Source organism: Erwinia sp. OLFS4, assembly GCF_002752165.1.
Lineage (GTDB): Bacteria > Pseudomonadota > Gammaproteobacteria > Enterobacterales > Enterobacteriaceae > Izhakiella.
Genome location: NZ_MOMB01000064.1, coordinates 1 through 41,407, shown reverse-complemented (window position 1 = coordinate 41,407; position 41,407 = coordinate 1). Strand labels below are relative to the sequence as shown.

Below are 41,407 nucleotides of genomic sequence, written 5' to 3'. Positions count from 1 at the left end.
AGCATCTGACGGGCAAAATTTTCACCCAACGCATTGAACGTAATAACCTGACGCTCCGCACCCGCATTAAACGGTTGGCTCGTAAAACAATCTGCTTTTCGCGCTCAGTTGAGATCCACGAAAAAGTCATTGGAGCGTTTATCGAGAAACACATGTTCTACTAATTGGAGGCATCACCCTGCAATTCTTCAATGCAGTGCTGGCGCAGGTTGCTTATAAAATTGGTGGTTACTGACCCATTGGCTGAAAGGGTTAATTCACCATCACGGCGGGTTTTAATGGTTAATCCTTCATTTTCGATAGCAGGTAAAAGTACATGCAAAATGAAGCTATATTGATCACGTCTGGTCATAATCTCTTCCTCAAAAAAAGAATGAGTTGAACCGCCGCCACTTAATAAAGGGGCAGAGAAAACAGAGTTGTTTTTTAAAACCGAGTTACTTAATTAGCTTTTTAAATAACTCAGCCAGAGTAAGCAGGAAGCCTTTATTTAATCTTTTGGTATAAATAAACGGTTTATTTTTACCTTTGATAAATTGAACCTTCGCCGGTTCGGGTTTAAAAAATCTTCCGTCCGGCGTTTCCAGCCAGCCGCGTGAGTTCTTGAAGTGTGTGACCTGGCACCCGTGCTTAAGTAGGCTTGCCAGTGATGGGCCTTCATCGTGCATAACTGCCCCCTTGCTTATACATCTGATCAACCGTGCGCATGGCTTCCGCTAAAGCAAAGTCACGCCCGAAATAATCGCCATTACTGGAAATTTGGTAAGAGTGTTTCAGCGTAAAAGGATTACGCGGGCATTTCTGAATAGTGAAGCCACGATATAAATATGAGTGACGACTTAACTGTATTAATTGCACAGCCACAAAAGCCCCCTCACATTCCCAATTTAAGCAATCCACCATCAACATGGCGTGCCACATCTTTGGTGATTTTCTTAATCAGCTTTTTATCCCTGACCATGAACTCGCCGCAATTGGTGCGAATCATGAAGCCCGTTTGCATATCTTTTAAATGGGTGTCCAGAATGTCGTTGCATTCACGCACCCGGTTTTCGAGGTTGGCTGTTTTCTGGCTCATTGCGATAACCTCAAAGACCGATCCACAGCAACCAGGCATCGCGCTGCTCTCTCGGACGGTTGTAGTAGGCGTCACGCATTGCACGGTTGAACTCAGGAATATAGATCCAATTCTCAGCGCGGGCACCCAGGCTTTCCGGATTCTTCCACGGGATGATCGGCAACTTACCGTCTTCAATCATGCTCTTGACCGTGGCGGGCTTCTTACCGATTAACTCGGCAAATTTCGGGTACGGAACTGCATCTACGGCGTGACGCACTTCAATGAATCCCTCTAACTCTTTGTCTGTCATAGCGTTTCACCTCTCATTGAAGATAGGCCGGGATTTTTAGCCACGCCCGGCGCGTGGTACTCTGGTGTTTCCACACAACCAGAAAGGAGATCTTTATGTCTCAGAAAGAAGTACCTATCTACATTCCTGCTGAACTTGAGTACCTCGTTGCTAATGACCTGGCTTGCTTACGCTTCCATTACCATTTAGCAACACCGACAAAACTGCCTGAAGCTGGTGAGCTGTTTACTGGTTTAACCGTTGAGCAAGCGAAAGACACCGTAACCTTCCTTCAGCAATACATTGCTAAAGCTGAACTTGCCGCTTCACTGGCCCCGAAGCGGAGCCACTAGTTTTAACCGTCCCCGCATAACGTCCATTTGGGAAATAACTACGGCGGAATTCAGCAACATGGATTCCGTCACTTCTGTTGTCCTGCTCAAGTCTTCCACTCATTTGTGCTAATCTCCGCATTAGCGCTAGGCGCTTATTTCGGCTTGTAACTGCTTATATTGGCGGTTGCTCATGGTAGAGATTACCACCCTTAAGGAGAATGTTATGGTAGAGATCCCTACCCCGTCAAGCGGCGTGGGTGAAAAAATCAGAGCTATCAGGGATGCAGAGGGGTTAACAAGGCAGCAATTCTTTGAATTAACTGGAATACCTGCTGGCACGCAGAAGTATTACGAGACAGGAAGAGTGGAGAGCATTGGTAGCGATATCTTGCTTAAGATCACCCAGCATTCACGTTTCGCAAAATATACGCTCTGGCTAATGACTGATAAGACCGCCCCTCAAGCTGGTCAAATCGCACCGGCCCTCGCACACATTGGGCCAGAGTCAACTGGATCAGGCCGCTCAGAGACTCAAACTGGTTAACCATCTATAAACATTACATTTTCACTATCTGTTACCAGGATGGGGAAATAAACGCCGGAGGGCTTTCTTATGTCGATTAAGAAGCTCGAAGGTGGTCAATATGAAGTAGACGTATGGCCGCGCGGACGTAACGGAAAACGTATCCGCAGGCGATTTGAGAAGAAACAAGAGGCGGTTCTTTTTGAGCGTTATGTATTAGCCAACGCCGACAAAAAAGAATGGTTGGGCGCGAGCGTTGACCGCCGCACCTTAAGCGAGTTGTTAGATACCTGGTGGCTGCTGTACGGACAGACTCAGGAAAATGGCGAGATTGAAAAGCGGCACCTGAATAAAACAATCAGGGCACTGGGCGATCCAGCCGTTAACCGACTGAACAAGCGAATGATTGCTCAGCACCGAGGCCAACGGCTGGAAGACGGTATCAGCGCAGCAACGATCAACCGGGATATTTACCGCTTATCCGGGATGTTCAGCACGTTGATAAAACTGGAAGAGTTCAGGAAGGAAAACCCCTGCAAGGGTCTGGAACCACTGAAAGAAGCGCCGCCAGCTATGACCTATCTAGCAAAATCAGAGATCAGCAGATTGCTGGATACTCTGACCGGCGACGATCGACGTGTAGCACTGCTATGCCTCAGCACCGGCGCACGCTGGGGCGAAGGCAGCACGCTGCGAGGTGAGCAGGTTAATCACGGGCGCGTAACGTTCCTTAAGACCAAAAACGGAAAAAAGCGCACCGTTCCGATATCGGAAGAACTAGAGAAAGAGATCAAGACCAGCGACACCGGGCCACTGTTCAAAGTTGACTATGAAAACTTCTGCGAACGACTTAGACAGGTTAAGCCCGATTTACCACGTGGGCAGGCCACACACGTTCTTCGGCATACTTTCGCAAGCTGGTTCATGATGAATGGAGGGAACATTATTGCGTTACAGCAAATTCTGGGGCACGCCAGCATACAACAGACGATGGTTTATGCTCACCTTGCCCCCGATTACCTGCAACACGCGGTAACGTTAAACCCTCTCGGCGGCGGGCTGGCGGTGTGACAATATTGTCTACACCCGTAACGCTATATCCTTCTTGTAACTGCTTATGGCTGTTGCAAGAAGTATTGATTTATAAGGGATTTTTCCTAAGTACCTGATAAAAAAACCCCCACATCATGTGGGGGAAGACAGGGATGGTGTCTATGGCAAGGAAAACAGGGATACTATGTTACTGGTTACTACACTACTGGTTACTGCGTTACTGCTTACTACATTACTGGTTACTACTGACAGCCTGCAGCGATGTTACCTGCTGCCTTTCATTCAGCGTACGCAGAGTTTCCATGCGCTGCTGATGATTTCGATCTGAAACGGCTCGTTGTTCTGGCGTTAATTGCTGGTACATCTGATGACGTACCCGGGCAAATTCAAGCTGTCTTGCGACTTCTGCACGAGCAATTTTCTCAAGTTCAGCACGGTAAGCCGCTTCATTAAACTGGTCTGCTGTCATTATTTGGTGCAATGTTTCCAAATCATTAACGCTGACGGAAGCCGGCTCCTGTCTGGTCTGCTGCATCAGATCGCGCATCCTTTGACGCTGCGTTTCTGTCAGTTCGATGCCATCAAGCATGTGATTTCGCGGAAATTGCGTCATACTCCCAGTCGTCATTCCACGATGTTGCTGATGTATATCATCACTCGTCGTAGCGTTTGCAGCCAGAGCAGTAGTGCAACTTACCATCAGCGGCAGAACCGCAACGACGGCTGTAACTTTGCGCATCGTTTACTCCCAGGTTTGTCGCTGTGTTTCGTTATTACGAGATTCAGTCTACGGGGCCAGCTGCAAACATGCGTCAGGGGGTGTAAAACTAAGTAAAGTGATAGGATAAGCGCATTTGTTCAAGTTATTTTGCCTGCGGAGGGCAAGAAAAGATGAATAAAATCTTGTTGGTTGATGATGACCGCGAACTAACTTCGCTTTTGAAAGAATTGCTGGAAATGGAAGGCTTTAATGTGGTGGTCGCCGGTGACGGTGAACAGGCACTTAGCCTTGTAGACAGCTCAATTGATCTATTATTACTTGACGTCATGATGCCGAAAAAGAACGGCATTGACACCTTAAAAGAACTACGCCAGCAACACCAGATTCCGGTGATCATGCTGACTGCTCGCGGTAGCGAGCTGGATCGCGTTCTGGGACTGGAACTGGGTGCCGATGATTATCTGCCCAAGCCCTTTAATGACCGTGAACTGGTAGCCCGAATTCGTGCTATTTTGCGTCGCTCACACTGGAGCGAACTGCAGCAACAGCACGACAGCAGTTCCCCGACGCTGGAAGTGGATTCACTACGCCTGAACCCAGGACGTCAGGAAGCCAGCTTCGGCGATCAGGTACTGGAACTGACAGGCACCGAATTTACCCTGCTCTATCTGCTGGCTCAGCATCTCGGACAAGTGGTTTCACGCGAACACCTGAGTCAGGAAGTATTGGGTAAAAGACTGACGCCGTTTGATCGTGCCATCGATATGCACATTTCCAATTTGCGCCGAAAATTACCCGATCGCAAAGATGGACAGCCCTGGTTTAAAACTTTGCGTGGGCGTGGATATCTGATGGTTTCAGTCGCATGATTTCAAGCCTGACTACCCGCATCTTCGCTATTTTCTGGCTAACGCTGGCTCTGGTGTTGATGCTGGTATTATTGTTGCCTAAACTTGATTCCCGCCAGATGACACCGTTGCTCAACAGTGAACAACGGCAGGGCTTAATGATTGAGCAACACGTAGAAGCTGAGCTACAACAGGACCCGCCAAATGACCTGATGTGGTGGAAACGGCTGTTCCGGGCAATCGACAAATGGGCGCCACCTGGCCAGCGGCTATTGCTGGTGACCAGCGAAGGAAGGGTGCTTGGCGCGCAGCACAGTGAAATGCAGGTGATACGTAATTTTATTGGTCAGTCTGATAATGCCGATCATCCGCAAAAGAAAAAATATGGCCGCGTCGAAATGCTGGGGCCATTTTCAGTGCAGGACGGCGAAGATAATTATCAGCTCTATCTGATACGTCCAGCCAGCAGTTCACAGCTGGATTTTATTAATCTGCTGTTCGACCGCCCGCTGTTACTGCTGATGGTCACCATGTTAATCAGCGCACCTTTGCTGTTATGGCTCGCCTGGAGCCTGGCAAAACCCGCGCGAAAACTGAAATTTGCTGCGGATGAAGTGGCCAGTGGTAACCTGCGTCAGCATCCGGAACTGGAATCCGGTCCGCAGGAATTCCTTGCTGCGGGTTCCAGTTTTAACCAGATGATCAGCGCCCTGGAACGGATGATGTCCGCTCAGCAGCGGCTGCTTTCTGATATCTCCCATGAATTGCGGACACCGCTGACCCGCCTGCAGCTGGCAGCCGCGTTAATGCGCCGTCGTTTTGGCGAAGGGAAAGAGCTGGAGCGCATTGAAACTGAAGCACAGCGTCTGGACGGCATGATTAACGATCTGCTGGTGCTGTCACGAAATCAGCACAATAATGCGCTGGTCAGTGAGGCAATGAAAGCAAATCAGCTGTGGGAAGAAATGCTGGATAACGCCAGCTTTGAAGCCGAGCAAATGGGTAAACGGCTGGAAGTCCCCTATCCACCGGGCCCCTGGCCACTGTACGGTAATCCTAATGCTCTGGAAAGCGCGCTGGAAAATATCGTGCGCAATGCGCTACGTTATTCTCACAGCCATATTTCGGTCAGCTTCTCGGTTGATAATCAGGGTATCACCATTCACGTTGATGATGATGGCCCTGGCGTCAGTGCAGAAGATCGTGAACAGATATTCCGGCCCTTTTACCGCACCGATGAAGCACGCGATCGCGAATCCGGCGGTACCGGACTGGGACTGGCCATTGTGGAAACCGCCATCCAGCAACACCGTGGCTGGGTAAAAGCCGACGACAGTCCGCTGGGCGGCCTGCGACTTACCCTCTGGCTACCGCTGTACAATAAGCGCGTGTAATTTGTTATCCTTTGGCCTTCGTTACAGAAGGCCAACCGCTGCATGCTGAATATCGTCCTGTTTGAACCTGAAATCCCACCGAATACCGGTAATATTATCCGCCTCTGCGCTAACACGGGCTTCAGATTACATCTTATTGAACCAATGGGATTTGCCTGGGATGACAAACGGCTACGCCGTGCCGGACTTGATTATCACGAATTCACGGCGGTTCAGCGCCATACCAGCTACCCGGCATTTATTGCCGGTGAACAGCCTCAGCGTTTGTTTGCCCTCACGACAAAGGGCACGCCGGCGCACAGTGCCGTCAGCTACCAGGCGGGTGATTACCTGTTATTTGGCCCGGAAAGCCGCGGGCTGCCAGCCACCATTCTGGATGCGCTGCCAGCACAGCAGAAAATTCGCATTCCGATGGTTGCCGCAAGTCGCAGCATGAATCTCTCCAATGCGGTTTCTGTGGTGGTGTATGAGGCATGGAGACAGCTGCATTACGCCGGAGCCTTATTGCGGGAATAAACGGGAATGATCAGACGCAGCCAGTCTGCGGCAAACCCACCGGTGAGGCACATTATTCACGGAAAATGCGCGCAGACCTCAGATACCGTCGCCAAATTCAAAGCCGGGTACCGTGCCATTAAAATGCTGATCCATATCCATGGCAGGTTTATCCGAAGCCGGTTTGCCCACTACCCGGGCAGGCACGCCGGCCGCCGTGGTATGCGGTGGTACTGGATGCAATACCACCGACCCAGCGCCGATTTTAGCCCCGCGGCCTACTTCAATATTGCCAAGTACTTTAGCTCCGGCGCCGATGAGCACCCCTTCGCGGATCTTCGGATGGCGATCTCCGCTGGTCTTGCCGGTGCCCCCCAGAGTGACCGACTGAAGGATAGAAACGTCATTTTCAACCACTGCCGTTTCCCCGATAACGATACCGGTCGCATGGTCGAGCATAATGCCATGGCCTATTTTTGCCGCCGGATGAATATCCACGGCAAATGAAACCGATATCTCGTTTTGCAGGTATAGCGCCAGCGCCCGCCGTCCTTCATTCCATAACCAGTGGCCAATCCGATATGCCTGTAGCGCGTGAAATCCCTTGAGATACAGCAGCGGCGTCGAATATTTATCTACCGCCGGGTCTCGCAGGCAAATTGCCTGAATATCACAGGCGGCGGAATCAATCATCGAAGGGTCCTGTTTATAGGCTTCTTCAATTATTTCGCGAAAAGTAATGGCAGGCATAATGGGATTAGCCAGCTTGTTGGCCAGCATATAACTCAGCGCGCTGCCGAGATTTTCGTGTTTTAACAGCGTCGCGTGGTAGAAGCTTGCCAGCATGGGTTCACCGTCGGCAAGCGCACGCGCCTCCGCTTTAATATGGCTCCAGACCAGATCAAGTTCAACACACGGCATTACTGACACTCCCATGAAAAAATAGCGCCGGTTGGCGCTAGCTGTCGCTGCATGCTTCTTCAGCGCTGACTATTTTCGTCTTTTCTTGTACGCCCCAGCAGGGTTAATGCTGCCTCTTGTGCGCTCTTTTCGCAATACAATACCTGGTATATTTGCTCGGTAATGGGCATTTCCACCCCTAACCGACCGGCCAGCGCCCTGACTTCTTTGGTATTTCTGAACCCTTCAACGACCTGGCCGATACTACGCTGGGCATTTTCAACATCACTTCCCTGGCCGAGCATCATGCCAAAACGCCGGTTACGTGACTGATTATCGGTACAGGTAAGCACCAGATCGCCTAATCCAGCCATTCCCATAAAAGTCGTCGGATCGGCACCCAGTGCGTTACCCAGCCTTGTCATTTCTGCCAGACCCCGGGTTATCAACGCGGTACGGGCATTGGCACCAAAACCGATACCGTCAGACATCCCGGCGCCGATAGCGATAACGTTTTTTACCGCACCGCCCAGCTGAACGCCGATAAAATCCGGATTACTGTAAACGCGAAAACTTTTACCGCAATGCATACGCTGCTGTAGCTGTCCGGCAAATGCAGGGTCAGTCGCCGCCAGCGCTATCGCCGTCGGCAAGCCAGCAGCCATCTCTCTGGCAAAAGTCGGGCCGGATATCACCGCCAGCGGAATATCGTCGCCAAGGATCTCACGAGCGACATCCTGTAATAAACGTCCGGTCTCTGTTTCAAGTCCTTTGGTGGCCCAGACAATACGTGAATCCGCTTGCAGATAAGATTTGATTTGTTTTAACACTTCACCGAATACATGACTCGGTACCACTACCAGCAGGTCACGACTCGCTGCAACGCTATTTTGCAGCGAGTCGTTGACGGTTAACGCATCGGGAAACGGAACATCAGGTAAAAACGCCTGATTACAGCGATCGGCCTTAAGCTGGGCCAGATGAACAGGATTGTGTCCCCACAAGGTTACCGGCTGGCCATTACGCGCCAGCGTAATGGCCAGCGCCGTACCGTAAGAACCTGCTCCGATAACGCTGATTGAATCCGTTACCCTTTGCATCATGCATCCTGCTGCGGTTCTTCACCAGCCTGCTGCTGCAGGTAGTTCATAAACAGCGCGTCGAAGTTAACCGGCGCAAGGTTCAACTGCGGGAAGGTACCGCGTGACACCAGGCTCGTGATGCATTCACGCGCGTAGGGGAAGAGAATATTTGGACAGTAAGCGCCGAGACAATGCGCCAGCTGATTACCCTCAATGCCCGCAATACTAAAAATACCGGCTTGCTGTACTTCGCACAGAAAGGCAGTTTCTTCGCCGACGCTGGCGGTAACCGTCACGCGTAAAACAACTTCATAAACGTCATCAGCCAGCTGACTGGAGGCTGTATCCAGATCCAGCTTCACTTCCGGTTCCCACTCTTTCTGGAATACCTGCGGCGCATTCGGGGCTTCAAAAGAGACGTCTTTGGTATAGATACGTTGGATCTGAAAAGTCATCTCGGTGTTGCTTTGCTCTGACATAATATTAATAGTCCTGTTAATCAAGTTATCCATCAGCGCGCTGAGGCGCGTCATATTTTATTTCAACAGTGGGTCCAGACCTGCACGGCCATCCAGCGCGTAAAGATCATCACAACCACCGATATGCTGTGCATTAATAAAAATCTGCGGCACGGTCGTCCGGCCACTGCGGGCAATCATCTCTTCACGTTTATCGGCATCACCATCAATAGCGATTTCATGATAAGTGACACCTTTCTGGCTGAGCAAGGCTTTTGCCCGGTGACAAAAAGGACAGGTTGCTTTGGTATAAATTTCAACATTCGCCATGAAAATATTCCGGAGTTATTTACCGCGAACCAGCGGCAGATTTTCACCGCTCCAGCCTGAAATACCGTCTTTCAGGACAGAAACCTGGGTAAATCCCGCTGCATAAAGTTTCGCCGCTGCTTCCTGGGCGCTTTGCCCGGTGGCACAGACAACAATGACCGGCGCGGCTTTGTGTTTTTCCAGCTCGCCGAACTGACCTTTTTTAATCTCACTCGCCTGAATATTTAACGCGCCAGAGATATGCCCCTGGCGGAAATCATCACGGCCCCGGGTATCAACGACAATCGCGTCCTCTTTGTTAATCAGACGGGTGGCTTCACCACGGCTAATCACTTTTATTTTAGAGAACATACCCTTAACTGTAGTTACAATCACCATTACCAGCAAAACAACCCATGCCAGACTAAGTACGGTGTGATTGCCTGCGAATTGCATTATTTCTTGCATGAGGGGTAAAAACTCCCGAAAGGGTTAATAAGCTAAATCAAAGGTTCTGAGTATACCTTCCAGTCGCTGCATGTACAGCTATCCGGCATGCAGTGTTACATTTTCTGCCGCACAATTCCTGAAATTTAGTCACACCACAGAATCCGGTCGATTATCCTGAATGCAGTGCCTCAGAGCCTGCCCTGCCGCCGCCACTGAGCAACAGAGCGCCGCCAGGATATCGTGCTGAGATTATTCAGGCAAATGGAAATCCGCAGCGGGATCGCTGGTAACAGTTTGTTCAACGTGAAATAATCAGTCGCCATGAGGAACAAAGCGACGCCCCGAAAAACAAGGACGCCACGTTATATGTCAATGTTACGTGCCCTGTTGTCCGCTTTTTGCGCCAGTGCAATTTGTGCCGGCGTTCTGCCTTGGTCTTTTTCCGCCAGCGCGGCTGATGATAACAAAGCTCAGCTTAAATCCATTCAGCAAAATATCGCCGATAAAGAAAAACGGGTTCAGCAACAAAAACAGCAGCGTAGCCAGCTGATGGCACAGCTGCAAAGTCAGGAAAAGGTCATTGCACAGGCCAGTCGCCAGCTACACGATTCGCAAATTACACTCAGCCAGTTGGGCAAAGACATTTCCAGCCTCAATGCCTCTATTGCCAGACTCGAAAAACAGCAAAAACAGCAGGAATCCATCCTTGCACGACAGCTGGATGCCGCGTTTCGTCAGGGTCAACACAGCGCGTTACAGCTGATATTAAGTGGTGAAGAAAGCCAACGCAGCGAGCGGGTTCTTGCCTATTTTGGTTACCTGAACGAAGCCCGTCAGAAAGCCATTACCGCACTTCAGCAAACCCGTAGCCAGCTGGCAGAACAAAAAACGGCGCTAACCAGTAAACAACAACAGCAAAAAACCTTACTCGCTCAGCGTCAGATCCAGCAGAAAAAGCTTGAAGACACCCGTATAGCCCGCAAGCAAACGCTCACCAGGCTGGAAGCCTCGCTGGAAAAAGATCAGGCTCAGCTGGTTGAGATGCGTGAAAACGAAAGCCGGTTGCGCGATAAAATTGCCCGTGCCGAACGGGAAGCCCGAGCCCGCGCCGAACGGGAAGCCCGTGAAGCCGAACAGGTACGTCAGCGTCAGGAACAGGCGCGACGCAAAGGATCTTCATATAAGCCGACAGCCAGCGAGCGCGATCTGATGTCGCGCACCGGCGGTCTGGGTCGTCCCGGTGGCCAGGCCCTGTGGCCGGTACGTGGCACGATCATTCACCGCTTCGGCGAACTGTTGCAAGGCGAGCTACGCTGGAAAGGGTTAGTGATTGATGCCCCCGAAGGCAAAGAAGTGCATGCCATTGCCGATGGGCGGGTGCTAATGGCAGACTGGCTGCAGGGTTACGGTCTGGTGGTGGTTATCGATCACGGTAAAGGCGATATGAGTCTGTATGGTTATAACCAGAGTTCGCTGGTGAAAGTTGGCGACGAGGTTAAAGCGGGTCAGCCCATCGCGCTGGTTGGTTCCAGCGGAGGGCGCGGCACGCCGTCGCTCTATTTTGAAATCCGCCGCCAGGGGCAGGCGGTCAACCCACTACCATGGTTAGGAAATTAAGGTTTGTTACTACCACGGATACTCGTTAGTACTCTGGCTTCTCTGCTGATAAGCGGCAGTGCCTGCGCGGGTAAGCTGGCGCTGGTGATTGATGATTTCGGTTATCGTCCGAAGGAAGAAAATCAGATTCTTAAATTGCCTGTTGCCATTTCGGTTGCCGTATTACCTGATGCGCCGCTGGCGACTCAGATGGCGACACGGGCCCACCAGCAGGGACGTGAAGTGTTGATTCACTTGCCAATGGCGCCGCTCAGTAAGCAGCCGCTGGAAAAAGACACGCTACGACCGGACATGAGCCTGGATGAAATTCGCCGCATTATTCATAATGCGTCGTTAAAAGTACCCTATGCCATCGGGCTGAATAATCATATGGGCAGTGCCATGACCTCCAGCCTCAGCGGGATGCAAAAGGTCATGCAGGTGCTGGATCACTACAATTACTATTTTCTCGACAGTATGACCATCGGTAACAGTCAGGCAAGCCAGGCGGCAACCGGTACCCGTGTCAGGGTGATTAAACGGCGGGTTTTCCTTGATGACAGTCCGGATGAAGCAGCCATACGTCAGCAGTTCACCCGGGCAGTCCGACTGGCACAGCGTGATGGCTGGGCCATCGCCATCGGTCATCCTCACCCTAATACCGTGCGCGTATTACAGCAAATGTTAACCACGCTGCCCGGCGATATCACATTAGTCCGCCCCAGCCAGCTGCTGAATGACGCCCAGCGTCTGAAACCGCCCCCGCATAGCGGAGCGGCACCTCACGACCGATTCACCGGCGGTCAAATCTGCCGGTTGCGTCAGCCGCTTCCTGCGGTTCCTCCCAGCCGGGCGCTGGCGGTGGTGAGCGAAAGCGTTGCTGCCAGTGCGCTGGTGCAAAACGTGAAAGCCTGTTTTTCTGGCCTGCATCCGGATTTCAGCAGCCTGAAGTAACGTGCGGGGCCGGCGCACGCTGAGCCGGCCCCGCACAGATTACCAGCGCAGCACAACTTTGCCGGACTGACCGGAGCGCATAACATCAAAACCTTGTTGAAAGTCATCAATAGCAAAGCGATGAGTAATAAGAGGGGTCAAATCCAGCCCGGACTGGATTAGCGCGGCCATTTTATACCAGGTTTCAAACATTTCCCGACCGTAAATTCCTTTGATAAACAATCCCTTAAAAATCACCTGATTCCAGTCGATGGCCATCTCCGACGGTGGGATACCCAGCAATGCCACTCGCCCGCCATGATTCATCACGCTCAATAAATGACGAAACGCCGGCGGGGCGCCGGACATCTCCAGCCCGACATCAAATCCTTCCGTCATACCCAGTTCCAGCATCACCTCATTCAGGTTTTGCTGCGCTACATTCACCGCGCGGGTCACACCCATTTTACGCGCCAGATCAAGACGGTATTCGTTGATATCAGTAATCACAACATGGCGCGCGCCAACATGTTTACACACTGCCGCCGCCATAATACCAATCGGCCCGGCTCCTGAAATCAGGACATCCTCGCCCACCAGATCAAAAGATAATGCGGTATGCACCGCGTTACCGAACGGATCAAAGATTGACGCCAGCTCATCGGAAATATTGTCGGGAATTTTAAAAGCATTAAAGGCCGGAATAACCAGATATTCGGCAAAACATCCCTGACGATTCACCCCGACGCCCTGAGTGTTGCGGCAAAGGTGAGTACGCCCGGCGCGGCAGTTGCGGCAGTGCCCGCAGGTAATATGCCCTTCTCCGGAAACCCGATCGCCAATGCTGAATCCTTTGACTTCCTGACCGATACCCACCACTTCGCCGACATATTCGTGTCCTATTATCATAGGAACCGGAATCGTCTTCGCCGACCAGTCATCCCAGTTGTAAATATGTACATCGGTGCCGCAAATCGCGGTTTGCCGAATCTTAATTAACAGATCATTGTGTCCAGGCTGAGGAACAGGGGCATCGTTGATCATCCAGATGCCTTCTTCTGCCTTAAGCTTTGCCAGGCCTTTCATCGTCATACCTTATTTAATCACGCCCAGCGATTTGCCGATGCGGGTAAAAGCTTCCACGGCGCGTTCAAGCTGAACCTGAGTATGCGCTGCCGATATCTGAGTACGAATGCGCGCCTGTCCCTTTGGCACCACCGGATAGAAAAAGCCGGTAACGTATATACCTTCCTGTTGTAATTGCTGGGCGAACGTCTGGGCCACGCTGGCGTCGCCTAACATCACCGGAATAATCGCATGATCAGCGCCCGCCAGGGTAAAACCGGCCGCCGCCATCGCCTCGCGGAAATAGCGGGCGTTTTGCCACAGACGCTGACGCAGATCGTCACCGTGACGCAGCATATCGAGCACTTGCAGCGACGCCGCCACAATGGCAGGCGCCAGCGAATTGGAAAACAGATACGGACGCGAGCGTTGACGTAACCATTCCACAACCTCTTTGCGCGCGGCGGTATAGCCACCCGAGGCACCGCCCAGGGCTTTGCCGAGCGTCCCGGTTATAATGTCAACCCGCGCCATTACGTCACAGTATTCGTGGGTCCCGCGTCCGTTTGCACCCACTACGCCAACGGCATGGGAATCGTCCACCATCACCAGCGCATCATAACGCTCAGCCAGATCGCAGATCCCCCGTAAATCGGCAATAACGCCGTCCATTGAAAACACCCCATCGGTTGCGATCAAAATATGACGTGCCCCTGCCGCTTTTGCCTCTTCCAGCCGCGCGTTTAACTCACTGAGATTATTGTTGGCGTAGCGATAACGCATTGCTTTACATAAGCGCACGCCGTCAATAATGGAAGCATGATTAAGCGCATCAGAAATAATAGCGTCTTCCGGGCCAAGCAGCGTTTCAAACAAGCCGCCATTGGCATCAAAACAGGACGAATAAAGAATGGCATCTTCCATGCCGAGAAAACCAGCAAGCTGTTGCTCAAGGGTTTTATGAATGTCCTGGGTCCCGCAAATAAAGCGCACCGACGCCATGCCAAAACCATGACTATCCAGTCCTTGTTTTGCCGCCTCAATCAGTGCCGGATGGTTAGCCAGCCCAAGATAATTATTGGCACAAAAATTGATGACTTTCTCACCACCTTGTAAACAAATCAGCGATTGTTGAGCAGACGTAATGATACGTTCGTCTTTAAATAAACCTTCTTCACGCGTCTTGTCTAGCTGTTGCGAAAGCTGCTGATAGAATTTTCCTGACATTTTTATCCTCCATTAACCCTGTGCGTCAGGATATATTACTGGATAAGCGGCTGCCCGACGAGAAACCACGTCACAACTGGCGCGATTTTAGCAGAGCGCACGCGTAATCCAATCTGACACCTTATCGTTGCAGAGTCATCTGGCTGTGTGCAGAAAGATGAAGTGTTATGATAGTAGCCATTCGTGTGTGAAACTTCCCGTTTCACACCAGTAATTGAAGGTAAAACAGATGATTATTGTCACTGGCGGAGCTGGTTTTATCGGCAGCAATATTGTTAAGACGCTGAACGATTGCGGACGCAGCGATATTCTGGTTGTAGATAATCTGAAAGACGGCACAAAATTTATCAATCTGGCGGATCTCAACATAGCCGATTACATCGACAAAGAAGAGTTTATCGCCAGCATCATGGCCGGCGACGACATAGGCCCTGTCGAAGCGGTTTTCCACGAAGGCGCCTGTTCGGCAACCACCGAATGGGACGGCAAATATATGATGGATAACAACTATCAATACTCAAAAGAGTTACTCCATTACTGCCTTGAGCGCCAAATCCCGTTCCTCTATGCCTCTTCCGCAGCCACTTATGGAGGCCGCGATAACAACTTTATTGAGGATCGTCAGTATGAGCAGCCGCTGAATGTTTACGGCTATTCAAAAATGCTCTTTGATCACTACGTCCGCGATATTCTGCCTGAAGCCCAGTCACCGGTTTGTGGATTTCGCTACTTCAACGTTTATGGCCCACGGGAAAGCCATAAGGGCAGCATGGCCAGCGTCGCATTCCATCTTAACGAACAGATCGTGCGGGGAGAAAATCCCAAACTGTTTGAAGGAAGCGAAAATTTTAACCGCGATTTTATTCACGTTGATGATGTGGTTAGCGTCAATCTATGGTGCTGGAAAAACAACATTTCAGGCATCTTTAACTGCGGCACCGGGCGGGCAGAATCCTTCCAGTCCGTGGCTGATGCCACCCTCGCCTTCCATAACAAAAACAAAGGCGATATTGAATACATCCCGTTTCCGGAAAAGCTGAAAGGGCGTTACCAGGCATACACCCAGGCTGACCTGACTCATCTGCGTGCTGCAGGTTATGACAAGCCATTTAAAACCGTCGCTGAAGGAGTAACAGAGTATATGGCCTGGCTGAACCGCAGCGCATAACGGGGTTCAGTAATGAAAGCGCTGATAATCGGACCCTCGTGGGTCGGTGACATGATGATGTCACAAACGCTCTATCGCACGCTGAAAACAAAGCACCCGGAGATGATCATTGACGTGATGGCTCCGGCCTGGTGCCGACCCTTACTGTCACGCATGCCGGAAGTGAATCAGCCTATCGCCATGCCGTTAGGCCATGGCGCACTCGCGCTGGGCGAACGCCGTCGTCTGGGTAAAGCACTGCGTGCCAGCGGCTACCAACGTGCCTTTGTGTTGCCCAACTCATTTAAATCGGCGCTGATACCGTTTTTTGCCGGCATTCCACAACGTACCGGCTGGCGCGGTGAAATGCGCTATGGATTACTAAACGATCTGCGACTGCTGGATAAAACCGCCTTTCCGCTAATGGTACAACGCTATGCCTCTTTAGCCTGGCCGGCCGGCAGCATCAGTCATGCCAGCGAGTTGCCGCCGTTGCTCTGGCCGGCTCTCACAGTGGCAAGTGATGAGAAAATCGCAACCGCTGCGCAATTCGGGATTCGGGGTGAAAGGCCGGTAATTGGCTTCTGCCCGGGAGCGGAATTTGGTCCGGCTAAACGCTGGCCGCATTATCATTACGCGACGCTTGCCGCCACGCTTATCCAGCGTGGCTGGCAGGTTATTTTGTTTGGCTCATTAAAAGATCGACCAGCAGGAGAGCAAATCCGTAGCGCCCTAAGCGAACAGGCAAGCAGCTGGTGCCATAATCTGGCGGGCCAAACCCAGCTGGAACAGGCCGTGATACTGCTGGCATATTGTGATGCGGTAGTTAGCAATGACTCTGGTCTGATGCATATTGCTGCTGCGCTGAATAAACCACTGGTTGCGTTGTATGGACCAAGCAGCCCTGATTTTACCCCGCCACTATCGGATAACGCCCGGGTCATCCGTTTAATTACCGGTTATCATAAAGTACGTAAAGGCGATGCCGGGGAAGGTTATCATCAAAGTCTGATTGATATTCAGCCGGAACAGGTGTTGGCTGAACTGGATACATTACTGGCCCCGATGGCGGAGCATGAATGAAGGTTCTGATTGTTAAAACCTCCTCAATGGGTGACGTTCTGCATACGTTACCTGCACTGACAGATGCAATGCATGCCATCAAAGCGATCCGCTTTGACTGGGTAGTAGAAGAAAATTTTAGTCAGATCCCTGGCTGGCATCCCGCCGTGGAACGCGTTCTTCCGGTGGCTATCCGCCGCTGGCGGAAAAACTGGTTCGGCAGTCAGACGCGTGAAGAGCGCGTTCAGTTCAAACGCACGCTGCAGCTACATAATTACGATCGCATCATTGATGCCCAGGGGCTTATCAAAAGCGCGGCGCTGGTTACCCGCCTGGCGAAGGGTGAAAAGCATGGCCAGGACAGCCGCAGCGCACGGGAATCATTTGCCAGCTGGTGGTATGACAAACGTCATCAAGTCGACAAGCAACAGCATGCCGTCGAACGCATGCGCGAACTTTTTGCGAAAAGTCTGGGTTATGAAAAACCGGCTACGATGGGTGACTATGCTATCGCCAGACATTTCCTGCATAACCTGCCTGCAGACGCCAACCGCTATCTGGTATTCCTCCATGCTACCACCCGGGATAGCAAACACTGGCCGGAATCGCACTGGCGGGCACTGATTGCACAACTGGCTGACAGCGGATTAAAAATAAAATTACCCTGGGGCGCGCCCCACGAATATCAACGGGCACTACGTCTGGCCGAAGGTTTTGAATATGCTGAGGTATTACCGAAGATGACGCTGGAACAGGTTGCGCAAAACCTTGCCGGAGCCCGTGCCGTGGTCTCAGTCGATACCGGGTTGAGTCATCTGACCGCTGCCCTCGACCGCCCGAATATTACACTCTATGGCCCGACCGATCCCGGGCTTATCGGCGGCTATGGCAAAAATCAATTTGTCATCCGTGCTCCGCAGGGAAACAGCATGAACAGTATTACTGCCGACCTGGTTGCTGAGCAATTAATACAGGTTATTGTATGAAAAAACTGCATATTATTAATCTGGCCAAAATGGGCGGAGTAGAACGCTTATTTATTCAGTATATCAATGACTTTTCTGGCGGTCGCGACGACGTCATCTGTATCAGCAATAACGTCGACCCGGCCATTCGTCAGCAAATTCCGCAGCAGAAAATCATCTTTGCCAACCGGTTATTTAATCAAACTGCACTGAAAGCGCCGCAATTTTTACGTAAATACCTTCTCCAGTGGCGGGTTAACCGCAGCCAGGCTGAGGTTGCTATTGTCTGGGATTTGGTTCCCGGACTTATCAGTAAACCGAAGCGCGCCAGGCTGGTATATTATGATCATGGTTGCTCATGGCGCTATCCGCTCAACGCAAAAACCCTGGGCTTTATGTCGCGTCTGGATGGCGTGATATCAGCCTCTTATGCCTCTAACCGGGTGATGAAGCACCGTTTTAACTTAGCCTGCCCGCACCATGTGGTGATTAACCGCATTATTACCCCAACACATATCGATAATCACCAGCCGGCGCCGGACAGCCCCCTGAGGATAGGAACCGCTTCAAGGCAGGTCAGCCTGAAAGGCATTAGCGTCTCGCTGCTGATGATGAAAGAATTGCTCGATCGAGGGCACAACGTGACGCTGGAAGTGGCCGGCAAAGGGCCGGATCTGGAGGCTTTTATTGCGCTGGCCAGACGTTTAAATATCAACAAGCACGTCACTTTTAGTGGCTTCCAGCAGGACATGTCTGTCTTTTTTAACCGCACCGATGTATATATGAGCACTCCTGTCACCGAGCCATTTGGGTTATCCTGTATGGAAGCACTATATTATGGTATCCCCGTTATATTTCCAGTGATTGACGGTCAGCCAGAAGTGATAAAACATAATGAGTGCGGCATTGGTCTGATGCCGACGGTTTCAGTCACGGAACATGAAAAACTTAGCGGAATACACGTCGATTTTCCCTATGAAGTATACGATCCAGTCGGTGATATTATGGTACCACCCAGGCTGCTTTCTCATCTCGCCTGTGCCGATGCCGTGGAACGCTTATGCGATCGGCAAACCTATCACCGTTTCAGTCAGAACGCTAAAAACCGGGCTTTGACCCATTTCGATTACAAACTGTTCAAAACAGATTTTGATGGCGCTTTGATGAGCATTGCTGGCAATTAATATGAATATTCGAAAAATAATGGCAGTCCGGGATGGTACGCCCCCGATTTTTTTCAGTATCTGTGTTTATTTTTGTTGTGCCATTGCGCTGCTGACAGCACCCTTTGGCCTTCATATGGGGGAGCAAAGCTTTTATCTGGCTACCTATCTCTCATTACTGGCGTTTATTCTGCATTTCAGGTATTACCTCAAAGATAAAAAAAACCTATTGCTGCCAGGTGCGATGCTGCTCACCGGCATCATCACTATTATCTGGATCGTTATTAATAAACAGCCAGATGACTATATTATTTTATATCGCCAGTATCAGGCAACCGGCCGGCTACAAATTGCCACCGCATTCTTACTGCTTTTCGTGCTCAATGAACCGCGCGCCTGGCAAAACCTCACCGCGTTGCTGGTGGTGATTGCCGGCTTTGCCGTCAATGCTTATGCCCTTTATCAGGGGCATGTCCTCCATGCTGAGCGCGTCGAACTGAATTTCGACCGTGCAACGATTGCTGCGTATATTATTACCGTGATTAATCTGCTGTTTCTTAAGGCTGCGCTGCTGTTAAATCACCGCCACAAAGTACTGCTTTTTTTTGTAATATTCATCCTTTCACTGGCAACCCTGGTTATGACCGGTACCCGCGCAGCCATGCTAACCTTCCCGGTGCTGGCGCTGATTACCGTTCTGGCCACAAAACATATTATTTCACGCAAGCATAAGATAATAATACTGACATTAATCCCGCTGCTTATTGTTTCCTGTGGGATGATTTTAAAAAACAAAATTGAAGACCGGGTGAATGACTTTCAAAAAAATATTGCCACACGGCATGAACTGACCGGTGAAAACGCAATTATCTCCCGTCTGAGCATGCAGACCGTTGCACTGCATAGCGGTTGCCACGCACTGATGGGCGAATCGGCAGAAAAACGCGGCGAAATCATTACAAAAATGGTCAAAGAAGACCCCGAACTGTATGGCGTGTTACCCTATATCACCGTGCATATGCATAATGAACTGCTGGAAACCTTCTCTCTCAAAGGGATTCCCGGGGTACTGGCTTTACTGGCGCTCTACTTAAGTTTGATTTTTAACAGTTTCCGGCCTCAGCGTAACCCGGTACTGCTTGCTATTACGCTATCACTGGTTACGTATGGTCTCAGTGACGTGATTTTCTACAGCAAAGAAGGCTCGCTGATATACTGCATTGGAATCGTTATCAGCATCCTGCTGATGAAAGCTCCGCAGGCCAGCAGGAATGTCACCTGATGCAACAGCATGCACATTTACTCAGCGTAATAATTCCCTTTTATAATGATGAGCGCTATATCACCGATTGCCTGATTTCTCTGTTTGAGCAAATCGATAATCAGGTACAGGTCGTGCTGGTTGACGATGGCTCATCCGATACCAGTAATGCGTTAGTTGCCGGGGTTATCAGCAAATACCCTGATATTCAGGTTAGCCTGATTCATCAGTCTAATCAGGGGATTGCTATGGCGCGTAACGCAGGTCTGAAACAGGCCAGCGGCAAATTTATCGCCTTTCTCGATGCCGACGATCGCCTGAGTGAAAATTATTATGCGCTCATAAAACCGGTGCTTTGCGCCGATCAGGATGATCTGATTGATTTTGACTATCAGCGGTTTAGCGATAGCCCGCCTGAAACAATCCCGGGCGAAAAAGCGCAGCGCATACCCTATGACTTCGCCACTGAAGGTCTTGCCTGTCTGACACCGCTGTTTACCCGTTCAATGTGGCATTTGTGGAACCGTATTTATCGTAAATCCTTGCTGGCTGGCGAGCATTTTGAACCGGGCAGGCGTTATGAAGACGTGATCTTTGCGCCCTTCCAGTATCTGAAAACACAAAAAATCGCGCATCTGAATAACACTCTTTACTACTACCGGGACAATGCGTTTGGCATTACCCGCAACATCAAAAAAAGCGACATTGATGATATCCATTTTGCGCTGAACAAAATGATTCGCTATGTGGCCACGCACGGCAACGACCCGCAGCTACGCCGGCTGGCTGCGGGAATGCTACTCAATTGTTTTAATGAAATTAAGAACATGACCAAAGCGGTGTATGGATTTTATCGCTACGATGCCGCGGTAAAACGCGATATTAAAATAGCCGCCAGTATCTGTCAGGGAAGCGGCATCGCAAGTAAAAAAGTGCTGCAAATGCGCTTTCCGCAGGTAGATACCGTTCTGTCAGCACTGCGGCTCGCGTTTAAAAAATCTAAACCGCCTCAGACCCGGTCGTCTGCTTAAGGCGTTTTCGACTGGCATACTCACTTAACGTCATCCCCTGAGTACGCGGCTGTAACCAGCTGAACAACTGCTCTAAATCAGTATAAAGGCGTTCAATATCAGCGTCATTTTTAAAGGTCGGGCTGCCGTCCGGCATAAATTCGGAAGAGTGCAGCATAAACTCGACATAATCGTTACCCTGTGCCAGCGTTTGTTCAACCACCCGTTTCATCTGCGCCAGATTACCGCCGGTAGGGCGCAGCCAGTTAACTGACGCCCCGCGTTTTTTACCTCGTACCCGGTTCCACGCCTGTTTAAGCTGGGTCTTCAGCGGGCCATAGCGATACTGAATGGACATTGGCAACTCAAGCAAACCCGACGCCGCCGGCCTTGCTATATCATCGGGGTCAATATAGTAAGCCCTATCGGGAAAATGGCGATAGTCTGTTCCCCCTTGCCCCTGCGGTGCACCGCGGGCACTACGCCAGTCAACTCTGGGCGTTACCGAGCAGTCCACCCAGTAACCATGTTCCAGCAGCACACGTGCGTAAACAGAATTGAATGCCCAACGTCCGGCACGATGACTGCGCATTTTCACCCCAAATTTCTGCTCCAGCAGCGTCGTCATATAGGCCACTTTCTCCCGCAACACCGATTCAGGGTACTCAATTAAATAGGGCTGATGGTGCCAGTCATCGTCAGTCAGGGGATAATCAGGCGGACTGAACCAGGCGTGCAGGTGCATACCAATTTCCCCCTGCTGGCGCGCCAGCACGTCGCGTCCGAACTCAACGTATGCCGGATCGCTGGCCATTTCAAAATTAGTCAGCCAGGTAGGTTTAAACTGGTACTTTTCACACAGCGCCTGGAAGCGGGGTAAAAAGCGGGTGTTATGCGTCGTCACCTCGCCGTGACGATTACGCCAGAGGTTATCGCCTTCAGTATCAAGCGTGATAAGAAACGCAGGTTTTTCCATAAAAAGCTCACACCAGCCAAAAGAAGACCTATGTTACGCACGCCGTTACCCTGAGGCAAAGTGTTTGCACTGCGATTTCACCGACCACGGATATCTCATCGCAACAGAATATTTTACACTAGAAGCAATACCCTGACCGAATCAACGCATTGCCAACAAGCCTGAACTGACTCAGGCGGTTATCAGCCAGAGCAAACCATCGTATGCCGGCCGGTTTTGTTGCTAACCATTCAGCCAGACGTCTGCGGATGACAGGCTGGCAATTTGAGGTACTTATCTTGTCCAGAAGCATTTTATTAATCATTGATGGTCTGCCTGGTGGCGGCGCAGAAAAAGTGGTGCTGACTCTGGCAGAGGGGCTGGTTAATGCCGGGCATCGGGTGGCCATTTTCTCGCTGCGCAATGTCTGCGAATACCCCCTTCCCGCCGGAGTCGAATATCAGGTGATAGCGGATCGTTGCCGCCGCCCCTGGCGCAAACTGACGGAGTTACGCCGGCGAGCGGCATTGCTGGACAAGGCTATCCGCCACTATCAAACACAACAGGGTGAATGTGATCTGGTGCTCTCCAATCTGCATAAAACCGATCGCATCGTCAGCCGCTGCCGGTCAATCGCTGGCGCTAAAACCTGGTATTGCCTGCACGGCGTATTTTCTGCGTCATACCTTGGCGGCAAAACCGGCTTTTCCCGCTGGCTGAAACGCTGGAAAATACGGCGGGTCTATCAGGGACGCCAGGTCATTGGCGTTTCACAATATGTTGTTGACGATCTGGTAAATCGCATTGGCGTGACGCCACGAGTCGCTAAGGTCATTGCCAATCCGTTCGATTTTCGCAAGATTCACCAGCTGGCCGAGGCGCCCTGTGCGCTGGCTGGCACAGACTACCTGCTTCATGTCGGACGTTTTCACCCGGCTAAACGCCACGATCGCTTACTGGAGGCATATGCATTAAGCGGTATTCAGGCTCCGCTGGTCCTGCTGGGACAGGGTGATGACGGTGCGCAACAACGCCTGCGTCAGCTGGCGGAATCGCTGGCTATCAGCGAGCGGGTACAGTTTGCCGGATTTCAGGCCAATCCGTATCCGTGGATTAAGCATGCGCGCCTGCTTATTGTCAGTTCAGACAGTGAAGGGTTTGGCAATGTACTGATTGAGGCCCTCTGTTGTAATACGCCGGTGGTCAGTACCCGTTGTCCTGGCGGCCCAGCCAGCATTCTCACCGGAGAGTTATCCCGCGGTCTTGCCGAGCTGAATGCCAAATCGTTAGGTAAGAAAATAGAGGAAATTTACCACAACCCGCCGCCGGCTCAGGCAACCCGGCTGGAAAGCTACAGCCTGCCGGTTATCTGTCAGCAGTATTTACAGCTGGCCGATAAGCGCTGAAACCAGCTGTCTGGTGCTGACAGGCCCTCTTTGTGTGCAGATCGTGCCATCGTCACAATCTGCCTTCTCAGACGTGTTAGACTGCCTCAATGTCGATGGATCACGCGCCGGATAAAATTGGGCGCAGACAGATTTGAACTGGTTATCTGACGCAAGCTTGCTGCAAAAAGACAGGGATTGTCGGGCAGGATGTTATTATGACGTTGTTTCATCTTCCATGTCTTCAATCCGACCGGACATCAGGTGCCGGGCTCGTTTATTTCATCAGCCAGGACCGTTACCGGCAACACTCTGGCTGAGCAGCGCCGGGCTTCCGTTTACAGAAAACGTTTACTCTCCCGAAAATCACAATAAACGGATTTATGGCACCGCAGTCACTTTGTTCACCACAATTAAGCATCATTATTCCTCTGTATAATGCGGGCGACTATTTCGACGCCTGTATGCAGGCGTTACTGGCTCAAACGCTGACCTCTCTGGAAATTATTATCGTTAACGACGGCTCCACCGACCCATCCGGTCAGAAAGCCCACGCCTATGCCGAAAAATACCCGCATATAAGGGTAATTGATCAGCAAAACGGCGGGGTTTCCCGGGCACGTAACGCCGGGCTGACCGTGGCCCGTGGCCAGTATGTCACCTTCCCTGACGCGGACGATACCATGCAGCCCTGCATGTACCAGACGCTGATAGACATGGCATTACGGGATAATCTTGATGTGGTTCAGTGCAATGCTGAACGCTGGTCACTGGCAGCAAAAAAATCCTACCCTTTAATCCCAACCACACGCTTACGCACAACCCCGGTGCTCAGCGGTCCGGTATGGCTGAATAAGGCCCTTCTCACTAATCGCTATCTGCATGTGGTCTGGGCTGGTATCTATCGGCTGTCACTGATTCGCACACTACAACTTGATTTTGAACCTGGATTGCATCACCAGGACATCCCCTGGACCACTGAACTGATGCTAAACGTAAAGCGGGTTCGCTATACCGATCGAATTCTTTACCGTTACGTTATGCATAATCAGTCGGTCAGCCACCAAAAACGAACCGGCCAACGTAACGTTGAATATCAGCGTCACTACTTTAAAATTGTGCGTATGCTGGATGAGATAAACCAGCGCTATCGCGCACGGATAAAACTTTATCCTGCGTTTTACCGCCAGGTGACGCGCGAGGCACTGACGCTATGTCATGCCATCCGCCGGGAACCTGAGCCTGACGCCCAACAGACGATGATTTCCGAACTGTTCACTCAGGGAATACATCTGATTATGTTGCGAAATGCACGCGGTCTGAAACAATGGTATCAGCTATTACTTTGGTTAGGCCGGCTGCTTTGGTGGCGGCAAACCTAATTTATTTTTATCCGTTTTACTTTACCTCAAGAGTGACCACTGATGAGCATACCCGCCCACTTCACCCCGCAACGGGTGTTGGTTATAAAACTGCGCCACCATGGTGATATGCTACTGACCACGCCAGTCATCAATGCGCTGCATCAGCGTTATCCTCAAGCAAAAATCGATGTGCTGCTGTATAAAGAAACCCAGCCGATGCTAGCCGCACACCCGGCAATCAACCAACTTTTAATTATCGATCGCCAGTGGAAAAAAGAAGGGGTCTGGCGACATCTCAGGCACGAATGGCAGCTGCTGAGACAACTACGTCAGCAGAAATACGATCTGATAATCAATCTTGCCGATCAGTGGCGCAGCGCCTTACTGACGCTGTTTAGCGCCGCGCCGGTTCGCATTGGTTTTGATTACGATAAACGCCAGAGCTTTTTATGGCGTATTGCTCATCCGACGCGGGTTTCCACCGCCCGTTTTGAACAACTGCATACCGCAGAACAGAATCTGCAGGCACTTTTACCTCTTGGCATTGCCAGCGATGGGGCTCGCGCCTCCATGCATTACCACGATGAAGACTGGCAACATGTTGAACAAATGCTACGCGACAAAGGCATCAGCCAGCCATGGATTGTTATTCAACCCACCTCACGCTGGATATTTAAATGCTGGAGCGATGAGCAATTTGCTACGCTCTTAAGCGAACTGGCCAGCCCGGACTATCAGCTGGTGCTGACCAGCGCACCGGACAAGGGTGAGCTGCAAATGATTACCAATATAATGACGCTCAGTACCAATAAACAGGTAGTTTCCCTGGCCGGCGAGCTCTCTCTGACCGAACTGGCAGCATTGATTGATCATGCCTGTTTGTTTATTGGTGTTGATTCAGCGCCGATGCATATGGCTGCCGCTCTCGACACTCCTTGTATTGCGTTGTTTGGCCCGACCAAACTGACACAATGGCGGCCCTGGGGTCCGCATAATCAGGTAATCTGGGCCGGTGATTATGGCGCGTTACCGGATCCTGATAGCATCAATACCCACACAGAAACCCGCTATCTTTCCTCGATTCCGGTTGAAAAAGTTGCCGATGCGGCAAGGAGTTTTCTTAATGACTAAAACCCGCCTGGCCATCGTCCGACAGAAATACCGCCCGGATGGCGGTGCAGAACGTTTTATCGCCCGTGCGCTGGAAGCCCTCGATGATGATACGCTGGAATTAAACATTATTACCCGCAGCTGGCAGGGCGATCCCAATCCTGAATGGCAACTGCATATCTGCAACCCGCAAAAGTGGGGGCGCATCTCACGGGAAAGTGGATTTGCCCGGGCAGCACGCGCCTGCTGGGAGCGCGAGAAATTTGACATAGTGCAGAGTCATGAACGCATTGCCGGCTGCGACATTTTCCGCGCCGGCGACGGTGTTCATCGCGTGTGGCTGGAGCAGCGCGCCCGCATCCTGTCGCCCCTGCAACGACTGCTGAGCGTCTTCAGCCGCTATCATCGCTATGTTACCCGCGCCGAAGCGGCCATGTTTCGCTCACCGGCGCTGAAAAAAATCATCTGCAACTCAACCATGATCAAGCAGGATATCATGCGCTGCTTTCAGGTCCCGGAAGAGAAATTTGCGGTCATTTATAACGCAATTGATCATAACAAATTCGTCCCGGCGACCGCGCAACAACGTCAGGCCATGCGTTATAAGCTGGCCATTGCAGATGAGGCCAAAGTGTTTATCTATGTCGGCTCTGGCTTTGAGCGTAAAGGCCTGCGTGCAGCCATACAGGCTTTATCGCACAATAGCGCACACTTAATTGTTGTCGGACAGGATAAGCAACAAAAGCGTTATCAGACCCTTGCGCGTCAGCTCGGCTGTGAAACGCGGGTTCATTTCGTCGGCGTACAGCAGCAGGTGATACCGTTCTATCATGCGGCTGACGGGCTGGTCTTGCCCACACTTTACGATCCCTTTCCCAATGTCATACTGGAAGCCATGGCCTGTGGTTTACCGGTTATCACCAGTACAACCTGCGGTGGCGCTGAGTTTATCCGGCAAGGTTTTGAAGGTTACGTTACCGATGCGCTGGATGTGACTGCCATCGCACAGGCTATGCAACAGATCCCGCGATTGAGCGAAGACCGACGCATGGCTGATGCCGCCCGCCAGCGTATTCTGCCTTACACACCACAGGCGCTGGCCCGGCAGTTACACGACCTGTATCAACAGGTGCTACACCCCGCCGGATGAAGTAGTATGGGACTGGCGTATTAATCTGCTAACATATCGTATTATTTCGTTTTTTAAGCGCCTTATGGCGCATTGCCACGCGTATCCTTTTTGATTGCATGAGAACATTTTATACTGCGCTGTTGTATCTGATTCAGCCCCTTATCTGGCTTCGTCTTTGGTTACGAGGCAGGAAAGCGCCCGCTTATCGTAAACGTTGGGCCGAACGTTATGGTTACTGCGCCGGCAAAGTTTTGCCTCAGGGCATCGTGCTGCATTCGGTTTCCGTCGGGGAAACCCTGGCAGCCATCCCGTTGGTACGTGCATTACGTCACCGCTATCCAACCCTGCCTATTACCGTGACCACCATGACGCCCACCGGCTCAGAGCGCGCCCAGTCTGCTTTTGGCAAAGACGTTCAGCATGTGTATTTACCGTACGACCTGCCCGGGGCAATTAATCGCTTTCTGGACAATGCCCAGCCGAGGCTGATGATCATTATGGAAACAGAACTGTGGCCTAATCTGATTACCCTGCTACATCAACGCAATATTCCGCTAATTATCGCCAACGCCCGCTTATCAGAGCGCTCTGCCCGTGGTTATCAGAAAATCGGAAAATTTATGCGCCAGTTATTAGCGCGTATCACCCTGATTGCCGCACAGAATGAAGAGGACGGTAACCGTTTTATCGCCCTTGGCCTGAAACGTTCACAACTGGCGGTGACTGGCAGCCTGAAATTTGATATTTCCGTGACGCCGGAACTGGCCGCACGCGCCGTCACCCTGCGCCGTCAGTGGGCGCCACGCCGCCAGGTATGGATTGCCACCAGCACCCATGAAGGCGAAGAACGTATCATCCTGGATGCACACCGTAAACTGCTTGAATGTTTCCCGCAGCTGTTATTAATTCTGGTTCCGCGCCATCCTGAGCGTTTTTCCGTAGCCTGCGATATGGCGCAAAAAAGTGGCTTTAGCTATATCACCCGCAGCAGCGGCGAAATTCCTTCCGGCAGCACCGAAGTCGTTATCGGCGATACTATGGGTGAACTGATGCTGCTGTACGGCATCGCCGACCTGGCGTTCGTTGGCGGCAGTCTGGTGGAACGTGGCGGTCATAATCCGCTGGAACCTGCCGCCCATGCAATACCGGTTCTGATGGGCCCTCACACCTTTAATTTTAAAGATATTTGTGCCCGCCTGCAGGCTGCCGACGGCCTGATCACCGTCACCGGCACTGACAGTCTGGCCCATGAAATCGCCAATTTGCTCGGTGATGAAGATTACCGCCTTTATTATGGACGCCATGCGGTGGAAGTACTGCATCAGAACCAGGGTGCATTGCAGCGTCTGCTACATTTACTGGAACCTACTCTGCCACCCCGGAATCATTAAATGACAGAACCTCTGCGTCTTTCCGTGGTATTGATTGCCAAAGATGAAGCCGAATTATTACCAGAATGCCTTGAATCGATAAGCTGGGCGGATGAAATTATTCTGCTGGAGGCTAACAGTGGCGATGCCACAAAAGAGATTGCGCGCCGTCACGGTGCCAAAGTGTTCAGCGCCGGAGAGTGGCAGGGATATGGCATACAGCGGCAGCGGGCGCAACAGCACGCCGGTGGTGATATGATTTTAATGATAGATGCTGATGAACGTGTGACCCCTGAGTTACGTTCTGCCATTGAACAGGTGTTAAATTCGCCGTTACAACGGGACGTAGTCTGGAGCATTGCCCGACGTAATTTGTTTCTCGGCCGCTTTATGCGCCACAGCGGCTGGTATCCGGATCGCGTCATCCGGCTTTATCCGTCGCATTACCAGTACAACGATAATCAGGTACATGAGTCGCTGGAAACCCTTAATGCCAGTATTCGCCCCTTACAAGGCGATTTACTCCATCTGACCTGCCGCGATTTTACCCGTTTTCAGTGGAAACAATTTGCCTATGCAGAAGCCTGGGCCAGACAGCGTTATCATCAGGGCAAGCATTGCAGTTTCTGCGCCATCTTCAGCCATACGCTGGCGGCTTTCTTTAAAACGTTCGTACTACGGGCGGGCTTTCTCGACGGCAAACAAGGCTGGTTGCTGGCTGTGGTTAACGCGCAATATACTTTCAATAAATACACTGCGCTCTGGGCGCTAAATCAGACGGCGAAAAAAGGTCCTTTATGAGCACTAAAGCGATTTATCCCGGCACGTTTGATCCCCTGACTAACGGACATCTCGACATACTGGCACGTGCATCACGCATGTTTGACAGCATCATACTGGCTATTGCCGCCAGTCCCAGCAAAAAACCACTGTTTAGCCTGGAGGAACGCGTCGATTTAGCACGTCAGTCGGTGCAACACCTGCCGAATGTCAAGGCGATAGGTTTCAGTGACTTAATGGCAAACTTTGCCCGGCAACAACACGCAAATATACTGATCCGTGGCCTGCGTGCCGTGTCCGATTTCGAATATGAGATGCAATTAGCGCAGATGAACCGCCACCTGCTACCCGGACTGGAAAGCGTCTTTATGATGCCCGCCGGCGAGTTCTCTTTTATTTCGTCATCGCTGGTGAAAGAAGTGGCCCGTCACGGTGGCGATGTGCGCCCTTTCCTGCCGGATGTGGTCTGGCAGGCGCTAATGGCAAAGCTGTAGCTTACTTTTGGCACCGCGGGCACCAGTAAGTGCTACGCTGTCCGTGTTTACCGCTGAGTAGCGGTGTGGCACATACCCGACACGGTTCACCAGCACGACCATAAACCTGTAATTCCTGGGCAAAATAACCGGGTTTGCCATCACTCTGTAAAAAATCGCGCAGCGTAGTACCACCCTGCTCAATGGCACGTAGTAATACTGCTTTAATGGATCGTACCAGCATGTCAGCTTCATCACCGCTCAGGGTCATCGCCGGACGGTCCGGCAAAATACCGGCAGCAAAAAGTGATTCGCTGGCATAAATATTACCCACGCCAACAACCAGCTTATTATCCATCAGCCAGGGTTTGATTGCCGTGCGTCTGGCTCGTGATTTTAGCGACAGATATTCCCCGGTAAAAGCCTCACTGAGAGGCTCCGGTCCGAGGTGGGCCAGCACGCTGCTGGCTGCCGGGTCTGCACTCCATAACCAGGCACCAAAACGCCTCGGATCGGTATAGCGCAATACTTTGCCATTACTCAACACCAGATCGACATGGTCATGCTTTGCCGCGGGCTGTTCTTCCGGCAGAATTCTCAGACTTCCCGACATACCAAGGTGAATAATGATCCAGCCGGTCGGCAGTTCAAGCAGCAAATATTTAGCCCGCCGCTGTAAACTCAGCACCGGCTGATCGCTCAGGGCATGAATTTCTCCGGAAACCGGCCAGCGTAAGCGAGAATTACGTACTATTGCATGCAATATTGTCTCACCAACCAGATGTGGCGCGATTCCCCGCCGGCTGGTTTCAACCTCTGGTAATTCAGGCATCGTCCCTCTCCTTCAACCTCTGCAGCGGAACCCAAATAAAAAAACCTCGCCGGAGCGAGGTTTTTTATTCTACTTCATCACTAAATCAATTACTTGATTTTAGCTTCTTTGTAGATCACGTGCTGACGCACAACCGGATCGAACTTTCTCAGTTCAAGTTTTTCCGGTTTAGTACGCTTGTTTTTCGTGGTGGTATAGAAGTGACCTGTACCAGCAGAGGAAACCAGCTTGATCTTCTCACGAATACCTTTAGCCATGATTTATTCCTTAGTACTTCTCACCACGGGCACGCAGTTCAGACAGAACGGTGTCGATGCCCTTTTTATCAATAACACGCATACCTTTAGCAGATACACGCAGAGTAACAAAACGCTTCTCGCTTTCAACCCAGAAACGGTGTGAATGCAGGTTAGGCAGGAAACGGCGTTTCGTCGCGTTCAGCGCGTGTGAACGGTTGTTACCGGTCATCGGACGCTTGCCAGTTACTTGGCAGACTCGTGACATGTCAATTCTCCAAAAATCAAATCAGCTCGAGCTTCAAAAAACAGGGTTTCTGGCCGCCTCGTCAGGCTCTTAGCCTGTCCAGACTGGTTCTATGTGAACCCGCTGAGCAGGCCCAAACGCCAAACCCGAGATTCTCAAAGGTGGCGTAGTATACGCCCTGTAACGCAGGCGCTCAAGTCCCGAACAAATAAAGATCCTGATGGATCGCCTGAGAACCGGTTTTAAACCATAAAAAAGCCGGCATCATGCTCTTTCCGGTGGGATCATAGCCAGCCTCTTTCGGCAAATGAGACACTCGCACCATGGCCAATCACGATATGATCGAGCAGGCGAATAGAAAAAAAAGCGCAGGCCTGTTTTAACTGAGCGGTCAACTGGCGATCGGCGCGACTCGGCTCAGGCACCCCTGACGGATGGTTGTGCGCAACAATCAGCGCGGCGGCATTCAGCTTTAAAGCCCGGCGAATAATTTCCCGTGGATGTACTTCAACTGAATTGAAGGTACCCGCAAACATCTCCTCAGCGGTCAGTACCTGGTGCTGATTATCGAGAAATATCGTCATAAATATCTCCCGTTGCTGACGCATCAGGCGACGCTGTAAAAAACGCTGCGTTGAATGCGGGCTGGTGAGACTTTCATCCCGCAGACTCTGACTATCATAGAAACGGTCCGCCAGCTCGGCAATGGCATGCAGTTGGGCAAATTTCGCTTCGCCAATCCCGCTAATCTGATTAAGCGCCTGGCGGTCGGCCTGCAAAATACTGCGCAAAGAACCAAAAGTTTTTAACAGGTTCTCTGCAACTTCCAGCACATGCTGCGTGCGGGTTCCGGTGCGTAAAAACAGTGCCAGCAACTCAGCATCGCTAAGCATTTCAACACCGTATTTGCGCATTTTTTCCCGTGGCGGGAGTGCTACCCACGTTTTACTCATCCTTTCTTCCCTGAACATGGCATTAACCTGATCATGCAACCACTCTCTTTTCGCCTCCACTTTCCCGGTGCGGTTTCCCGGCAAAGCTCGCAAAACCGGCCTGACCTGAGCGCCCCCCTGCCGGGTTTAGCTTACTGTGGTAAGATAAACTCATAACGTAACGTAGCGTGCCGTACCTGCTACCGGGTCTGCTGGGGCAAACATCATGATGGAATTACAGGGCAAAAAAATCGTGCTGGGCGTAAGTGGCGGCATTGCGGCCTATAAAACGCCTGAACTGGTGCGTCGTCTGCGCGACAAAGGCGCAGAGGTCCGGGTCGCGATGACCGCAGCCGCTAAAGCCTTTATCACACCGCTCAGTTTACAGGCCGTTTCAGGTTCTCCGGTCTCCGATAGCCTGCTTGATCCGGCAGCAGAAGCGGCGATGGGCCATATTGAGCTGGCTAAATGGGCCGATCTGGTTATTCTTGCACCGGCCACTGCCGACCTGATTGCGCGCCTGGCCTGCGGGATGGCGGACGATTTAGTCAGCACGCTTTGTCTGGCAACCGCCGCCCCGATTGCCATTGCCCCGGCCATGAATCAACAGATGTTTCGCGCAGAGATAACACAGGAGAACCTGACACGACTGGCAAAGCGCGGCGTTCTGATTTGGGGACCCGATAGCGGCAGTCAGGCTTGTGGCGACATCGGCCCCGGCCGGATGACAGACCCGCTGGCCATCGTCGCGGAGGCTGTCGCCTGGGCCTCGCCCGTCAAGGATCTGCAACACCTGAATATTATGATTACGGCAGGCCCAACGCGCGAAGCCGTCGATCCGGTCCGATTTATCTCCAACCATAGCTCAGGAAAAATGGGATTTGCCATTGCAGAAGCCGCCGCGCGCCGCGGTGCACAGGTTACCCTGGTTGCCGGACCGGTGACTCAGCCAACGCCGGCTGGCGTTCAGCGTATCGACGTCATCAGCGCAGTGGACATGCAGCAGGCGGTGATGCAGCAGGCCGCTCATCAGCATATTTTTATCGGCTGTGCCGCCGTCGCTGATTACCGCGCCTGCGAAGTCGCTGCAGAAAAATTAAAAAAACAGGGTAATGAATTCACTCTGCGCATGATAAAAAACCCTGATATCGTAGCCGGCGTTGCGGCAATGACCAGTGGACGACCTTATGTTGTCGGATTTGCGGCTGAAACCCAGAATGTGGAAGAATACGCCCGACAAAAGCGGCTGCAGAAAAACCTCGATTTAATCTGCGCCAACGATGTGTCCGTGGCGGGACAAGGTTTCAACAGCGATAATAATGCGCTGCATCTTTTCTGGCAGAAGGGTGAAAAGGTCCTGCCGTTCAGCGATAAAAAGCGCCTTGGCCAGCAATTATTAGACGAGATTATTCTTCGTTATGATGAAAAAAATAGACATTAAAATCCTCGATCCGCGCGTCGGAAGTACTTTTCCATTACCGGCCTATGCCACTTCCGGTTCTGCCGGGCTCGATTTGCGCGCCTGTCTGGATGACGCCATTGTACTCGCCCCTGGAAAAACAACGCTGGTTCCTACCGGACTGGCAATACATATTGGCGACCCCCAGCTGGCCGCTGTCATTCTTCCGCGCTCCGGCCTTGGCCATAAGCACGGTATCGTCCTGGGAAATCTGGTCGGGTTGATCGATTCAGATTATCAGGGGCAACTGATGGTCTCCGTATGGAACCGCGGCCAGGATACTTTTACCATTGAACCCGGCGAGCGCATCGCTCAGCTGGTTTTTGTACCGGTGGTGCAGGCTGAATTTAATCTTGTTGAATCTTTTGATGCCAGCCAGCGCGGTGAAGGAGGATTTGGCCATTCCGGCCGGCAATAAGCGTCTCATCCGCAGTATCGCAGGCGTTTAATGCCTGATAATACGCTTCACATATCCTGATTCCTGGTAGGTAACTTGCCTGCCAGGGGAACGTGAGCTTATGTCCATTGAAGGTGATTTTCAGGGGTCCATGCAGAGATGGCAGAACAAAAACGCGCCAGAAAAAACCGCCGTGATGAGATATTGCAGGCGCTGGCACAAATGCTGGAATCCAGCGATGGCAGTCAGCGCATTACCACAGCGAAACTGGCAGCAACCGTTGGCGTTTCGGAAGCGGCGCTTTATCGCCACTTCCCCAGTAAAACCAAAATGTTTGACAGTCTGATTGAATTTATCGAAGACAGTCTGATTACACGCATCAATCTGATTTTACAGGATGAAAAAGAAACGCTGCCACGACTGCGCCTGATTACACAGCTGATCCTCGGTTTCGGTGAACGCAATCCCGGACTGACACGTATTCTTACCGGACACGCACTGATGTTTGAGCAGGATCGCCTGCAGGGGCGCATTAATCAGCTGTTCGAGCGCATTGAGGTACAGTTACGCCAGGTATTACGTGAGCGGAAATTACGTGAAGGTAGCAGCTTTAGCCACGATGAAACCCTGCTTGCCAGCCAGCTGCTGGCAAACTGTGAAGGCCTGCTTTCACGCTACGTTCGTTCTGAATTTCGCTACCGGCCAACTGAGGATTTTGATACGCGCTGGCCACTCATCGCGGCTCAGTTTATTTAAGTTTCCTGCCGGCGGGTGACCCGCCGGCAGGAAAAGCGACAAAATAAACGGGTCACAGTCACGCTTTCGCACTCTGTCATTCAGCGATTTTCAAGCCGTTTTTATGCCATAAGCTTTCTGATAAGCCCGTACTTTAGCCAGATGATCCGCCAGCTCGGCTTTTTCTTCCAGATAGCTAATCAGATCGCTCAGGGTAATAATCGCGATAACTTTGCATTGATAATCGCGCTCAACCTCCTGGATAGCAGAGATATCCGCTTGTCCCCGTTCCTGGCGATCCAGCGAAATCAGCACCCCTGACAACTGCGCATTGTTAGCCTGAATCAGGGCCATTGACTCACGGATAGCGGTCCCAGCGGTAATAACATCGTCCAGCAGCATCACTTTCCCTTGTAACGGACTGCCAACCAGCAGACCGCCTTCCCCGTGATCTTTGGCTTCTTTACGGTTAAAACACCAGGGAACATCACGGTCATGGTGATCGGCCAGCGCCACGGCGGTAGTGGTTGCAATTGGAATGCCCTTATAGGCCGGCCCAAACAGCAGATCAAAATCAATCCCGGAATCAATCAGTGCCTGGGCATAAAAACGCCCCAGCAACGCAATATCACGCCCGGTATTAAAAAGCCCGGCATTAAAAAAATAGGGGCTGATACGCCCGGATTTCAGCGTGAACTCACCAAACTTTAACACCTGTTTGTTCAGGGCAAACTCAATAAACTGTCGCTGCCAGGCTTTCATTTTCGTTTCCTCATTAGATAAAAAAGGCGACTCTCTGGCCGCCTGTATCATCAGTCTGTCAGGGCCGCTTTTTGCGCCGCCACCAGGGTGGTAATACCGCCGCGCGCTAAATCAAGCAACGTCAAAAGCTCTTCATGGCTGAAAGGCTCGCCCTCTGCCGTTCCCTGAACTTCAATCATACGACCATCTTCCATCATCACGACATTCATGTCGGTTTCAGCAACAGAATCTTCCAGATATTCCAGATCACAAACCGCATGACCTTTAACAATACCCACTGAAATAGCCGCGACCATGCCTTTCATTGGATTGCTCGTCAGCTGCCCTTTCCTGACCATGCCATTTAGGGCATCGGCCAGGGCAACACAGGCGCCGGTAATAGATGCAGTACGCGTGCCGCCATCGGCCTGAATCACATCACAGTCAAGCGTAATGGTATATTCACCCAGCTGATGCAAGTCCACTGCAGCACGCAGTGAGCGGGCAATCAGACGCTGAATTTCCAGCGTGCGCCCCCCTTGTTTACCTTTCGCCGCCTCACGCGCATTACGGCTGTGGGTGGCTCGTGGCAACATACCGTACTCGGCGGTAATCCATCCCTGTCCCTGACCTTTCAGAAAACGGGGGACACCCTCCTCAACGGTCGCGTTACACAGCACTTTTGTTTCGCCGAATTCAACCAGTACAGAGCCTTCCGCGTGTTTAGTATAATGACGGGTAAGGGTAACGGGGCGCACCTGTTGTGCATGACGGCCTGCTGGACGCATAAATTCTCTCCGGCGGTATTAGGATTTGGCTGCGCATTATACGGAATTCGTTGGCCAATGCCTATCCCGCTAAAAACAGGCAGGATGCCGTTATCATCGGCTATTAACACGTTATGACACCAGAACCTGTTAACCCCAGCCGCGCATCGCTATAATCAGCTGAACATTCATTATTTACGGATAAGTCACATGATTCGCAGTATGACCGCCTACGCCCGGCGTGAAATCAAAGGCGACTGGGGCAACGCCGCATGGGAACTACGTTCAGTTAACCAACGTTACCTGGAAACATATATCCGTCTGCCTGAGCAGTTCCGCAGCCTTGAGCCAGTAATACGTGAAAGACTGCGTAGTCGCCTGACGCGCGGCAAAGTAGAGTGCGGTCTGCGTTTTGATGCCAACCTGCAGGCACAGGGAGATTTGATTCTCAATGAACCGCTGGCAGTTCAGTTGGTAAAAGCGGCTAACTGGGTAAAAATGCAGAGTGATGAAGGGGAAATTAATCCACTGGATATTCTGCGCTGGCCAGGAGTGATGTCGGCCGGAGAGCAGGACCTGGACGCCATCGCGGAAGCATTAATGGATGCGCTAAACCACGCGATTGATGATTTTATTGCCGCACGGGAAAGTGAAGGTAACGCGCTGAAAAGCCTGATAGAACAGCGTCTGGCGGGCGTCAGCAGCGAAGTCAGTAAGGTACGCGCACATATGCCAGACGTTGTGAAATGGCAGCGCGAGCGCCTGGTGAGCAAGCTGGAAGACGCAGAAGTACAAACTGACAGTAATCGTCTTGAACAGGAACTGGTGATGATGGCGCAACGTATCGATGTCGCCGAAGAGCTGGATCGTCTTGATGCCCACGTCAAAGAAACCTATAACATCCTGAAGAAAAAAGAGGCCGTTGGCCGCCGTCTCGATTTTATGATGCAGGAGTTTAATCGTGAGTCGAATACGCTGGCCTCTAAATCTATTAACGCTGAAATCACCACCTCAGCTATTGAGCTTAAGGTACTGATTGAACAAATGCGCGAGCAGATTCAGAATATCGAATAAATTCTTTTAAAGTCTGCCAAAACCCATAAGCACATGTTAAATGGGCTTTTTATTATAATACATGCCGCTATCCTCCATTTAAATCCACTGCCATCCGGGTAGTAAAGCAGGTAGAAAATAGCGTTACTTCTCAGAGGAGGTACCCTGGAAGCTACTTACTATCCACTAACAATAGCGGAACAATCTGACACCCGAAGAATAGCGGATGCTGCACACTGACGCCGGAACCTCAAAAAGTGCATGGAACTAAAACGGGTACCTTTACACCCGATCTCACCGCCTTCTAACTAAAAACCACAGGGACAACCGTTTCAAGAGACACACCGTACCGGAAGAAATTAAAAAAGGTGAGAGCCCCATCTCAATTATCCTTTCGGCTGATAAAACCGATGTCACATTGACTCGCATCAGCGGATACCGGTAAAAAAGCCATGATTAATCATGGCTTTTTTCGGGTTAGATGGTTTTATACTGTACGCTTACGGTGCACAAATGCCTGGCGTCCCGCATACTGTGCATCTTCCCCCAGCGCCTGTTCAATTCGCATCAACTGGTTGTATTTCTCTACACGCTCACCGCGGCAAGGGGCCCCGGTCTTAAGGTGACCTGCCCGAAGGGCAACGGTCATATCAGCAATGAAACTATCGGTCGTTTCACCACTGCGGTGAGAAATGAATGCGCCCCAGCCATGCTGCTGACAGAGCGCAACAGCATCAAAAGTCTCGCTTAATGTTCCAATCTGATTCAGCTTAATCAGTGCTGCACTGGCAAGATTTTCTTCAATACCTCGTTGAATATACTTCACATTGGTAACAAACAGATCGTCACCTACCAGTTCTACCCGGTCACCAAGCCGCTGGCAGAGATATTTCCAGCCATCCCAGTCATCTTCAGCCAGGCCATCTTCCAGCAGTACGATGGGAAACTGATCCATCAGCTCGCCATAATAGTCCGTCATCTCCCTTGCGTTCAGCGTACTGCCTTCGGTGCGCAGGAAATAGTGGCCATTGGAATAAAATTCGCTGGAGGCCGGGTCCATGCAAATACTGATGTCTTCACCGGGACGGTAACCGGCTTTTTCAATTGCCTGCACAATGAATGTCAAAGGCTCGCGGTTGGTGGCCACCGCTGGCGCGAATCCCCCTTCATCACCCACGGCTACCGGGAGATTTTTCGCCAGCAGGATCTCACGCAACGCCTGATATACCTCACTGCCCTGACGCACCGCCTCAGCCAGGGTCAGGGCACCATGCGGTGCTATCATAAACTCCTGAAAATCCGCCCCCTGGCCGCGAGCATGCACCCCGCCGTTGATAATGTTCATACAGGGTACGGGCAGCAAATTTGCCTGCAATCCGCCCAGATAGCGATAAAGCGGCTGACGGGTTACCTTCGCTGCCAGCCGGGCCACCGCCATGGAGACCCCCAGGATAGCATTAGCACCAAGCCGGCTTTTATTATCAGTGCCATCGATCATCCGCATCTGGTTATCCAGACGGCGCTGTTCACGTACGTCAATCCCCTTTATTCCCTGGCAAATTTCGCTATTGATAGCACTGACGGTTTTACGTACTCCCTTACCGCCAAAACGTGCGCTATCCTGATCCCGTCGCTCTACTGCCTCACGCGAGCCGGTGCTGGCACCAGACGGCACCGACGCACGCGCCATCTGTCCATCAACGCTAAAAACGTCCACTTCGACGGTGGGATTGCCGCGGGAGTCAAGGATCTCACGGGCAATAACATTCTCTAGTATGAAACTCATTTGTCACTCTCCTGAATCAGTTAGGGATATGTTTTATAAGAACATCCACCGTCAGGTGGTTGATGTATTCTGCCGAGCGCGACGTTAACGCACCCATGAAACGGTTGCGATGGCCGGCAATCACCAGGTCTATCCCCAGATCGGTAATACACTGGCTGAGGTCAGCAAATCGTCGCATTGTTACCAGTTCAAGTGTGTCCACCCTGCCGCTGATCATGCCGGCTAACTCGTTGAGCAACGCTCTGGCCTTTGCAACTTCTTCGGAAACCACCTCATCCATCAGGCTGTCAGAGACATAGTTCAACTGGCGGTAATCATCGCTGATGTGTGCCAGCGTGATTTTTAATCTGAGCGATTGCGCCAGCTCAGCAGCCTGAGACAGCAAAGGGATGCCATCTTTTTTATCGCTGATCAGTATCAGGGCATGTGTATAGCTGTTCATAAACAACTCCGCTTCAGTGTTAGCCGGGAGGCAAGCCAGGGCAGAAGCTGCTTTGTTCTGCTGACCATGCCCGGTACAGAACAGGAGGTCATCCTGATACCTTCCCGTCCGGCGAAATAAAGTACGGAAAATCCTTCCCTGATATCGGTAAGCATCAACACCACCAGATCGGCGTCGGTTTGCTTTGCGTGAAGCCGGATAGCGGCATGAAGATCGTTCAGGCGCGAATCAATCTGATTGAGGGAGCTCAGCTCAAGCCGGGCAATATGCACATCCATACCGGCAATAGCGAATACCTTAAGATTATTAGCCAGCAGGCAGGATGCCGTAAGGTCCGCATGATCGGTTCTGGCATAAAACAAATCGCGGCTAAAAGTAGTGAGATTCACACCAGACAACTGGGCAAGGCGGGTGGCCGCACGCAGGTCATCTTCAGTGGTGGTTGATGTGTGCAGATTGAGCGTTTCACTGAGCAGCGCCCCAAGAAGCAGCGTGGCGTAGTTCGCCGTCAAAGCCTGCGGCACCGTGGCGTCTATCAGCAACCACTGCATGGTGGCGGCGCTACCAAGTGGCCGTATCCAGGCTTCGGGAACCCACTCCGCTATCGTTCCGCCTGGCGGATGATGATCAAGAATGCCGACAATCCGGCTCTGGTAAAGGTCAGCGGGGCCTTGCGCTGGCTCGCTAAAACCCACCAGCCAGACCGCTTCATCTTTTAGCGGAATGTTGAGCACATCAGGCAATGCCAGCCCGGCATAATCAAAAATAAAACGCGTTTCCTGATTCGCTTCACCGAGCCGCCATGCCTGGGCGGGCCGGTGACAGCTTGTCAGCCAGTGAGCCGTCACTACGGCGGTACAGATGGCATCGCTGTCAGGATTAATATGACCCAGAACCTGTATCAAAGCACTATCCCCACTCAGGGAGGTATACAGGCCGGAGAGAAACGACGGACGACCTGACATACCTCCTAAAATAAAGAGTTATATCAGGCGTCATCAGCCCCAAAACGAGGCGGTTGGAGAAGGTGGAACGCCATCACCTTATGACCCCATTGTAAAACAGGATACCTCAGCTGTCAGTATAATTTTCCCACCCATCCCGCTGTGGCCAGGTTGCAGGATGACAATAGAACGCATCAGGGTGTGAAAGTCATCAGGCAGCCTCTCTGCCGCCGGATACGGCCGGTTTCGAAAATGGCGAAACCAGCTTAGCGAAATGAGTAATAGCGTGTTCTTTGAACTGCACTTTATCTTAGTGCTATGCCTGTCATTTCAGGCAGGTGCTTTATGCTGGCAGCCACAATATTTCCTCTTACCCTAAACTGCCATCAGCCTGCCGGAATATGACCCAGGTATTACTGTCAGCGTGGCTGCCTTTACCGCCGGCTATCCGCTGGCAAATACAGGACGCAGGATATCGTTGGACCAGGTATGGTAAGCGAAATAACACAAATACTGGCCGCAGATCTGTCTGATGGTCTGGCGCATCCGCAAGGGGATATTGTAGCGAAATGTCGTCATCAGGCATACGGTGACCGACGCCGCGAAGCCTGTGCGGCATGGGACTAAAGCGCGTTGTGTTAATCGCAGTCAGGCGTTAATTCTGCAGTCTCCTCCAAACGAAACTAGCGACCAATAAAAATTATTCACGGCGTTTTTAAGGAGAACTGATGAAAAGAAATTTGGGTGATGCCTCCAATTAGTAGAACATGTGTTTCTCGATAAACGCTCCAATGACTTTTTCGTGGATCTCAACTGAGCGCGAAAAGCAGATTGTTTTACGAGCCAACCGTTTAATGCGGGTGCGGAGCGTCAGGTTATTACGTTCAATGCGTTGGGTGAAAATTTTGCCCGTCAGATGCT

At 51.5% G+C, this 41,407-nt stretch carries 51 protein-coding genes and 1 riboswitch; of the genes, 27 read left to right on the top strand and 24 right to left on the bottom strand.

Annotated elements, in window-relative coordinates:
- Window positions 1-164 (top strand): IS1 family transposase (locus BL249_RS16430; RefSeq protein WP_241898819.1); only part of this gene is annotated, 164 nt, incomplete at its 5' end.
- On the opposite strand, the gene BL249_RS16425 is transcribed toward BL249_RS16430, so the two are convergent.
- The 5 genes from BL249_RS16425 to BL249_RS16405 all read right to left on the bottom strand — a co-directional run bounded on the left by BL249_RS16425 (window position 161) and on the right by BL249_RS16405 (window position 1,370).
- Entirely contained in the window at window positions 161-352 is a 192-nt protein-coding gene (locus BL249_RS16425) for a hypothetical protein (RefSeq protein ID WP_099706377.1), read from the bottom strand. The genes BL249_RS16430 and BL249_RS16425 overlap by 4 nt on opposite strands.
- A gap of 85 nt (window positions 353-437) precedes the next feature.
- Window positions 438-668, bottom strand: a complete 231-nt coding sequence (locus BL249_RS16420; protein WP_099706376.1) for a phage filamentation protein Fil family protein — start codon at window positions 666-668, stop codon at window positions 438-440.
- Window positions 658-864: a DUF4761 family protein gene (locus BL249_RS16415; RefSeq protein WP_099706375.1), complete on the bottom strand. Its 207-nt coding sequence runs from the start codon at window positions 862-864 to the stop codon at window positions 658-660. The genes BL249_RS16420 and BL249_RS16415 overlap by 11 nt, the downstream gene beginning before the upstream one ends.
- A gap of 10 nt (window positions 865-874) precedes the next feature.
- Complete coding sequence (locus tag BL249_RS16410) at window positions 875-1,078, bottom strand: hypothetical protein (RefSeq protein WP_099706374.1); 204 nt, start codon at window positions 1,076-1,078, stop codon at window positions 875-877.
- Window positions 1,079-1,088: 10 nt separating this feature from the next.
- Entirely contained in the window at window positions 1,089-1,370 is a 282-nt protein-coding gene (locus tag BL249_RS16405) for a Cox family DNA-binding protein (RefSeq protein ID WP_000130011.1), read from the bottom strand.
- A 95-nt stretch (window positions 1,371-1,465) separates the two neighbouring features.
- On the opposite strand from BL249_RS16405, the gene BL249_RS16400 reads away from it, so the two are divergent.
- From BL249_RS16400 to BL249_RS16390, 3 genes are all read left to right on the top strand, one after another.
- On the top strand, window positions 1,466-1,702 hold the full coding sequence (locus BL249_RS16400) for a hypothetical protein (RefSeq protein WP_099706373.1): 237 nt from the start codon (window positions 1,466-1,468) through the stop codon (window positions 1,700-1,702).
- A 205-nt stretch (window positions 1,703-1,907) separates the two neighbouring features.
- A complete protein-coding gene (locus tag BL249_RS16395; protein WP_000229412.1) occupies window positions 1,908-2,228 on the top strand; it encodes a helix-turn-helix domain-containing protein in 321 nt (106 codons plus the stop codon).
- Window positions 2,229-2,297: 69 nt separating this feature from the next.
- Window positions 2,298-3,278, top strand: coding sequence for a phage integrase (locus BL249_RS16390; protein ID WP_099706371.1), 981 nt, complete (start codon window positions 2,298-2,300; stop codon window positions 3,276-3,278).
- Between the two features lie 214 nt (window positions 3,279-3,492).
- On the opposite strand, the gene cpxP is transcribed toward BL249_RS16390, so the two are convergent.
- Window positions 3,493-3,999, bottom strand: a complete 507-nt coding sequence (gene cpxP / locus BL249_RS16380; protein WP_099706370.1) for a cell-envelope stress modulator CpxP — start codon at window positions 3,997-3,999, stop codon at window positions 3,493-3,495.
- Window positions 4,000-4,151: 152 nt separating this feature from the next.
- Here cpxP and cpxR point away from each other — a divergent pair, with 152 nt between their 5' ends.
- The 3 genes from cpxR to trmL are packed head-to-tail and all read left to right on the top strand — an operon-like array spanning window position 4,152 to window position 6,739.
- Window positions 4,152-4,850, top strand: coding sequence for an envelope stress response regulator transcription factor CpxR (gene cpxR, locus BL249_RS16375; RefSeq protein ID WP_099706369.1), 699 nt, complete (start codon window positions 4,152-4,154; stop codon window positions 4,848-4,850).
- Window positions 4,847-6,223: an envelope stress sensor histidine kinase CpxA gene (cpxA, locus tag BL249_RS16370; protein ID WP_099706368.1), complete on the top strand. Its 1,377-nt coding sequence runs from the start codon at window positions 4,847-4,849 to the stop codon at window positions 6,221-6,223. The genes cpxR and cpxA overlap by 4 nt, the downstream gene beginning before the upstream one ends.
- A 42-nt stretch (window positions 6,224-6,265) precedes the next feature.
- On the top strand, window positions 6,266-6,739 hold the full coding sequence (gene trmL, locus BL249_RS16365) for a tRNA (uridine(34)/cytosine(34)/5-carboxymethylaminomethyluridine(34)-2'-O)-methyltransferase TrmL (RefSeq protein ID WP_099706367.1): 474 nt from the start codon (window positions 6,266-6,268) through the stop codon (window positions 6,737-6,739).
- 78 nt (window positions 6,740-6,817) lie between these two features.
- Here trmL and cysE read toward each other — a convergent pair whose 3' ends face one another.
- The 5 genes from cysE to BL249_RS16340 are packed head-to-tail and all read right to left on the bottom strand — an operon-like array spanning window position 6,818 to window position 9,935.
- Entirely contained in the window at window positions 6,818-7,639 is an 822-nt protein-coding gene (gene cysE, locus BL249_RS16360; protein ID WP_099706366.1) for a serine O-acetyltransferase, read from the bottom strand.
- 59 nt (window positions 7,640-7,698) lie between these two features.
- Window positions 7,699-8,718, bottom strand: coding sequence for an NAD(P)H-dependent glycerol-3-phosphate dehydrogenase (gene gpsA / locus BL249_RS16355; RefSeq protein WP_099706365.1), 1,020 nt, complete (start codon window positions 8,716-8,718; stop codon window positions 7,699-7,701).
- Window positions 8,718-9,179 (bottom strand): protein-export chaperone SecB, encoded by a 462-nt coding sequence (gene secB, locus BL249_RS16350; protein WP_099706379.1) that lies wholly within the window; start codon window positions 9,177-9,179, stop codon window positions 8,718-8,720. The genes gpsA and secB overlap by 1 nt, the downstream gene beginning before the upstream one ends.
- A gap of 57 nt (window positions 9,180-9,236) precedes the next feature.
- Window positions 9,237-9,488, bottom strand: a complete 252-nt coding sequence (gene grxC, locus BL249_RS16345; RefSeq protein ID WP_099706364.1) for a glutaredoxin 3 — start codon at window positions 9,486-9,488, stop codon at window positions 9,237-9,239.
- Between the two features lie 15 nt (window positions 9,489-9,503).
- Entirely contained in the window at window positions 9,504-9,935 is a 432-nt protein-coding gene (locus BL249_RS16340) for a rhodanese-like domain-containing protein (protein WP_099706363.1), read from the bottom strand.
- Window positions 9,936-10,238: 303 nt separating this feature from the next.
- Here BL249_RS16340 and envC point away from each other — a divergent pair, with 303 nt between their 5' ends.
- Both envC and BL249_RS16330 read left to right on the top strand, forming a co-directional pair.
- Window positions 10,239-11,534: a murein hydrolase activator EnvC gene (gene envC / locus BL249_RS16335; protein ID WP_099706362.1), complete on the top strand. Its 1,296-nt coding sequence runs from the start codon at window positions 10,239-10,241 to the stop codon at window positions 11,532-11,534.
- Window positions 11,535-11,537: 3 nt separating this feature from the next.
- Window positions 11,538-12,467, top strand: coding sequence for a divergent polysaccharide deacetylase family protein (locus tag BL249_RS16330; protein ID WP_099706361.1), 930 nt, complete (start codon window positions 11,538-11,540; stop codon window positions 12,465-12,467).
- A 39-nt stretch (window positions 12,468-12,506) separates the two neighbouring features.
- On the opposite strand, the gene tdh is transcribed toward BL249_RS16330, so the two are convergent.
- The gene (tdh, locus tag BL249_RS16325; RefSeq protein ID WP_099706360.1) at window positions 12,507-13,532 is read right to left on the bottom strand and encodes an L-threonine 3-dehydrogenase; all 1,026 of its coding nucleotides are present in this window, start codon (window positions 13,530-13,532) and stop codon (window positions 12,507-12,509) included.
- A gap of 9 nt (window positions 13,533-13,541) precedes the next feature.
- The gene (kbl, locus tag BL249_RS16320; RefSeq protein WP_099706359.1) at window positions 13,542-14,738 is read right to left on the bottom strand and encodes a glycine C-acetyltransferase; all 1,197 of its coding nucleotides are present in this window, start codon (window positions 14,736-14,738) and stop codon (window positions 13,542-13,544) included.
- A gap of 229 nt (window positions 14,739-14,967) precedes the next feature.
- Here kbl and rfaD point away from each other — a divergent pair, with 229 nt between their 5' ends.
- The 6 genes from rfaD to BL249_RS16290 are packed head-to-tail and all read left to right on the top strand — an operon-like array spanning window position 14,968 to window position 21,367.
- Entirely contained in the window at window positions 14,968-15,906 is a 939-nt protein-coding gene (gene rfaD, locus BL249_RS16315; protein WP_099706358.1) for an ADP-glyceromanno-heptose 6-epimerase, read from the top strand.
- Between the two features lie 12 nt (window positions 15,907-15,918).
- Window positions 15,919-16,968 (top strand): ADP-heptose--LPS heptosyltransferase RfaF, encoded by a 1,050-nt coding sequence (gene rfaF, locus BL249_RS16310; RefSeq protein ID WP_099706357.1) that lies wholly within the window; start codon window positions 15,919-15,921, stop codon window positions 16,966-16,968.
- Window positions 16,965-17,933 (top strand): lipopolysaccharide heptosyltransferase RfaC, encoded by a 969-nt coding sequence (gene rfaC / locus BL249_RS16305; protein WP_099706356.1) that lies wholly within the window; start codon window positions 16,965-16,967, stop codon window positions 17,931-17,933. The genes rfaF and rfaC overlap by 4 nt, the downstream gene beginning before the upstream one ends.
- Window positions 17,930-19,096 carry a glycosyltransferase family 4 protein gene (locus BL249_RS16300; protein ID WP_099706355.1) on the top strand — a complete coding sequence of 389 codons (1,167 nt, stop codon included), beginning with the start codon at window positions 17,930-17,932 and terminating at the stop codon, window positions 19,094-19,096. Before rfaC ends, BL249_RS16300 begins: the two co-directional genes overlap by 4 nt.
- Window position 19,097: 1 nt before the next feature.
- The gene (locus BL249_RS16295; protein WP_099706354.1) at window positions 19,098-20,357 is read left to right on the top strand and encodes an O-antigen ligase family protein; all 1,260 of its coding nucleotides are present in this window, start codon (window positions 19,098-19,100) and stop codon (window positions 20,355-20,357) included.
- Window positions 20,357-21,367, top strand: a complete 1,011-nt coding sequence (locus BL249_RS16290) for a glycosyltransferase family 2 protein (protein WP_099706353.1) — start codon at window positions 20,357-20,359, stop codon at window positions 21,365-21,367. Before BL249_RS16295 ends, BL249_RS16290 begins: the two co-directional genes overlap by 1 nt.
- Here the strand turns inward: BL249_RS16290 and BL249_RS16285 are convergent.
- Window positions 21,336-22,322 (bottom strand): deacetylase, encoded by a 987-nt coding sequence (locus BL249_RS16285; protein WP_099706352.1) that lies wholly within the window; start codon window positions 22,320-22,322, stop codon window positions 21,336-21,338. The genes BL249_RS16290 and BL249_RS16285 overlap by 32 nt on opposite strands.
- Before the next feature lie 248 nt (window positions 22,323-22,570).
- Between BL249_RS16285 and BL249_RS16280 the strand changes: the two genes are divergently transcribed.
- The 7 genes from BL249_RS16280 to coaD all read left to right on the top strand — a co-directional run bounded on the left by BL249_RS16280 (window position 22,571) and on the right by coaD (window position 29,936).
- Entirely contained in the window at window positions 22,571-23,707 is a 1,137-nt protein-coding gene (locus tag BL249_RS16280) for a glycosyltransferase (RefSeq protein WP_099706378.1), read from the top strand.
- Between the two features lie 362 nt (window positions 23,708-24,069).
- The gene (locus tag BL249_RS16275; protein WP_099706351.1) at window positions 24,070-25,068 is read left to right on the top strand and encodes a glycosyltransferase; all 999 of its coding nucleotides are present in this window, start codon (window positions 24,070-24,072) and stop codon (window positions 25,066-25,068) included.
- 42 nt (window positions 25,069-25,110) lie between these two features.
- Entirely contained in the window at window positions 25,111-26,181 is a 1,071-nt protein-coding gene (gene rfaQ / locus BL249_RS16270; protein ID WP_099706350.1) for a putative lipopolysaccharide heptosyltransferase III, read from the top strand.
- Window positions 26,174-27,310, top strand: a complete 1,137-nt coding sequence (locus tag BL249_RS16265) for a glycosyltransferase family 4 protein (protein WP_099706349.1) — start codon at window positions 26,174-26,176, stop codon at window positions 27,308-27,310. Before rfaQ ends, BL249_RS16265 begins: the two co-directional genes overlap by 8 nt.
- Before the next feature lie 98 nt (window positions 27,311-27,408).
- Complete coding sequence (gene waaA, locus BL249_RS16260; protein WP_099706348.1) at window positions 27,409-28,683, top strand: lipid IV(A) 3-deoxy-D-manno-octulosonic acid transferase; 1,275 nt, start codon at window positions 27,409-27,411, stop codon at window positions 28,681-28,683.
- Window positions 28,684-29,463, top strand: a complete 780-nt coding sequence (locus tag BL249_RS16255; protein ID WP_099706347.1) for a glycosyltransferase family 2 protein — start codon at window positions 28,684-28,686, stop codon at window positions 29,461-29,463.
- Window positions 29,460-29,936, top strand: coding sequence for a pantetheine-phosphate adenylyltransferase (gene coaD / locus BL249_RS16250; protein ID WP_099706346.1), 477 nt, complete (start codon window positions 29,460-29,462; stop codon window positions 29,934-29,936). Before BL249_RS16255 ends, coaD begins: the two co-directional genes overlap by 4 nt.
- A gap of 1 nt (window position 29,937) precedes the next feature.
- Here the strand turns inward: coaD and mutM are convergent, their stop codons facing one another.
- The 4 genes from mutM to radC form a co-directional block, all read right to left on the bottom strand.
- On the bottom strand, window positions 29,938-30,747 hold the full coding sequence (gene mutM, locus BL249_RS16245) for a bifunctional DNA-formamidopyrimidine glycosylase/DNA-(apurinic or apyrimidinic site) lyase (protein ID WP_099706345.1): 810 nt from the start codon (window positions 30,745-30,747) through the stop codon (window positions 29,938-29,940).
- Between the two features lie 89 nt (window positions 30,748-30,836).
- Window positions 30,837-31,004: a 50S ribosomal protein L33 gene (gene rpmG / locus BL249_RS16240; protein ID WP_092879130.1), complete on the bottom strand. Its 168-nt coding sequence runs from the start codon at window positions 31,002-31,004 to the stop codon at window positions 30,837-30,839.
- 10 nt (window positions 31,005-31,014) lie between these two features.
- Window positions 31,015-31,251, bottom strand: coding sequence for a 50S ribosomal protein L28 (gene rpmB / locus BL249_RS16235; protein WP_099706344.1), 237 nt, complete (start codon window positions 31,249-31,251; stop codon window positions 31,015-31,017).
- A 263-nt stretch (window positions 31,252-31,514) separates the two neighbouring features.
- The gene (gene radC / locus BL249_RS16230; RefSeq protein WP_099706343.1) at window positions 31,515-32,183 is read right to left on the bottom strand and encodes a RadC family protein; all 669 of its coding nucleotides are present in this window, start codon (window positions 32,181-32,183) and stop codon (window positions 31,515-31,517) included.
- A 205-nt stretch (window positions 32,184-32,388) separates the two neighbouring features.
- On the opposite strand from radC, the gene coaBC reads away from it, so the two are divergent.
- The 3 genes from coaBC (at window position 32,389) to slmA (ending at window position 34,774) form a co-directional block, all read left to right on the top strand.
- Window positions 32,389-33,603: a bifunctional phosphopantothenoylcysteine decarboxylase/phosphopantothenate--cysteine ligase CoaBC gene (gene coaBC / locus BL249_RS16225; protein WP_099706342.1), complete on the top strand. Its 1,215-nt coding sequence runs from the start codon at window positions 32,389-32,391 to the stop codon at window positions 33,601-33,603.
- On the top strand, window positions 33,581-34,039 hold the full coding sequence (dut, locus tag BL249_RS16220) for a dUTP diphosphatase (protein WP_168174292.1): 459 nt from the start codon (window positions 33,581-33,583) through the stop codon (window positions 34,037-34,039). Before coaBC ends, dut begins: the two co-directional genes overlap by 23 nt.
- Window positions 34,040-34,177: 138 nt before the next feature.
- On the top strand, window positions 34,178-34,774 hold the full coding sequence (slmA, locus tag BL249_RS16215) for a nucleoid occlusion factor SlmA (RefSeq protein WP_099706340.1): 597 nt from the start codon (window positions 34,178-34,180) through the stop codon (window positions 34,772-34,774).
- 90 nt (window positions 34,775-34,864) lie between these two features.
- On the opposite strand, the gene pyrE is transcribed toward slmA, so the two are convergent.
- Window positions 34,865-35,515 carry an orotate phosphoribosyltransferase gene (pyrE, locus tag BL249_RS16210; protein WP_099706339.1) on the bottom strand — a complete coding sequence of 217 codons (651 nt, stop codon included), beginning with the start codon at window positions 35,513-35,515 and terminating at the stop codon, window positions 34,865-34,867.
- A 50-nt stretch (window positions 35,516-35,565) separates the two neighbouring features.
- Window positions 35,566-36,282, bottom strand: a complete 717-nt coding sequence (rph, locus tag BL249_RS16205) for a ribonuclease PH (protein ID WP_099706338.1) — start codon at window positions 36,280-36,282, stop codon at window positions 35,566-35,568.
- Between the two features lie 189 nt (window positions 36,283-36,471).
- Between rph and BL249_RS16200 the strand changes: the two genes are divergently transcribed.
- Window positions 36,472-37,335 (top strand): YicC/YloC family endoribonuclease, encoded by an 864-nt coding sequence (locus BL249_RS16200; protein WP_099706337.1) that lies wholly within the window; start codon window positions 36,472-36,474, stop codon window positions 37,333-37,335.
- A gap of 466 nt (window positions 37,336-37,801) precedes the next feature.
- Here the strand turns inward: BL249_RS16200 and eno are convergent, their stop codons facing one another.
- From eno to BL249_RS16185, 3 genes are read right to left on the bottom strand one after another with little or no spacing between them, the layout of a single operon-like run.
- On the bottom strand, window positions 37,802-39,100 hold the full coding sequence (eno, locus tag BL249_RS16195) for a phosphopyruvate hydratase (RefSeq protein ID WP_099706336.1): 1,299 nt from the start codon (window positions 39,098-39,100) through the stop codon (window positions 37,802-37,804).
- Between the two features lie 16 nt (window positions 39,101-39,116).
- Window positions 39,117-39,542, bottom strand: coding sequence for a universal stress protein (locus BL249_RS16190; RefSeq protein WP_099706335.1), 426 nt, complete (start codon window positions 39,540-39,542; stop codon window positions 39,117-39,119).
- Window positions 39,539-40,447 carry a DHHA2 domain-containing protein gene (locus BL249_RS16185; RefSeq protein ID WP_199073505.1) on the bottom strand — a complete coding sequence of 303 codons (909 nt, stop codon included), beginning with the start codon at window positions 40,445-40,447 and terminating at the stop codon, window positions 39,539-39,541. The genes BL249_RS16190 and BL249_RS16185 overlap by 4 nt, the downstream gene beginning before the upstream one ends.
- A gap of 77 nt (window positions 40,448-40,524) precedes the next feature.
- Window positions 40,525-40,594: riboswitch (Fluoride riboswitch) on the bottom strand.
- Between the two features lie 381 nt (window positions 40,595-40,975).
- On the opposite strand from BL249_RS16185, the gene BL249_RS19045 reads away from it, so the two are divergent.
- A complete protein-coding gene (locus BL249_RS19045) occupies window positions 40,976-41,113 on the top strand; it encodes a hypothetical protein (RefSeq protein ID WP_158233103.1) in 138 nt (45 codons plus the stop codon).
- A 130-nt stretch (window positions 41,114-41,243) separates the two neighbouring features.
- On the opposite strand, the gene BL249_RS16180 is transcribed toward BL249_RS19045, so the two are convergent.
- On the bottom strand, window positions 41,244-41,407 hold a 164-nt coding region (locus BL249_RS16180), incomplete at its 5' end, for an IS1 family transposase (protein WP_241898819.1).

What these genes read in the sequence shown, in the direction of transcription:
- BL249_RS16425 (WP_099706377.1), bottom strand. Translation starts at nt 352, where the DNA reads ATGACCAGACGTGATCAATATAGCTTCATTTTGCATGTACTTTTACCT.
- BL249_RS16420 (WP_099706376.1), bottom strand. Translation starts at nt 668, where the DNA reads ATGCACGATGAAGGCCCATCACTGGCAAGCCTACTTAAGCACGGGTGC.
- BL249_RS16410 (WP_099706374.1), bottom strand. Translation starts at nt 1,078, where the DNA reads ATGAGCCAGAAAACAGCCAACCTCGAAAACCGGGTGCGTGAATGCAAC.
- BL249_RS16405 (WP_000130011.1), bottom strand. Translation starts at nt 1,370, where the DNA reads ATGACAGACAAAGAGTTAGAGGGATTCATTGAAGTGCGTCACGCCGTA.
- BL249_RS16400 (WP_099706373.1), top strand. Translation starts at nt 1,466, where the DNA reads ATGTCTCAGAAAGAAGTACCTATCTACATTCCTGCTGAACTTGAGTAC.
- BL249_RS16395 (WP_000229412.1), top strand. Translation starts at nt 1,908, where the DNA reads ATGGTAGAGATCCCTACCCCGTCAAGCGGCGTGGGTGAAAAAATCAGA.
- BL249_RS16390 (WP_099706371.1), top strand. Translation starts at nt 2,298, where the DNA reads ATGTCGATTAAGAAGCTCGAAGGTGGTCAATATGAAGTAGACGTATGG.
- cpxP (WP_099706370.1), bottom strand. Translation starts at nt 3,999, where the DNA reads ATGCGCAAAGTTACAGCCGTCGTTGCGGTTCTGCCGCTGATGGTAAGT.
- cpxR (WP_099706369.1), top strand. Translation starts at nt 4,152, where the DNA reads ATGAATAAAATCTTGTTGGTTGATGATGACCGCGAACTAACTTCGCTT.
- cpxA (WP_099706368.1), top strand. Translation starts at nt 4,847, where the DNA reads ATGATTTCAAGCCTGACTACCCGCATCTTCGCTATTTTCTGGCTAACG.
- trmL (WP_099706367.1), top strand. Translation starts at nt 6,266, where the DNA reads ATGCTGAATATCGTCCTGTTTGAACCTGAAATCCCACCGAATACCGGT.
- cysE (WP_099706366.1), bottom strand. Translation starts at nt 7,639, where the DNA reads ATGCCGTGTGTTGAACTTGATCTGGTCTGGAGCCATATTAAAGCGGAG.
- gpsA (WP_099706365.1), bottom strand. Translation starts at nt 8,718, where the DNA reads ATGCAAAGGGTAACGGATTCAATCAGCGTTATCGGAGCAGGTTCTTAC.
- secB (WP_099706379.1), bottom strand. Translation starts at nt 9,179, where the DNA reads ATGTCAGAGCAAAGCAACACCGAGATGACTTTTCAGATCCAACGTATC.
- grxC (WP_099706364.1), bottom strand. Translation starts at nt 9,488, where the DNA reads ATGGCGAATGTTGAAATTTATACCAAAGCAACCTGTCCTTTTTGTCAC.
- BL249_RS16340 (WP_099706363.1), bottom strand. Translation starts at nt 9,935, where the DNA reads ATGCAAGAAATAATGCAATTCGCAGGCAATCACACCGTACTTAGTCTG.
- envC (WP_099706362.1), top strand. Translation starts at nt 10,239, where the DNA reads ATGAGGAACAAAGCGACGCCCCGAAAAACAAGGACGCCACGTTATATG.
- tdh (WP_099706360.1), bottom strand. Translation starts at nt 13,532, where the DNA reads ATGAAAGGCCTGGCAAAGCTTAAGGCAGAAGAAGGCATCTGGATGATC.
- kbl (WP_099706359.1), bottom strand. Translation starts at nt 14,738, where the DNA reads ATGTCAGGAAAATTCTATCAGCAGCTTTCGCAACAGCTAGACAAGACG.
- rfaD (WP_099706358.1), top strand. Translation starts at nt 14,968, where the DNA reads ATGATTATTGTCACTGGCGGAGCTGGTTTTATCGGCAGCAATATTGTT.
- rfaF (WP_099706357.1), top strand. Translation starts at nt 15,919, where the DNA reads ATGAAAGCGCTGATAATCGGACCCTCGTGGGTCGGTGACATGATGATG.
- rfaC (WP_099706356.1), top strand. Translation starts at nt 16,965, where the DNA reads ATGAAGGTTCTGATTGTTAAAACCTCCTCAATGGGTGACGTTCTGCAT.
- BL249_RS16300 (WP_099706355.1), top strand. Translation starts at nt 17,930, where the DNA reads ATGAAAAAACTGCATATTATTAATCTGGCCAAAATGGGCGGAGTAGAA.
- BL249_RS16295 (WP_099706354.1), top strand. Translation starts at nt 19,098, where the DNA reads ATGAATATTCGAAAAATAATGGCAGTCCGGGATGGTACGCCCCCGATT.
- BL249_RS16290 (WP_099706353.1), top strand. Translation starts at nt 20,357, where the DNA reads ATGCAACAGCATGCACATTTACTCAGCGTAATAATTCCCTTTTATAAT.
- BL249_RS16285 (WP_099706352.1), bottom strand. Translation starts at nt 22,322, where the DNA reads ATGGAAAAACCTGCGTTTCTTATCACGCTTGATACTGAAGGCGATAAC.
- BL249_RS16280 (WP_099706378.1), top strand. Translation starts at nt 22,571, where the DNA reads ATGACAGGCTGGCAATTTGAGGTACTTATCTTGTCCAGAAGCATTTTA.
- BL249_RS16275 (WP_099706351.1), top strand. Translation starts at nt 24,070, where the DNA reads ATGGCACCGCAGTCACTTTGTTCACCACAATTAAGCATCATTATTCCT.
- rfaQ (WP_099706350.1), top strand. Translation starts at nt 25,111, where the DNA reads ATGAGCATACCCGCCCACTTCACCCCGCAACGGGTGTTGGTTATAAAA.
- BL249_RS16265 (WP_099706349.1), top strand. Translation starts at nt 26,174, where the DNA reads ATGACTAAAACCCGCCTGGCCATCGTCCGACAGAAATACCGCCCGGAT.
- waaA (WP_099706348.1), top strand. Translation starts at nt 27,409, where the DNA reads ATGAGAACATTTTATACTGCGCTGTTGTATCTGATTCAGCCCCTTATC.
- BL249_RS16255 (WP_099706347.1), top strand. Translation starts at nt 28,684, where the DNA reads ATGACAGAACCTCTGCGTCTTTCCGTGGTATTGATTGCCAAAGATGAA.
- coaD (WP_099706346.1), top strand. Translation starts at nt 29,460, where the DNA reads ATGAGCACTAAAGCGATTTATCCCGGCACGTTTGATCCCCTGACTAAC.
- mutM (WP_099706345.1), bottom strand. Translation starts at nt 30,747, where the DNA reads ATGCCTGAATTACCAGAGGTTGAAACCAGCCGGCGGGGAATCGCGCCA.
- rpmG (WP_092879130.1), bottom strand. Translation starts at nt 31,004, where the DNA reads ATGGCTAAAGGTATTCGTGAGAAGATCAAGCTGGTTTCCTCTGCTGGT.
- rpmB (WP_099706344.1), bottom strand. Translation starts at nt 31,251, where the DNA reads ATGTCACGAGTCTGCCAAGTAACTGGCAAGCGTCCGATGACCGGTAAC.
- radC (WP_099706343.1), bottom strand. Translation starts at nt 32,183, where the DNA reads ATGAGTAAAACGTGGGTAGCACTCCCGCCACGGGAAAAAATGCGCAAA.
- coaBC (WP_099706342.1), top strand. Translation starts at nt 32,389, where the DNA reads ATGATGGAATTACAGGGCAAAAAAATCGTGCTGGGCGTAAGTGGCGGC.
- dut (WP_168174292.1), top strand. Translation starts at nt 33,581, where the DNA reads ATGATGAAAAAAATAGACATTAAAATCCTCGATCCGCGCGTCGGAAGT.
- slmA (WP_099706340.1), top strand. Translation starts at nt 34,178, where the DNA reads ATGGCAGAACAAAAACGCGCCAGAAAAAACCGCCGTGATGAGATATTG.
- pyrE (WP_099706339.1), bottom strand. Translation starts at nt 35,515, where the DNA reads ATGAAAGCCTGGCAGCGACAGTTTATTGAGTTTGCCCTGAACAAACAG.
- rph (WP_099706338.1), bottom strand. Translation starts at nt 36,282, where the DNA reads ATGCGTCCAGCAGGCCGTCATGCACAACAGGTGCGCCCCGTTACCCTT.
- BL249_RS16200 (WP_099706337.1), top strand. Translation starts at nt 36,472, where the DNA reads ATGATTCGCAGTATGACCGCCTACGCCCGGCGTGAAATCAAAGGCGAC.
- eno (WP_099706336.1), bottom strand. Translation starts at nt 39,100, where the DNA reads ATGAGTTTCATACTAGAGAATGTTATTGCCCGTGAGATCCTTGACTCC.
- BL249_RS16190 (WP_099706335.1), bottom strand. Translation starts at nt 39,542, where the DNA reads ATGAACAGCTATACACATGCCCTGATACTGATCAGCGATAAAAAAGAT.
- BL249_RS19045 (WP_158233103.1), top strand. Translation starts at nt 40,976, where the DNA reads ATGGTAAGCGAAATAACACAAATACTGGCCGCAGATCTGTCTGATGGT.